General features: G+C 63.7%; 52 protein-coding genes, 1 tRNA gene and 1 pseudogene (2 of these 54 running past the window's edge). 22 read left to right on the top strand and 32 right to left on the bottom strand.

The genetic code is table 11. The features are described from left to right. The 18 genes and pseudogenes from ACYUME_RS25130 to tssA all read right to left on the bottom strand — a co-directional run. Positions 1-1,190 carry the 5' portion of an FMN-binding glutamate synthase family protein gene (locus ACYUME_RS25130; RefSeq protein WP_460417441.1) on the bottom strand. Its footprint begins 481 nt before the window's first position, so the window shows 1,190 of its 1,671 coding nt (coding positions 1-1,190); it begins with the start codon at positions 1,188-1,190; its stop codon lies beyond the left edge, outside the window. Between the two features lie 185 nt (positions 1,191-1,375). Then, entirely contained in the window at positions 1,376-1,510 is a 135-nt protein-coding gene (locus tag ACYUME_RS25125) for a hypothetical protein (RefSeq protein WP_279885175.1), read from the bottom strand. A 138-nt stretch (positions 1,511-1,648) separates the two neighbouring features. Next, positions 1,649-1,990, bottom strand: coding sequence for a hypothetical protein (locus ACYUME_RS25120; protein ID WP_460417439.1), 342 nt, complete (start codon positions 1,988-1,990; stop codon positions 1,649-1,651). Positions 1,991-2,361: 371 nt separating this feature from the next. Continuing rightward, positions 2,362-2,787 (bottom strand): annotated as a pseudogene (locus tag ACYUME_RS25115) (hypothetical protein); the annotation flags it as partial. A 56-nt stretch (positions 2,788-2,843) separates the two neighbouring features. Next, positions 2,844-3,371: a hypothetical protein gene (locus ACYUME_RS25110; protein ID WP_460417437.1), complete on the bottom strand. Its 528-nt coding sequence runs from the start codon at positions 3,369-3,371 to the stop codon at positions 2,844-2,846. Next, complete coding sequence (locus ACYUME_RS25105) at positions 3,368-7,690, bottom strand: RHS repeat-associated core domain-containing protein (protein WP_460417435.1); 4,323 nt, start codon at positions 7,688-7,690, stop codon at positions 3,368-3,370. The genes ACYUME_RS25110 and ACYUME_RS25105 overlap by 4 nt, the downstream gene beginning before the upstream one ends. A 7-nt stretch (positions 7,691-7,697) precedes the next feature. Beyond that, positions 7,698-8,132, bottom strand: coding sequence for a DcrB-related protein (locus ACYUME_RS25100; RefSeq protein WP_460417433.1), 435 nt, complete (start codon positions 8,130-8,132; stop codon positions 7,698-7,700). Positions 8,133-8,144: 12 nt separating this feature from the next. Then, positions 8,145-10,082: a type VI secretion system Vgr family protein gene (locus tag ACYUME_RS25095; RefSeq protein ID WP_279885168.1), complete on the bottom strand. Its 1,938-nt coding sequence runs from the start codon at positions 10,080-10,082 to the stop codon at positions 8,145-8,147. 11 nt (positions 10,083-10,093) lie between these two features. Next, positions 10,094-12,769, bottom strand: a complete 2,676-nt coding sequence (gene tssH, locus ACYUME_RS25090) for a type VI secretion system ATPase TssH (RefSeq protein ID WP_460417431.1) — start codon at positions 12,767-12,769, stop codon at positions 10,094-10,096. Next, positions 12,762-13,811 carry a type VI secretion system baseplate subunit TssG gene (tssG, locus tag ACYUME_RS25085; protein WP_460419450.1) on the bottom strand — a complete coding sequence of 350 codons (1,050 nt, stop codon included), beginning with the start codon at positions 13,809-13,811 and terminating at the stop codon, positions 12,762-12,764. Before tssG ends, tssH begins: the two co-directional genes overlap by 8 nt. After that, complete coding sequence (tssF, locus tag ACYUME_RS25080) at positions 13,775-15,637, bottom strand: type VI secretion system baseplate subunit TssF (protein WP_460417430.1); 1,863 nt, start codon at positions 15,635-15,637, stop codon at positions 13,775-13,777. Before tssF ends, tssG begins: the two co-directional genes overlap by 37 nt. Next, a complete protein-coding gene (gene tssE, locus ACYUME_RS25075) occupies positions 15,634-16,149 on the bottom strand; it encodes a type VI secretion system baseplate subunit TssE (RefSeq protein WP_460417428.1) in 516 nt (171 codons plus the stop codon). The genes tssF and tssE overlap by 4 nt, the downstream gene beginning before the upstream one ends. Beyond that, a complete protein-coding gene (locus tag ACYUME_RS25070) occupies positions 16,143-16,562 on the bottom strand; it encodes a hypothetical protein (RefSeq protein ID WP_460417426.1) in 420 nt (139 codons plus the stop codon). The genes tssE and ACYUME_RS25070 overlap by 7 nt, the downstream gene beginning before the upstream one ends. After that, positions 16,559-16,993, bottom strand: a complete 435-nt coding sequence (locus ACYUME_RS25065; RefSeq protein ID WP_460417424.1) for a type VI secretion system amidase effector protein Tae4 — start codon at positions 16,991-16,993, stop codon at positions 16,559-16,561. The genes ACYUME_RS25070 and ACYUME_RS25065 overlap by 4 nt, the downstream gene beginning before the upstream one ends. A gap of 73 nt (positions 16,994-17,066) precedes the next feature. Continuing rightward, entirely contained in the window at positions 17,067-17,555 is a 489-nt protein-coding gene (locus ACYUME_RS25060) for an Hcp family type VI secretion system effector (protein ID WP_196143895.1), read from the bottom strand. Positions 17,556-17,649: 94 nt separating this feature from the next. Then, positions 17,650-19,143: a type VI secretion system contractile sheath large subunit gene (gene tssC, locus ACYUME_RS25055; protein WP_279911613.1), complete on the bottom strand. Its 1,494-nt coding sequence runs from the start codon at positions 19,141-19,143 to the stop codon at positions 17,650-17,652. 11 nt (positions 19,144-19,154) lie between these two features. Then, a complete protein-coding gene (tssB, locus tag ACYUME_RS25050) occupies positions 19,155-19,670 on the bottom strand; it encodes a type VI secretion system contractile sheath small subunit (RefSeq protein WP_217851092.1) in 516 nt (171 codons plus the stop codon). A 72-nt stretch (positions 19,671-19,742) separates the two neighbouring features. Next, a complete protein-coding gene (gene tssA / locus ACYUME_RS25045) occupies positions 19,743-20,774 on the bottom strand; it encodes a type VI secretion system protein TssA (protein WP_460417422.1) in 1,032 nt (343 codons plus the stop codon). 396 nt (positions 20,775-21,170) lie between these two features. Between tssA and tagH the strand changes: the two genes are divergently transcribed. From tagH to ACYUME_RS24960, 17 genes are all read left to right on the top strand, one after another. Beyond that, positions 21,171-22,499: a type VI secretion system-associated FHA domain protein TagH gene (gene tagH / locus ACYUME_RS25040; protein WP_460417421.1), complete on the top strand. Its 1,329-nt coding sequence runs from the start codon at positions 21,171-21,173 to the stop codon at positions 22,497-22,499. 49 nt (positions 22,500-22,548) lie between these two features. Continuing rightward, a complete protein-coding gene (tssJ, locus tag ACYUME_RS25035; protein ID WP_279883557.1) occupies positions 22,549-23,040 on the top strand; it encodes a type VI secretion system lipoprotein TssJ in 492 nt (163 codons plus the stop codon). A 15-nt stretch (positions 23,041-23,055) separates the two neighbouring features. After that, a complete protein-coding gene (gene tssK / locus ACYUME_RS25030) occupies positions 23,056-24,390 on the top strand; it encodes a type VI secretion system baseplate subunit TssK (protein WP_279883554.1) in 1,335 nt (444 codons plus the stop codon). A 157-nt stretch (positions 24,391-24,547) separates the two neighbouring features. Next, the gene (locus ACYUME_RS25025) at positions 24,548-25,855 is read left to right on the top strand and encodes a DotU family type VI secretion system protein (RefSeq protein WP_460417420.1); all 1,308 of its coding nucleotides are present in this window, start codon (positions 24,548-24,550) and stop codon (positions 25,853-25,855) included. Beyond that, positions 25,852-29,358, top strand: coding sequence for a type VI secretion system membrane subunit TssM (tssM, locus tag ACYUME_RS25020; protein WP_460417418.1), 3,507 nt, complete (start codon positions 25,852-25,854; stop codon positions 29,356-29,358). Before ACYUME_RS25025 ends, tssM begins: the two co-directional genes overlap by 4 nt. After that, a complete protein-coding gene (gene tagF, locus ACYUME_RS25015; protein WP_460417416.1) occupies positions 29,355-30,011 on the top strand; it encodes a type VI secretion system-associated protein TagF in 657 nt (218 codons plus the stop codon). The genes tssM and tagF overlap by 4 nt, the downstream gene beginning before the upstream one ends. Further along, positions 30,008-30,727, top strand: a complete 720-nt coding sequence (locus ACYUME_RS25010) for a PP2C family protein-serine/threonine phosphatase (RefSeq protein ID WP_460417414.1) — start codon at positions 30,008-30,010, stop codon at positions 30,725-30,727. Before tagF ends, ACYUME_RS25010 begins: the two co-directional genes overlap by 4 nt. Positions 30,728-30,734: 7 nt before the next feature. Beyond that, the gene (locus tag ACYUME_RS25005; protein WP_460417413.1) at positions 30,735-33,710 is read left to right on the top strand and encodes a protein kinase domain-containing protein; all 2,976 of its coding nucleotides are present in this window, start codon (positions 30,735-30,737) and stop codon (positions 33,708-33,710) included. Then, positions 33,710-34,414, top strand: a complete 705-nt coding sequence (locus ACYUME_RS25000) for an ABC transporter ATP-binding protein (RefSeq protein WP_460419448.1) — start codon at positions 33,710-33,712, stop codon at positions 34,412-34,414. The genes ACYUME_RS25005 and ACYUME_RS25000 overlap by 1 nt, the downstream gene beginning before the upstream one ends. Next, on the top strand, positions 34,414-35,616 hold the full coding sequence (locus ACYUME_RS24995) for an ABC transporter permease (RefSeq protein WP_460417411.1): 1,203 nt from the start codon (positions 34,414-34,416) through the stop codon (positions 35,614-35,616). Before ACYUME_RS25000 ends, ACYUME_RS24995 begins: the two co-directional genes overlap by 1 nt. Next, complete coding sequence (locus ACYUME_RS24990) at positions 35,609-37,378, top strand: formylglycine-generating enzyme family protein (RefSeq protein WP_460417410.1); 1,770 nt, start codon at positions 35,609-35,611, stop codon at positions 37,376-37,378. Before ACYUME_RS24995 ends, ACYUME_RS24990 begins: the two co-directional genes overlap by 8 nt. A gap of 77 nt (positions 37,379-37,455) precedes the next feature. Further along, entirely contained in the window at positions 37,456-38,382 is a 927-nt protein-coding gene (gene tagQ, locus ACYUME_RS24985; RefSeq protein WP_279883540.1) for a type VI secretion system-associated lipoprotein TagQ, read from the top strand. Between the two features lie 229 nt (positions 38,383-38,611). Continuing rightward, a complete protein-coding gene (locus ACYUME_RS24980) occupies positions 38,612-39,469 on the top strand; it encodes an NAD synthetase (RefSeq protein ID WP_279883571.1) in 858 nt (285 codons plus the stop codon). After that, entirely contained in the window at positions 39,469-39,885 is a 417-nt protein-coding gene (locus ACYUME_RS24975; protein ID WP_460417408.1) for a hypothetical protein, read from the top strand. Before ACYUME_RS24980 ends, ACYUME_RS24975 begins: the two co-directional genes overlap by 1 nt. A 3-nt stretch (positions 39,886-39,888) precedes the next feature. Continuing rightward, on the top strand, positions 39,889-40,281 hold the full coding sequence (locus ACYUME_RS24970) for a hypothetical protein (protein WP_460417406.1): 393 nt from the start codon (positions 39,889-39,891) through the stop codon (positions 40,279-40,281). Positions 40,282-40,460: 179 nt separating this feature from the next. Then, on the top strand, positions 40,461-40,652 hold the full coding sequence (locus ACYUME_RS24965) for a type II toxin-antitoxin system HicA family toxin (RefSeq protein ID WP_460417405.1): 192 nt from the start codon (positions 40,461-40,463) through the stop codon (positions 40,650-40,652). 17 nt (positions 40,653-40,669) lie between these two features. Further along, positions 40,670-41,077, top strand: a complete 408-nt coding sequence (locus ACYUME_RS24960) for a type II toxin-antitoxin system HicB family antitoxin (protein WP_279883532.1) — start codon at positions 40,670-40,672, stop codon at positions 41,075-41,077. A 6-nt stretch (positions 41,078-41,083) separates the two neighbouring features. Here the strand turns inward: ACYUME_RS24960 and ACYUME_RS24955 are convergent, their stop codons facing one another. Next, a complete protein-coding gene (locus tag ACYUME_RS24955; protein WP_460417403.1) occupies positions 41,084-41,764 on the bottom strand; it encodes an outer membrane protein in 681 nt (226 codons plus the stop codon). Between the two features lie 179 nt (positions 41,765-41,943). Then, entirely contained in the window at positions 41,944-43,089 is a 1,146-nt protein-coding gene (gene nirK / locus ACYUME_RS24950) for a copper-containing nitrite reductase (protein WP_460417401.1), read from the bottom strand. Between the two features lie 675 nt (positions 43,090-43,764). Here nirK and ACYUME_RS24945 point away from each other — a divergent pair. Continuing rightward, positions 43,765-45,450 (top strand): serine/threonine protein kinase, encoded by a 1,686-nt coding sequence (locus tag ACYUME_RS24945; protein WP_460417399.1) that lies wholly within the window; start codon positions 43,765-43,767, stop codon positions 45,448-45,450. A 251-nt stretch (positions 45,451-45,701) separates the two neighbouring features. Further along, entirely contained in the window at positions 45,702-45,920 is a 219-nt protein-coding gene (locus ACYUME_RS24940; RefSeq protein WP_460417397.1) for a transposase, read from the top strand. Between the two features lie 50 nt (positions 45,921-45,970). On the opposite strand, the gene ACYUME_RS24935 is transcribed toward ACYUME_RS24940, so the two are convergent. The 7 genes from ACYUME_RS24935 to ACYUME_RS24905 all read right to left on the bottom strand — a co-directional run bounded on the left by ACYUME_RS24935 (position 45,971) and on the right by ACYUME_RS24905 (position 50,083). Continuing rightward, positions 45,971-47,032: a hypothetical protein gene (locus tag ACYUME_RS24935; protein ID WP_460417395.1), complete on the bottom strand. Its 1,062-nt coding sequence runs from the start codon at positions 47,030-47,032 to the stop codon at positions 45,971-45,973. A 464-nt stretch (positions 47,033-47,496) separates the two neighbouring features. Beyond that, positions 47,497-48,342, bottom strand: coding sequence for a hypothetical protein (locus ACYUME_RS24930; RefSeq protein WP_460417393.1), 846 nt, complete (start codon positions 48,340-48,342; stop codon positions 47,497-47,499). A 99-nt stretch (positions 48,343-48,441) separates the two neighbouring features. After that, positions 48,442-48,517: transfer RNA gene (locus tag ACYUME_RS24925), tRNA-Thr, on the bottom strand. Between the two features lie 98 nt (positions 48,518-48,615). Continuing rightward, on the bottom strand, positions 48,616-48,867 hold the full coding sequence (locus tag ACYUME_RS24920; RefSeq protein ID WP_460417391.1) for a hypothetical protein: 252 nt from the start codon (positions 48,865-48,867) through the stop codon (positions 48,616-48,618). Positions 48,868-48,889: 22 nt separating this feature from the next. Continuing rightward, on the bottom strand, positions 48,890-49,270 hold the full coding sequence (locus tag ACYUME_RS24915) for a hypothetical protein (RefSeq protein WP_460417389.1): 381 nt from the start codon (positions 49,268-49,270) through the stop codon (positions 48,890-48,892). An 18-nt stretch (positions 49,271-49,288) separates the two neighbouring features. Further along, entirely contained in the window at positions 49,289-49,495 is a 207-nt protein-coding gene (locus tag ACYUME_RS24910; RefSeq protein ID WP_023629980.1) for a helix-turn-helix domain-containing protein, read from the bottom strand. A gap of 9 nt (positions 49,496-49,504) precedes the next feature. After that, positions 49,505-50,083: a hypothetical protein gene (locus tag ACYUME_RS24905; RefSeq protein ID WP_279883491.1), complete on the bottom strand. Its 579-nt coding sequence runs from the start codon at positions 50,081-50,083 to the stop codon at positions 49,505-49,507. Between the two features lie 503 nt (positions 50,084-50,586). Here ACYUME_RS24905 and ACYUME_RS24900 point away from each other — a divergent pair. Further along, positions 50,587-50,946, top strand: coding sequence for an SMR family transporter (locus tag ACYUME_RS24900; protein ID WP_460417386.1), 360 nt, complete (start codon positions 50,587-50,589; stop codon positions 50,944-50,946). Further along, a complete protein-coding gene (gene mdtI / locus ACYUME_RS24895) occupies positions 50,940-51,257 on the top strand; it encodes a multidrug/spermidine efflux SMR transporter subunit MdtI (RefSeq protein WP_279805541.1) in 318 nt (105 codons plus the stop codon). The genes ACYUME_RS24900 and mdtI overlap by 7 nt, the downstream gene beginning before the upstream one ends. 212 nt (positions 51,258-51,469) lie before the next feature. Here the strand turns inward: mdtI and ACYUME_RS24890 are convergent, their stop codons facing one another. The 5 genes from ACYUME_RS24890 to ACYUME_RS24870 all read right to left on the bottom strand — a co-directional run bounded on the left by ACYUME_RS24890 (position 51,470) and on the right by ACYUME_RS24870 (position 55,794). Next, positions 51,470-52,705 (bottom strand): methyltransferase, encoded by a 1,236-nt coding sequence (locus tag ACYUME_RS24890; RefSeq protein ID WP_460417384.1) that lies wholly within the window; start codon positions 52,703-52,705, stop codon positions 51,470-51,472. 102 nt (positions 52,706-52,807) lie between these two features. Then, the gene (locus ACYUME_RS24885) at positions 52,808-53,497 is read right to left on the bottom strand and encodes an ABC transporter permease (RefSeq protein ID WP_279883485.1); all 690 of its coding nucleotides are present in this window, start codon (positions 53,495-53,497) and stop codon (positions 52,808-52,810) included. Beyond that, positions 53,498-54,190 carry an ABC transporter permease gene (locus tag ACYUME_RS24880; RefSeq protein WP_279883483.1) on the bottom strand — a complete coding sequence of 231 codons (693 nt, stop codon included), beginning with the start codon at positions 54,188-54,190 and terminating at the stop codon, positions 53,498-53,500. 57 nt (positions 54,191-54,247) lie between these two features. After that, a complete protein-coding gene (locus ACYUME_RS24875; RefSeq protein WP_279883481.1) occupies positions 54,248-55,009 on the bottom strand; it encodes an ABC transporter substrate-binding protein in 762 nt (253 codons plus the stop codon). An 11-nt stretch (positions 55,010-55,020) separates the two neighbouring features. Then, the gene (locus ACYUME_RS24870; RefSeq protein WP_046853793.1) at positions 55,021-55,794 is read right to left on the bottom strand and encodes an ABC transporter ATP-binding protein; all 774 of its coding nucleotides are present in this window, start codon (positions 55,792-55,794) and stop codon (positions 55,021-55,023) included. A 605-nt stretch (positions 55,795-56,399) separates the two neighbouring features. On the opposite strand from ACYUME_RS24870, the gene gabP reads away from it, so the two are divergent. After that, on the top strand, positions 56,400-57,671 hold the 5' portion of the coding sequence (gabP, locus tag ACYUME_RS24865; protein WP_279883479.1) for a GABA permease. 114 nt of this gene lie beyond the right edge of the window; the window shows 1,272 of its 1,386 coding nt (coding positions 1-1,272); the start codon lies at positions 56,400-56,402; the stop codon falls past the right edge of the window.

The raw sequence follows: 57,671 nt of genomic DNA, 5'->3' as shown, positions 1-57,671 counted from the left end.
ATATCGAAGGCACTGACCAGCTTGCCTGCCGCGCCGATGCGGATGCGTTCGCGCAGGTTCAGGCCCACCAGGGTGTTGTGCACGAACATCAGCCCCTCGCGCAGCGGCACGCCCATGTTGTCGGAGAACTCCCGGGGCGCCGCGCCAGTGCCACCTTCCTTGCCATCGACGACGATGAAGTCCGGCGTGATGCCGGTGGCCAGCATGGCCTTGGCGATGCCCATGAACTCCCACGGGTGGCCCAGGCAGAACTTGAAGCCCACCGGCTTGCCGCCGGACAGTTCGCGCAGCCGGGCGACGAATTGCAGCAGCTCTCGTGGCGTGCGGAAGGCGCTGTGGGCGGCCGGCGAGATGCAATCCTCGCCTTCGCGCACGCCACGGGTGGCGGCGATCTCGGCGCTGACCTTGTGGCCGGGCAGGATGCCGCCATGCCCGGGCTTGGCGCCCTGGCTGAGCTTGATCTCGATCATCTTCACCTGGGCATCGGCGGCCTGCTCGGCGAAGCGTTCGGGGTCGAAGTGGCCGTCCTCGGTACGGCAGCCGAAGTAGCCACTGCCGATCTCCCAGATCAGATCGCCGCCGTGCTCGCGGTGGTACGGGCTGATGCTGCCCTCGCCGGTGTCATGGGCGAAGCGGCCCAGCCGCGCGCCCTTGTTCAGCGCGGCGATGGCATTGGCGCTGAGGGCACCGAAGCTCATGGCCGAGATGTTGAAGATCGACGCCGAGTACGGCTGGCGACACTGCGGGCCGCCGATGCGGATGCGGAACGAGGCCGGGTCGGGCGTCGCTACCGGCAGCATCGAATGGCTGATGAACTCGAAGCCCGGCTTGTAGGCGTCGTTGAGGGTGCCGAAGGCTTTCTCGGCGCTTTCGTTCTTGGCCCGGGCGTAGACCAGCGAACGCTGGGCGCGGGAGAACGGCAGCTTGTCGTCGTCGCCCTCGATCAGGTACTGGCGGATCTCCGGGCGGATGGTCTCGATCAGGTAGCGGATGTTGCCCAGGATCGGGTAGTTGCGGCGCACGGCGTGGTGGCGTTGGCGCAGGTCGTTGAGGCCGACCAGGCTGAGCAGGGCGCTGATGACGGTGAAGGGCCAGAGCCAGCTGTGCGCAAGCAGGAACGGGACGCTGGCGAGGGTGGAGACCAGGCACAGGAACAGGCAGGCATAGCGGCTGGGGAGCGAGTCTTTCATGGGTCCATCGCAGGCGGGATGACCCGGCCTAGGATAGGCAAAGGCTGCGGAGGGAAAACCTGGGGTTTCGGTAAAAGACTGTTACTCGACGCGGAATTGCCTTGGAGGAGTACGCACGGTCAGGTTTGACCGGAGCCAAGGCGCCGCTCTCCAATCAGGTGAACTGGATGAAGAAGAAGCCGGCTTCATCGCCTTGCTTGCCGCGCCGTGCCTGCCTGTCGACATACAGGTAGCCGCTCCAGCTTGCCTTCTTCTACATCGTCATAGAGGCGGTCGAGCTTGGTCTCATGCTTTTCGTAGAGTTGTTGCCAGTCGGTCATCAGATAGCGGTTCCCCGTCCGAGGGCCTGGTTCAGGTTCCCAAGTGGAGACCTGAAGCAGATATCCAGTTCTTTGCGCTGACCTCAAGTCGATCATGTCAGGATCACGCAGGAGAGGTTTGGTGTCCCTTCGACGGTATCAGCTAGCGCTCAGGCCGATCCTGCCACATAGATAGATGAACAGTTGCTCGGCGAGGGTGTCGGCATGCTCTGCCTTGAGCAGCAACGTGAAGAAATAGTACTCGTCGAACAGTCTTTCAACGTCGCCAGGCGGGATCAGGTAGAAGTCCACATAGGCTCGGTAGAGTCGTTTGACGTCTTCGGAGATTTGCTCAAGGTCAGCGGGAAGGTTCGTGACATCATAGAAGATCCTCTTGTAGTGCTCCTGGTCGTCACTGATCTCAATGTAGGGAACACGGCGTTTTTCGCATTGCTCCCAATGAGCCCTCTGCAGTTTGCTGATGTGGTAAGTGAAGTTCATCATTGAGAATTCTGGGCTTCCAACCAGGCAACAGGACGTCGTCCTTCAAAGACCTCGAGTCTTTGCCCAGGGCGAAGTAAATCTTTGGGCGCGTTCTGTACTAGGAATCGGGCAGTTCCAGCACCTACCCGATGGCCATTTTCAATCCGATTGTCAGTGACTTGAAGCACTACACTCCAGGTAACTGATGTCCCGTCTGATCCTTCCTGTGGTGCGGTAATGACGTAATAGGTCTGGCCGAAAGGAAGTTGCGCCTTCCCCCCCTCATTCTCGTCTCGCCAGTGGATGTTGACGTTGACACTGTCGTTTTCCATTGAGTCACTTCCCACATGAAATGCTGCGTGCCCAACGAGGTTTCACGCGAGCACGGTTTCTTCCTGTTCTTCGGCCTGCGCGTCACCGCCCCCGCCACTGGCCGGGGCCGAGGGGGCGGTGACCACGCCGGCCGCGCGCGCGGCGCGCTTGCCGTTGGTCTTGGTGTTGGGCGAGCCACTGACGATGGTGGCCTGCACGGTCGGCGGGAACAGGGCGTTGCCGATGCCCTCGCATAATCGACTGAGCCCGGTGTCCGCGCCGGTCTTGGCCATGACCACGCCGACCACCAGGCCCACGACCGCGCCGAGCACGAAGCAGCCCAGGCCGCCGGTGACCACGGTAATGCCCAGTGCCGCAGCCACCGCGGCGGTGGCCAGGGCGCCGATGGCGACGACTTCCAGCACCCCGCCGACGATGTCGGCCATCAGCGAGGTATGCATCAGCGCGTCGCCTTCGCGGGCGGCCCAGAGTGCGTCAGGCATGGTGATGGCAGTTGCTTGCGATTATCGAGTTCAGTTCGGTGGTGTCCAAAAAGTCGTCACCTGCTGCTCGCCTGGCTCAACCCTGTCCGGAATTCGCTGATCAGGGTAAGTAACTGGGCATATTCGAACGTGGCGAACTGATCGGCGCGAGAGGCCTGCTTGAGGTCATTGAATGGCAGGTCGTCGATGTCCCCCTCAAGACGCCACATGATGCTTCCACGCATGTCGTCCAGGCGGTAGGAGAACACCAGGTAACAATCGAACAGCGTACCGCACGTAACGAAATAAGGACGGGCTTGCTCGCTGAAGTCCTTGCTGTCCTCTTCATCGTAGGAACTGAGGTCACCGTCCAGTTGCATGAACAGTCCTCGCTCGTCCAAGTGCTGGTAGCGCTGCGTCAGTAGAGGCTTCTTTACCAGATCCTCCAGGCACCCCAAAAGGTAGCCATCGAGGTAGATCAAGTCCTCCAGGCTGCCAAGGGGCTGCCCTTCGAACCAGAGCCTGCCATGCCCCATCAGAGGGGCCTGGGATGTCACCTCGTACTCGATGGCAATTGTGAGTTTGTTTCCGATCACTTGGGTCACAGTCCACACCCTTTCATTTTCTGTGCATACCTTGGAACGTTCTTTTTATCGATCGCACGCGGACGACCATTGATATCCTTGCCATCCGTCGAGCCATTCCAGTGGAAAGGCTTGGAGCCATCGCCCGCACTGCTCTGGAACCTGTGCCACACCGCTTTTTTGCCATCTCCCACTTTAGTCCAGCGAGTTTTTGGATCATCTGGGTCGGCAACGCTGTGCTTGAACAATTCTTCATGCTCCGCCGGCAGCACGCTTTTGGACGAGTTGAACGGTACTTGGCGATTGGGCAGATAACCAGGCTCATGGTGTCCGGGGTTCTCATAGACGGCCTCCAGCCCCCAGGGATCAATCCAGGTCAGAGGGCTTGGGCTGTATTGATAGAGATTGATACCACCTGCCAGCCCAATGGGATCTGGCTGGGTGAAGCGGCCTACCTCCGGATCATAGAAGCGGAAGGTGTTGTAATGAAGACCTGTTTCCCGGTCGAGATATTGGCCTTGGAAGCGCAGGTTCTGTTCGTAAGGTGAGCTTCGTTCTTCCTGCCAGAGTTGCCCCCAGGCACTATGTCGGCCTTGCCAGGCAATCGCTCCTTGAGCATCGGAGAGTTTCTCGGGGAGCCCGTTCAGGTGATTGTGGTAGTAGTTGACCTGATGGTGCGCACCGTTGTCGTCGACGCGGGCTAGCGGCTCATGTCCATCGCCCACGTAGAGGTAGAGGCAGCTGCGTGACTGGCTGCGCTCCATGAGAAGGCGAAGGCCATCCCAGGTGAACGTGGTTTCGCTCAGCATGAGTCCGCTGGCCTTGTCACGATTACGTTTGGCAATCCGACGCCCCAGAGGATCGTAGTGCATTGTCACCACGGTCTCTCTGCCTTGGCGTAAATTGCGGACCTCGATCAGGCGGTGCTGCGCGTCATAGCGGAAGAATTGGCGGCCCCATGTACGGCTGTGCTTTTCGACCAGGCGTCCGAAGCCGTCATAGCGATAGCGTTTATCCTTGTACGTCACTAGCTGGTTGTGGCGTACGGCCAGGGATTTCGAGGGTTGCTCGACCAGGTTGGCAGCCGGATCGTAGCTGAACGTCTCGTGCTGCGCGCTCAATGGCCCATGTGCATTCGTGAGGCGCCCGGCGGCGTCATGATTGAACCATTGTTGGTGCGTGAATGTTGGTTGCTGGCTGATCTGGGCGTGCAGATTGCCGGCGTCGTTGTACTCGAAACGTTGTTGTAGTGGTGACGGTAGCTGGGCAGGCATCTGCGCAGGTCGGCACAGCCGTGAACGTAGACGGCCACAGCGATCGTACTCGCTTCGAGTCGTCAGGCCGCCTTGGGTGCGCATTACTTCTCTGTGCAGGCGATCTCGCTCGAAGTCGCTGATGAGAAGGTCATCAAGATTCAGCTGGTGGAGATGCCCGCTACCGTAGTACAGGCGTTTGATCTGACGTCCATCGGGGAGCGTGGTTTGAATGATGTTGCCGAGTTCGTCGTGATGGTGGGCGAGGCTGCCGGTCTCATTGGTTTCACTGACGAGCTGGCCGGTGGCGTCATATCCGAACATCAGCGTCTGTGTTTCGCACTGGTCGTCAGTGGCACTGACTTGCACCAGCCGATCACCGTCGTCATAGCGGTAGTAGGTAATACCGTCTGCGGTGCGTTTGCTCACGAGGCGGCCGACCGCATCCACAGACAGGCGATGAACGATAGGATCTTCCTGATTGATGCCAGGGGCCGGGTTGAACCGGACCTCATGGATTTCGTCGAGGTGCCCATAGGCGTAGCACAGGCTGCTGCCATCGAGATTTCGTTGTGTCGTCAGGCGATCTCGAGCATCCCACTGAAAGACGTATCGCTCGCCATTTTCGTTGGCCAGCCACTGTAGCCGGCCATAGCTGTCATGGTGCAACTGCACCGAGTTGCCATTGCCGTCCGTACGGCCGGTGATACGGCCATTCTGATCGTAGGTGTAACGAGTGACATGACCTGCTGGGCTGACATGACGTATCAGCTGACCCTGATCATTTCGCTCGTAGCGCTCTGCGCGACCATCGGGGTAAGTCTTGCCCAGCAGGCGGCCATGGAGGTCATGTACGTAATGCAGGGGTTCTCCCAGTGCATTGATGATGGTCTGAACATGGCCGTGTCGGTCATAAATGAAGCGTGTGGTGTATCCCGAACAGTCGGCATGTTCGCGCAGCAGCCCGTCGTCATTCCATTTTTGATGACGGCTCTTGCCCATCGCATCGACGACCCGCAGCGTCTGGCCGTGGTCATCGTAGTGAAAGCATGTGGTGTGGCCCAGTGGGTCGACCTTGCGGATGCAGTTGCCCCGACGGTCATAGGCGAATCGCCACTGGCTGCCATCACGTTCGGTTCTGAGTTTGGGTAGCGACCAGTGCTCAAGCCACTGGGTCGATTCGCTGCGACCCAGCGGATCGATGGTCTGCGCGAGATTGCCCGATTCGTCATGGAAGAACAGCCACTTGCCGCCCTTGGGGTTGGTTGCCGACAGCAACTGACGATCGTCATTCCACTCGAAATGCCAAGTCAGTGAGAGTGCATCGGTGAACTCGACGATCTGGTACTGGCTGTTCCAGCGTCGCGTGCTGACGCGCTGCAGACCGTCTATGACCCGGGTAAGACCAGCGTCCACGTCGTATTCGAAATGATACTCGTCACCTAGGCTGGTCCAGTGATGGGCAACCCGCCAGCCATCGGGGCTCAGTATCCAGCTGTAGAAGCAATGCAGGCCGGCGATGGTCCGGTGCTCGATCATGAGGCGCTGCTGGTCATACTTGAAGTGCCGCTGCGAGTGACCTTCAGCATCCATCACTTCGGCGAGATCGCCGTATTCGTCGAAGCCATAGCGCACGAGCACTTGTGCGCTGCCATCGGCGAACAGCCGCTCGATACGGCTGACGCGCCTGCACCAGCGACTGTCGTAGTGCAATCTGACCATGGGGTTTTCGAAGGTGTCAGACAGCAGTACCAGGCGACCTAGTTCGTCATAGTCCAGGTTGACGCGGTTATCGTTGCGGTCTCCGAGCTTTGTCAGTCGCAGGTGTTGAGGAGCGCTGGGCGAGGGTTGGAACAGACGATAGAGTCCGCTCTCGATGTCTTCGATCAATAGCTCGCCGTTCCGGGCGCGGCGTACACTCAGGCCTTCAGCTGCACTGAATACCGCATCGCCGAGTGCGATCATGCCCATGTCGATCAGGCGCCCTTGCTCATCGGTGTAGACCAGCCGGTCTGCTTCTACGGCGACGAATGCTTCGTAGGGCACGCTCCAGCTGGCACCAAACATCCCTTCGCGCCGTTCGTCGCGGCTGTTGTAGATGCGTTGCCAGGTGACCGGAAAATGCGCCGCCAGGGTGAAATCCAGATCATCCTCGCCCGCCAGTATCTTGGCCCCCGTAGGAGCATGCACTGGGTTGGGGGCGCCGACGATCGCTCGGGTCAGCGCTCCCGTCACTTGACTGGTTACGAAGCTGGTGACACCGCCAATCAGCATGCACCCGAACTTGCTGTAGAACTTCCCCCCCCGCCCCCGCAACATCATCAACGCCGTGATCGCCAAGCCGATCCCCGGCGTCTTGCCACTGCGGATTTCACGCACCACGATCGGCTCGCCGCCGATGCGCACGTTGTCCGACACCAGGCCGCCATCGACGATCACCGCCTCGCAGGTGCTGCGATCACCGCTGCGACAGGCCGGGTGGCCGTTGATCAGCACCTTGCTCGAGCCCTCGGCCAAGTACTGCGGCGGCATCGGCGGGTGCTTGGTGCACAGCACCTTGTCGTCGGGGGCTTCCTGGGTGTTGGGCGCGGGGCTGGCGACGGTCGGCCGCCACATCTGCGAGAAGAAACCCTTGGCCATGTCGAGGAAGGTTTCTTCCTGTTCTTCGGCCTGCGCGTCACCGCCCCCGCCACTGGCCGGGGCCGAGGGGGCGGTGACCACGCCGGCCGCGCGCGCGGCGCGCTTGCCGTTGGTCTTGGTATTCGGCGAGCCGCTGACGATGTTGGCTTGCACCGATGGCGGGAACAGGAAGTTGCCAATGCCCTCGCATAATCGACTGAGCCCTGTGTCCGCGCCGGTCTTGGCCATGACCACGCCGACCACCAGCCCGACCACCGCGCCGAGTACGAAGCAGCCCAGGCCACCGGTAGCCACGGTGAGCCCCAGCGCCGCGGCCACCGCGGCGGTGGCCAGGGCGCCGATGGCGACGTTGGCGGCGACTTCCAGCACCCCGCCGACGATGTCGGCCATCAGCGAGGTGTGCATCAGCGCGTCGCCTTCGCGGGCGGCCCAGAGTGCGTCGGACATGGACGGGTCAGCCCAGGTTGTCGAAGTCGATGGACTGCTTGATCGCCGCCCAGTGCGTCGCCTCGGCGTCGCCCAGCGGGGTCGGCTTGACATAGCTCAGGGCGAACATCTTGCGCGTGCCCGGCAGCACCAGCGCCAGCTGGTACTGGTAGACCTTTTCCTGGCCCTTGCTGAACTGGCTGCTCAGCTCGATCGCCTCGATCGGCTGGGCCGCGCCCACCTGTGTGGCGCGGGCCGGCTGGAACTGCAGGTCCTTGACCTGCTGCTGCAGGCGCTGCAGCTGGCCGTCGAAGTTGCTCTGCAAGGTCTCGCCCTCTTCGAGCAGGCTGCGGCTGACGATCAGCGAGGTGCCCAGCGCCTCGAAGCGCAGGATGTTGATGCTGGTATCGCGCACCTGCGTGTCGGGCAGGGCGAAGCGGAATTCGTTGAGGCGGTAGCTCATGGTTCGGTCTCGTTACTTGCCGGCGCCGGGGAAGAGGGCCTTCACCGCGCCGTCGATGGTCGATTTCACACCCTGGCTCTGCGGGTCGGTCTGCGCGCCGCTGCCCACGTTCAGGTCCAGGGTGCCGCCGGTGTTGATCTCGGCGTCGGCGTTGGCGTGGAAGCTGAACTGCTCGCAACTGATGTTGATCTGCCCGCTGGCGTTGAGCTCGATCACGCTCTTGCCGCAGACCAGGCGCAGGTTCTCGCCGACTTCGATGAGGTAGCTGGTGCTGACGCTGTCGGTCTTGCTCGCGCCGACCAGCAGCATGTCGTCGCGGCGCACGGCGCGGATGCGGTCCTGGCCGATGGTGATGGTTTCGAGCATGCCGACCGTCTGGGTTCGATTCACCCCCACCGACAACGTCTCGCTCTGCTCCACCACCGTGTCCATGTTGCGTTCGGCGTGCACGTACAGCTGTTCGGCGCCCTTCTTGTCCTCCATGCGGATTTCATTGAAGTTGGCCGGGCTGCCGCCCTTGCTCGAACGGCTCTTCATGCCGCTCTGGGTGGCGCCGCCGGGCAGGTCGTAGGGCACGGTCTGTTCGGCGTTGTACACGCGTCCGGTGATGATCGGCCGGTCGGGGTCGCCTTCGAGGAAGCTGACGATGACTTCCTGGCCGATGCGCGGCACCTGGATCGAGCCCCAGTTCTTGCCCGCCGTGGCTTGCGATACGCGAATCCAGCACGAGCTGTTCTCGTTGGACTGGTCGTGACGGTCCCAATGGAAGTGCACCTTCACCCGGCCGTACTGGTCGGTCCAGATCTCCTCGCCGGACGGGCCGACCACCACGGCGGTCTGCGGGCCCTTGACGATCGGCCGCAGGGTGCTGCCGACCGGGCGGTAGCTCTGTTGGGCGTCAATGCAGCTGAGGTTGCTCTCGAACTGCGCCGCGCCGCTGCCGCCACCGCTTTCCAGGCGTTCCTGATGCACGTAGTAGCGGGCCGCGACGATCAGGTACTCGCGATTCTGGTCCTGGCGGCTGAAGTTGCTCAGGTTGAACAGGTGGCCGCTGCCCAGGCCCCGGGCATTGCCGCGCAGCTCGACTCGCTCGTGCAGGCTCTGCAAAGACTCAAGGCGGGTGCGCGCGTAGTGTTCGCCATCCTGGGTCTGCTCGTAGGCGCCGGGGTAGTCGTACAGCGGGTAGTCGCCGGCCTGGTGCGGACGCGGCATGGTCGAGCGCACGTCGATGCGTGCGCTGGGGCGCTGGAAGTCGTAGTCGTTGAGTTCCAGCGAGCCTGGCTGGACTTCCTGGGCCAGGTGCCAGTCATTGATATGGTCGCGTTCGCGGTGCTGGCCGTCCGGTGGATAGTAGGGCACGGTCTCGTAGCCGGGCGCCTTCTGGTGCGCGCCGTAGGCGTCGGCCAGCACCAGCACGTGGCGCTCCTGCTCATGGCGGAAGAAGTAGTAGATGCCTTCTTCCTCCATCAACCGGCTGACGAAGTCGAAGCTGGTCTCGCGGTACTGCACGCAGTACTCGCGCTCGCGGTAGGCGCGGCTCAGGGCGTCCTCGAAGTCCGAGAAGCCCAGGTCGCGGAACACCTGCTTGATGATCTGCGGTGCGCTCAGGTGCTGGAAGATCCGGCAGTCGCTGGTGCGCGTCAGCAGCCACAGCCACGGGCGCAGGGTGACGCGGTAGCTGGCGAACTGGCCCTGGTCCACCGACTGGCTGCAACGGGCGACGATGCCGTGGAAGTGCCGCGACGTGGCGACGCTCTGCTGCACGCTCAGGCTCATGGGCTTGCCCAGCAGCTGGTTGAGGTCGATGGCCGGGTCGTCGCTGGTCAGCTGCAGCTCGTAGTCGAACAGGCGGCCAAGCTCTTCGCTGCCGCCCATCTCGGCCAGGATCAGCTTGTCCGGCCCCAGCGGGCTGTTGATCTGCGCCAGGCGCGTGAACTGCTTGAACAGCATGGTCGGTCCTGTCAGTCGGCGGCGCCGAAGTCATAGTGCAGGTCATTGTCACGACGGCTGATGGCCACGCTGGCCAGCGGCTTGCCCTCGAGCAGGCGGGTGAGGAACTCGCGGCTCATGTCCGGCAGCAGGCCGTTGGTGAGAATGGCGTCGATCATGCGGCCACCGCTTTCGGTCTCGGTGCAGCGCGAGACGATCAGGTCCACCACGCCATCGTCGTAGGCGAAGCCGACCTTGTGCGTGCCTTCCACGCGCTTGCGGATGCGCTCCAGCTGCAGGCGGGTGATGGCCTTGAGCATGGCGTCGCTGAGCGGGTAGTAGGGGATGGTCACCAGGCGGCCAAGCAGCGCCGGCGGGAAGATCTCCAGCAGCGGCCTGCGCAGCGAGGTGGCCACGGCTTCAGGGTCGGGCAAGGCTTGCGGGTCCTTGCAGATGTCGGCGATCAGCTCGGTGCCGGCGTTGGTGGTGAGCAGGATCAGGGTGTTGCGAAAATCGATCTGGCGGCCTTCGCCGTCCTCCATCACACCCTTGTCGAACACCTGGAAGAAGATCTCGTGCACGTCCGGGTGGGCCTTTTCCACCTCGTCCAGCAGCACCACGCTGTACGGGCGCCGGCGCACCGCTTCGGTCAGCACGCCGCCCTCGCCGTAGCCGACGTAGCCGGGCGGCGCGCCCTTGAGGGTGGAGACGGTGTGGGCTTCCTGGAACTCGCTCATGTTGATGGTGATCAGGTTCTGCTCGCCGCCGTACATGGCTTCGGCCAGGGCCAGCGCGGTCTCGGTCTTGCCCACCCCGGAGGTGCCGGCGAGCATGAACACGCCGATCGGCTTGTTCGGGTTGTCCAGGCCGGCGCGGGAGGTCTGGATGCGCTTGGCGATCATCTTCAGCGCGTGGTCCTGGCCGATGATGCGCTTGGCCAGGTGGCTGTCGAGGTTGAGCACGGTCTCGATCTCGTTGCGCGCCATGCGGCCCACCGGGATGCCGGTCCAGTCGGCGACCACCGAGGCCACCGCCTGGTAGTCCACGGTCGGCAGGATCAGCGGGCTCTCGCCTTGCAGCTGGCTCAGGCGTTGTTGCAGGTCGACGAGCTTTTCTCGCAGTTCGTGGCTGCCCTGCACATCCACTTCCTGGTCGACCACGCCGACCTGTTCGCGCAGTTGCGCGCGGGTGGCCAGCAGTTCGTCGACCAGGGTCTTTTCTTCGGCCCAGCGGCTTTCGAGCGCGGCCAGGCGTTCGCGTTCCTCGGCCAGCAGGCTGTCGGCCTGGGCCTGGCGCTGCTCGGTGCTGACGCCGATGGCGGCTTCGCGGGCAATGATCTGCAGCTCCACCTCCAGCGCCTCGATGCGCCGACGGCTGTCGTCCACCTCGGCCGGCACCGCGTGCAGGCTGATGGCGACGCGGGCGCAGGCGGTGTCGAGCAGGCTCACCGACTTGTCCGGCAGCTGGCGCGCCGGGATGTAGCGGTGCGACAGCTTCACGGCGGCTTCCAGTGCTTCGTCGAGGATCTGCACCTGGTGGTGTTTCTCCATGGTCGAGGCCACGCCGCGCATCATCAGCAGCGCCTTGGCCTCGCTCGGCTCGTCCACCTGCACCACCTGGAAGCGGCGGGTCAGGGCCGGGTCTTTCTCGATGTGCTTCTTGTACTCGGCCCAAGTGGTCGCGGCCACGGTGCGCAGGCTGCCACGGGCCAGGGCCGGCTTGAGCAGGTTGGCGGCGTCACCGGTACCGGCCGCGCCGCCGGCGCCGACCAGGGTGTGGGCTTCGTCGATGAACAGGATGATTGGCTTGGGCGAGGCCTGCACGTCCTCGATCACCTGGCGCAGGCGCTGTTCGAATTCGCCTTTCATGCTGGCCCCGGCCTGCAGCAGGCCGACATCCAGGCTGCGCAGTTCGACGTCCTTCAAGGCCGGAGGCACGTCGCCGGCGACGATGCGCAGGGCGAAGCCTTCGACCACGGCGGTCTTGCCCACGCCGGCCTCGCCGGTGAGGATCGGGTTGTTCTGGCGGCGGCGCATGAGAATGTCGACCAGCTGGCGGATCTCCTCGTCACGGCCGACGATGGGGTCGAGCTTGCCGCTGCGGGCTTGTTCGGTGAGGTCGACGGTGAAGCGCTTGAGCGCCTCCTGCTTGCCCATCGCCGCTGGGGCCACGGCGCCGCTGGCCTCGCCCGGCGCGGCGGCGCTGAAGCCGTCGCTGGCGGCCAGGTTGTTTTCCGGCGAGTCGCCGACGTACTCGTCGAAGCGCTCGCTCAGGGCCTCGATTTTCAGCTTGGCGAACTCGCTGGACAGCCCCAGCAGGGCGTTGCGCAGGCTCGGGGTCTTGAGGATGCCGACCAGCAGGTAGCCGGTGCGCACCTGGCTTTCGCCAAACATCAGGCTGCCGTAGACCCAGCCGCGCTCGACGGCCTCTTCGACCTGGGAGGACAGGTCGGTGATCGAGGTCGAGCCGCGTGGCAGGCGGTCCAGGGCGTCGGTCAGGTCGCGGGCCAGGCGCGCCGGCTCGACGTTGAACTGGCGCACGATGCGATGCAGGTCGCTGTCTTGCAGTTGCAGCAACTGGTGCAGCCAGTGCGCCAGCTCGACATAGGGATTGCCCCGCAGCTTGCAGAACACCGTGGCGGCCTCGATGGCCTTGTAGGCGACGCTGTTGAGTTTGCCGAACAGCGCGGCGCGGCTGATTTCACCCATGGTCCTGACTCCTTGTGTGGGGCGCGGCGACCGGCTGCTCGGCGTAGTACCGGGCCAGCTCCAGGTCGTTGGCATCGTGCGACGGGCGGCCGAGCCAGGTGTCGAACCCCAGGCGTTGGCCGGCATTGAGTTGCAGCGCGGGCACCTGGCCCTGCGCGAGGATGAGGTTGAGGTCCCAGTCCAGCTCCTGGCCCAGGTACTCGGCGACCCAGGCCGCCAGCTCGACGAACGCCTGCCCGCCGGGGAGCAGGGCGTGGTACTGGTCGAGGGTCAGCGGGCCCAGGCACAGGCGGAACTTGTGCTGGCGGTCCCAGACGTAGCGGCCCAGGCACAGGTCGACGCCCAGGCGGTTGGCGCGCACGCCGAGCTGGCTGCGCTCGGGCAGTTCCAGCCATTGGCCGACGTATTCCTCGAGCTTCACCGGCACGCCGAAATAGCTCGACAGGATGCTGCACAGACCGTCCGGGTAGCGGGTCTGCGCCGCCAGGTGGCCGGACCAGTGCAGCTTGGCGGTATCGGCCAGCGGCCCCTGGCCTTGCAGTTCCGCTTGGCCGCGGCCACTGAGGGCGGCCAGGCGCGCGGCCCAGTAGTCGTCGCCAGGGCGGTCGTGGCTGACGGTGGGCCGGGCTTCGGCCCAGGCACGGTAGAACAGGCTCAGCAGACGGTGGTGGAAGATGTCGAGGAAGCGCTTGCTGGTCGGGTCGGCGTGGTTGCGCTGGCGCTCGCGCATGTACTCGGTCAGGTGCAGCGGCAGCGGGCCGTTGGGGCCGCCGAGGCCGAAGAAGAACTGCTCCAGGCGCGCCGGCTGATCGTCGTTGGCCGTGACCGAGGCCAGCGTCGCCGGGGCGAAGCCGCAATCCAGGCGCTGGCCCAGGCGCACCGGCTCGTCGGCCAGGCGCAGCGAATGGCCGAAGCGCGGCAGCTCGGGGTTTTCCGCCTCGAGGCGGCGCAAGGCCTGGAAGAAGTCGTACTCCCAGGGCTCGGCCTGCATGGCCTGTAGCGTGTTCACAGGGTTGGCCTGCGTCCGGGCTTGGCGTTCCAGCGCATGATCTCGCCACGTTCGCTGGTGCGCAGCACGGTTTCGGTGAAGCTGTTGATCGACACGTAGCGGGTCAGGAAGCGCTCGAACACCGCGCCCAGGAGGAACACCCCGGTGCCGCGGAAGGCGTTTTCGTCGAATTCCAGGGTGATCTCCAGGCCACGGCCAAACACGATCGGCCCGGGCATCGGCAGGCGCCGGGTGCAGGGCTTGCAGCTGACCTCGCGCAGGCCGTCGATCTGCAGTTGCAGGGCGCTGTCCTGCGGATCGCCATACAGGCGCAGCAGCTCGCGCAGGGCCGCGGCCCCCTGACCTTGCTCGGCCAGTGACAGGTAGTTCAGCGACAGCTGGCTGATCAGGCGCCAGGCCCGGTTGTCGTGGGCATGGCTGGCCTTGGGCCGGCTGGGGCCGGCCAGGCAGCGCACGGCGGACACCGGCGCGCTGTCGGCCAGGCTGAAGTCGCTGCGCCCGTCGCCGACGTTCATGAACAGCGGCAGGTCGCGATTGCTGCACAGCGCGCCGATGCCCAGCTGGCGCAGGTCGTGGCGGTACGGCGCCTGCTGGCTATCGACCAGGCTGACGAAGGTCTCGCTGCCCATGTAGCTGGAGCGGGTGCCGTTGCGCCGTTGTTCGCTGGACAGCACCCGTGGCTCGCGGCGGACGATGTAGTAGGCCTGGTCACGGCCATAGCGCGACGGGTCGCGCACGGCGTAGAACGGCAGGAACACCTGGTCCGGCCCGGTGCCGTGGCCGCTGACCTGCTGCAGCGAGTGGATCTCGAAGTCGGTGGGCCGGGTGCGATCGGCGATCACATGGTGTTCGTGAACCCGGTCGGTCAGGTGGATGCGGTCGACACGGCGCGGGAACAGGTTGATCGCCGGGGTACAGAAGGGGACGAACTGTGCGCTGCCCACGCTGCTTTCCAGCGCGGAGTCGAAACGCTCGAACAGCACCAGCAGCTCCAGCTCCTGGCCGTCGCAACGTTTGACCGCACGCTGCAATCCGGTGAAATCGACGAACAGGAAACGCTGCGGCAGGGCGAAGTATTCCTGCAACAGGCGATAGCCCTGGAACGCCTGGGGCACCACCGGCAACGCCGCTTCGCGGTCATCGAAGCCGCACGGCAGCAAGGCTTGCTCGACCGGGATGCGCTCGACCCAGTCGGCCCCCGGCTGACGCGCGAACACCGCGCAGGCGCTGCCCAGCAGTTGCTCGTACAGGCGGAAGGGCGTTTCGTCGGCGCCGTTCAGGTACAGCGGCAAGTGCGTCAGCGGCAGGCTGGCGAAGGGGATTTCCGCGCCGCTGCGCAAGGTCAGGCGCAGCCCGGCGCGGGCCTTCGGTTCGCTGGCGGCCAGGCGTCCGAGCACGGCGGCGGGGTTGCCGAAGTATTCGGCGCTGGCCACCTGCAGTGGCCACAGGGTGACATCCTGGGTGGTGCGGAACTCGCACGGCGTCTGCGAGTTGCGCCCGAGGTTGGCGCGCAGCACGCTGTCGCGCGGTAGCTGGAAACCGGCGGCCAGCGAGCCCTCGTCGGGGTCGGTCTGCAGCTGGACCACGGTCATCGACGGGGTCGGCGCCAGGTAATGCGGGTAGGCGATTTCCAGCAGGTTGTGGGTGAAGGTCGGGTACTCGGCATCGAGCTTGAGCTGCACCCGCGCGGTGAGGTAGGCGAAACCTTCCAGCAGGCGTTCGACGTACGGGTCGGCGCATTCGATCCCGGACAGCGTCAGGCGCCCGGCAATCTTCGGGTATTCCTTGGCGAACTCCGCGGCACCCTCGCGGATATGCTGCAGCTCCTGGTTGTACAGCTCGAGCAGGCGCGGGTTCATGGGCGTCTCCGGCGTTCGGCGGGGGCCACGCGCACGTGTCCCGACTCCAGGTCCACGTCGGTCTGCAACAGCAGCGGCAGGGCCGCCGGCTGGGCCCACAGATCGCCCTCGATTTCGAAACTCAGCGCGTTGGCGTTCATCTCGCCGGGCGCGGCCTGGGCGCGCACCTTGAGGGTATGGGCGAGGATGCGCGGCTCGTAGGTGGCGATGGCCTGGTGGATGATGCGCTCCAGCGCCACCAGGTCGATGTTCGAGGCGCTGTTGCCGGCCAGGGCCGGCAGGCCGTAGTTGACCACCGAGACACCGGCCTGGGTGTGCAAGGTGTCATGGCTGTCCAGCAGTGACGTGGTGTTGAGCAGCCAGGCCAGGTCGCGCAGCACCGAGGCCTTGAGCTGCTGCAGGCTGAGCACGCGCTTGTCGGGGGTTTCCTGCGGGTTGCCCGGATCGTCGTCGGTCAGGCGATCCAGCAGCGACGGCTGCAGGCGGTCGCGGGTGGCGATCTCGGCTACCACTGGAACAGCCCCACGAAGTTCTTCTGGTCCTCGACGCCGGTATCGCACGACGCGCTCGGCGCCGCGACTGAAGCCTCCAAACCGGCCTGGATCAGGCGCACGGCGCGGGAGGTCTTCAGGCATTCGCCCTTGAGGGTCGGGTGCGGCTGCACATGGGTCACCAGCACGATAGGCACGCCGTTGAACTGTTCGACCCGGGCCTTGCCGGCGCGATCTGGGCTCAGGCTGCACGGCCAGCGCATGTCCAGCGGCAGGTTTTGCTCGCCCTGGCTGAGGACGCACTGGCCCGCCTGTTCGCTCAGGCTGACAGGCGTACCGCCCATGTCGGCCTGGGTCAGCAGTCGCGGGTTTTCGGCGTCGGCGCAGGCACTCAGGCCCATCAGCAGCAGGCCGGCGAGGCTCAGGCGCTTCATGTCAGCTCCCAGAACCAGACCGCCTGGGACTGGTACGCGTCATCATTGAAGCCCTTGGTCAGGCCGCGGTTCCACAGGTCGATATGATCGCCCGAGCGGTCTTCCCAGCGTTGCCCGTTACGCGCATAGCAGTTGCGGTAGAAGATGATTCCGGTCTTGGTGCTGAGCTGGGCACGAGCCTGAGCGGTGCCGGCAATCTTCAGCGGGTAGAACAGTCGCCCTTCCAGCCAGTTGGCCAGGGACTCCGCGCCACGGGCGTGGCCGTGGGCGCACTTGGGCTCGGTATAGGTCGACTTGTTGACCTTGAGGCTCATCTCGCCGTTGAGCGCGATGCTCATGCGGATGGCGCACTGGTTGTCCCACGGACCATCGCAGGGGGAGGACACTTTCGGATAGGCATTCCACAGGTTGATGAAAGAAGGCTTGGCCATGATGTCCACCGTGGGCGGGTGAGGCGTGGGGGGAGGGCGCCCGCGCGGTTTTAGGCGCAGCGGGCGCGGTCGGTCAGATCTTGACGTTGGAGCGGATGTTCCAGCCGTACTTGATCGGGCCGCCTTCCTTGGTGCCGTCGGCTTTCTGCGGTTGATAGTCGACGGTGACCTTGGCGAAGTTCAGGGTCACGTTCTCGGTCAGGCGGTCGTCGCTGCCCGAGCCGCCGGTGCTCAGCGAGCTGATGATCACCTCTTCGAGGTTGATGATCAGGTACTCGACCTGGCTTTCGCCGCCGGCCTTGCGCACCGTGAGCTTGACCTTGTCGATGTGCTTGCCGCTGGAGCAGTGGGCCATCAGGTTGGGGCTGGACTTGTCGATGTACTTGGTGATCGACAGGTCCTGGATGTTGACCTTGCCCGAGCCGCCGCCGCTGCCCATGTGCATGTTGCCGGACTGGGACATGCCCCAGCTCCAGTTGAGCACGTCGATTTCGTCCTTGTGGGCCTTGTCCTGGGACTCGCCCTTGATGTCGCCGATCTTGATGAAAATATCTACAGCCATGATGTCCTCGGGATTTCGCGTCGGTTAGCGGTAGTAGTGGCTAATCGCGGGGCAAGCCCGCTCCCACCGTGGGAGCGGGCTTGCCCCGCGATGATCAGGCCCCTTTGGCCGAAGGCAGCTTCGACACCAGGCGCAGCGACACGGTCAGCCCTTCGAGCTGGTAGTGCGGGCGCAGGTAGAAGCGCGAGTTGTAGTAACCCGGGTTGCCTTCGACTTCCTCGACCACCACTTCGGCGGCCGCCAGCGGGTGCTGGGCCTTGGTGGTCTCGGTGGAGTGCGCCGGGTCGCCGTCGACGTAGTTGAGGATCCAGTCCTGCAGCCAGCGCTGCATCTCGTCCTTTTCCTTGAACGAGCCGATCTTGTCGCGAACGATGCACTTGAGGTAATGGGCGAAGCGGCAGGTGGCGAACAGGTACGGCAGGCGCGCGGCCAGGTTGGCGTTGGCGGTGGCGTCCGGGTCGTCGTACTCGGCCGGCTTCTGCAGCGACTGGGCGCCGATGAACGCGGCGAAGTCGGTGTTCTTCTTGTGCAGCAGCGGCATGAAACCGTTCTTGGCCAGCTCCGCCTCGCGGCGGTCGGAGATGGCGATCTCGGTCGGGCACTTCATGTCCACGCCACCGTCGTCGGTGGGGAAGGTGTGCGCCGGCAGGCCCTGCACTTCGCCGCCCGACTCCACGCCACGGATGCGCGAGCACCAGCCGTAGTGCTTGAACGAGCGGTTGATGTTCACCGCCATGGCGTAGGCAGCGTTGGCCCAGGTGTACTTGCTGCTGTCGGCGCCGTCGGTGTCTTCCTCGAAGGCGAAGGCTTCCACCGGATCGGTCTTGGCGCCATAGGGCAGGCGCGCCAGGAAACGCGGCATGGTCAGGCCGATGTAACGCGCGTCTTCGGACTCGCGCAGCGAGCGCCAGCCGGCGTATTCCGGGGTGGTGAAGATCTTGGTCAGGTCGCGCGGGTTGGACAGCTCCTGCCACGAGCCCATGCCCATCACCGTCGGCGAGGCCGCCGAGATGAACGGCGCGTGCATCGAGGCGCAGACCTTCGATACCTCGCCCAGCAGCTCGACGTCCGGCGGCGACTGGTCGAAGTAGTAGTCGCCCACCAGGCAGCCGTACGGCTCGCCGCCGAACTGGCCGTATTCCTCTTCGTAGAGCTTCTTGAAGATCGGGCTCTGGTCCCAGGCGGTGCCCTTGAACTTCTTCAGGGTCTTGTGCAAGTCGTTCTTCGAGATGTTGAGCACGCGAATCTTCAGCTGCTCGTCGCTCTCGGTGTTGTTGACCAGGTAGTGCAGGCCACGCCAGGCGCTTTCCAGCTGCTGGAAGTCATCGTGGTGGATGATCTGGTTGACCTGGGCGGTGAGCTTGGCGTCGATGGCGGCGATGATCTGCTCGATCGAGCCGATGGCATCGTTGGAGACCAGGTTGGTCTGCGCCAGGGCCTGTTCGGCGAGGGTGCGCACGGCACTTTCGACGGCTTCCTTGGCACGCTCGGTCTTGGGCTTGAACTCCTGCAGCAGGAGGCTGGCGAACTCGCTCGGGTCCTGGGTGGCCGCCTGTGGGGCCTGGCTGTCGCGCAACGGATCGTTCATGGGCTGTCTCCTCAGGCCTTCGGCTCGGTGTCGGCGGGTTTCGGCGCGCTGGCCAGGGCCTGGAGCAGGGCAGGGTCCTTGATGGCCTTGAGGATGATGTCCTCGGCGCCGGTCTTGCCGTCCATGTAGGTCAGCAGGTTGGCCAGCTGGGTGCGGGCCTCGAGCAGCTGGTTCAGTGCATCGACCTTGCGTGCCACGGCGGCGGGGCTGAAGTCGTCCATGCTCTCGAAGGTGATGTCCAGGCTCAGGTTGCCTTCACCGGTCAGTTCGTTGGGCACGTTGAACGCCACACGGGGCTTCATGGCCTTCAGGCGCGAGTCGAAGTTGTCGACGTCGACCTCCAGGAACTTGCGCTCGGCTACCGCCGGCAGCGGTTCGGCGGGCTTGCCGGCGAGGTCGGAGAGCACGCCCATGACGAAGGGCAGCTGGACCTTCTTCTCGGCGCCGTACAGCTCGACGTCGTACTCGATCTGCACCCGTGGCGCACGGTTGCGCGCGATGAATTTCTGGGAGCTGTCTTTCGCCACGTTGTTCCTCCTGGTCGCCGATACGGCGGCTCTGCATGTTGCGGGCGTCGGTGGTTGAGCGGCGTCGAGGCGTCAGTCGCCTTCGGGGCCGCGCAGGTTCTCGAATTGCGACAGACCGTCGGGGATCAGGTCGCGGACGATGGTCGCGAAATCGGCGTCGACCAGGTTCTTCGCCCGGCGCAGCAGCACCGGCAGCGGGCTGGAGGGCTCGTGGCGGGCGTAGTACTGCAGCAGGCGGTCGAGGCTCTGGCGCACGTCGTCGCGGCTGTTCACCTCGCCGGGTCGCGCCGTGGGGCGTGGCTCGGCGGCGGTGGACTGTCGTTCGTCATGGGCGTCGTGCGCCACCGCTTCGTCCGTGGCGGTGCCGGCGGGCGCCGCGCCGTCCGGGCTGTAGTCGGCCAGCACTTGCTGAACCTGGCGCAGCGGCTGGCGCAAGGCGGACAAGTCGACGCCACTGGCCGAACCGACCTGGTCGTTGACCCGGCTTTCGATGCTGTCCAGAGCGTCGCGAGCCAGCTGCAGGGCCTGGTGGCACTGCGCGAGCTGCTCGGGGGCGGCGTCGCGCAGCGCGGCGGCCAGTTCCTCGGCGCTCAGCTGTTCACTGGCGAAGTGCTGCACGCCCGCGGCATGCAGGGCGGCGCGCAGGGTCACCGGGCCGAAGGCCCGCGAGCGCACCAGCACGGCGTCACGCAGCAGGGCGATGTTGGTGTCGCAGGTGAGGCCGGCCAGGGCGTTGACGCGCACGGTGGGGTCGTTGTCGTCGGCGGCGTCCAGCTGCGGGTGCAGATGCAGCCAGTATTCACTCAACAGGTCGCGGATCAGCTCGAGGCTGGCGGCCAGGCCCGGCAGGCCGTGAAGGGCGAGGTTGGCCTGGAGCAGAAAATGGGTGATGCGCAGGTCCTTGCTGCGTTGCAGCAGGCCGGTGCAGGTCTGTTCGATGTCGCGCCACTGGGGTGGTTCGGCTGCTTGCACGGCGTCGCCCATCACGCGCTCGGGACGGCCCTGGGCATCTCGTTCCAGTTGCAGGAAGTCGGGGTCGTATTCGAGGTCGTCGCCGCAGGGGAAGTCTGCGGAAACAGCGGCGAGCAGCAGCGGCGAGTTCACCAGAATTCGATCTCCATATCGGCCCTTGGCGAGGGCTTGCTATACGCAAAGTTGCAAATGTGAACTAGCGCACAAACTTGTCAAAGAATGCGAAGTTGATATCAGCGTGATATCACTGTGGCACTCTCAAGTTGCGCATTTATGGTTTATTTCCAAATTGCTGTCAAGGTAAGCTACGGGGCGCGAACAGTGACTGTGAACCAGTTGGCAAGCATTCATGGCCATTGGTCAGGTGCCATCAAAGTGCCTTGCCAATAGGGTTTAATACGACCTTCCGGATGATGATTGATGGCTTGTAAGCCTTTGAATTCAAGGCTTTCAGCGATCAGCAGGGTCGGGCTTGTCCATCCATTCATTTGAATGGATTAGCGCTTCATATATATGCAAGGAGGCATGATGGCACTTTGCCTGACTATTACCAGCTACCACAAGATCACCCCTGGGCAATGCCCGGAGAAGTTGCTGGAAACCGGTGCCATCAGTGTTGGGCGCGCGGCGGATAATGATTGGGTATTGCCTGATCCGGAGCGCCTAGTTTCCTCGAAACATTGTGTAATACAGTTCAAGGACGGACGTTACTATCTCACCGATAACAGCACCAATGGCGTGGAGTTGCTCCGCGCAGGCATTCGCCTGCGGCGTGGCAACAGCGAGCCATTGATGGATGGCGAAGTTATTCGAATCGGCGATTACGAAATCCAGGCACGGATCGATTGCGCATTATCGGTGCCGCTCGCCGGGCAGTCCGATGTTCACAGTTTCGAAGCGTTGATGGCCAATCAGCTGGCCGCTCCAAGCGCGCCCATCGCCGGTGCGCCCGCCGCTTTCCTGCAGGGCGCGTCGAGCCACGACACCTTGCCGGACCTGTTCGATTTTCTCGGCCCTTCCAGTGTGCCGCCCGTCAGCCAGCCTGACCATGTGCCGGCCCAGCAGCATGACTTTCGTCCACCCGCGCCGGTTGCGCCGCCGCAGGAGCCGGCGCCCGCAGCTGCCGCGCCCGGCGTGATCCCGGCCGACTGGGACCTGTTCGACCAAACACCGCCACCTGCCCCACCGGCCGCAGTGGTCGTTGCGCCGGCGGCGCCTGTCGCTGCGCGGCCCGAACCTGTTGCGCCGGCTGTCGCGCCTGGCGCCCACGACGCGCTGCTCCAGGCGTTCCTGCGCGGCGCGGGCATCGAGCAGTTGCGCATCGACGCGAGCGACGCCGCCGCGCAGATGGAGGCCATCGGTCGCAGCTACCGCTTGATGGTCGAGGGCCTGATCGATGTGCTGCGTGCGCGCAGCAGCCTGAAGGGCGAGTTCCGCATGCAGCAGACCACCATCGCCCCGGTGCGCAACAACCCGCTGAAGTTCGCTCCCAACGCCGACGAAGCCCTGCTGTTGCTGCTGCGCGAGGGCAACCAGGCATTCATGGCCCCGGACCAGGCGGTGCGTGACAGCTTCGACGACCTGCGAGCCCACCAGTTGGCGGTCATGGCGGGTGTGGAGGCGGCCATCAAGCACCTGCTCAAGCGTTTCGAACCGTCACGCCTGGAGGAGCGCCTGGCGCCCGCCGCCGGCCTGGCCAAGCTGTTCGGCGGTTCGCGCCAGGCCCATTGCTGGCAACAGTTCACCGAACTCTACAGCCAGATTTCCCGGGAAGCCGAAGACGATTTCCAGGACCTGTTCGGGCGTGAATTCAGCCGCGCCTACGAGGCCCACGGCAGCCGATTGCAACGCACCTGAGGCCAGTGCCCAGGGCTTAGGAAGAACACAAGACGTCATGAGGACGAGCATGAGCGCAACACGACTGATCGCAGCCCTGGCCATGGTGCTGCTCAGTGCCTGCAGCAAGGACACGCCGAACGAGGCCGCCCCTGTCGAGGCCGCCGCGGGCATCACCCTGTACTTCAGCGCCGCCGCTGGCCTCAACCCAGGCGCCAGCGGCACGCCCGCGCCGGTGCGCGTGCGCATCTACGAGCTGAAGAACAGCGCGGCCTTCGCCCGGGCTGACTACTTCGCCCTCACCGAACGCGCCCAGGCCACCCTGGCCGCCGACCTGATCGACCAGGACGAAGTGCTGCTCCAGCCCGGCCAGCAACTGCGCCTGGAGCGCCCGCTCGACCCGGCCACGCGCCAGGTCGGCCTGGTGGTCGGCTACCGCGAGGTCGACCAGGCCCAGTGGCGCAGCGTGCTGCCGGTGCCGCCCCATGACTATCAGATCAGCCTCGATGTGCGTGCCGTGCGCAGCGCCGTGGCCACCCCACAACCTGAGCCTGCCCGCTAGGCAATCGGAGAACCCATGTCCTGGAACAATCGCGTGGTCTGGTCGGAAGGGATGTTCATCACCACCCAGCACTTCCAGCAGCACGACCGCTACCTGGAGCATTTCGTCGATGCCCGCAGCCGGCCGCTGAGCGCCGCCGCCTGGGGGTTTTCCGAGCTGCTGGTCGACCAGGGCCTGCTGGCTCAGGGCAAGCTGGCGATCCTCAGCGCCCGTGGCCTGCTGCCTGACGGCACGCCGTTCGATATCCCCCGCGACGACCTGCCACCGGCGCCGCTGGAGATTCCCGACGACCTGCGCAACGGCGTGATCTACCTCGGCCTGCCGCTCAAGCGCGCCGGTGCCCGCGATACCGTCGACGATGGCGACAGGCTCGATGGCGCGCGCTATGTCAGCCGTATTAGCGAAGTGCGCGACGACAATGCCCCGTTCGAGAACCGCGCGCCCCTGGCCCTGGGCAGCCGCGCCTTGCGCCTGTTGCGTGCCGAGGATGGCCTGAGCGACTACGCCGCGCTGGGCGTCGTGCGCGTGCGCGAGAAGCGCGCCGATCGCGCCCTGGTGCTGGACGACAGCTACATTGCGCCACTGCTCGACATCAGCGCCAGCAACCTGCTGTCGGGCTTTCGCGGCGAGCTGCTCGGCCTGCTGCACCAACGCGGCGAGGCCCTGGCCGGGCGCGTGGTGGCCTCGGCCAACGGCGGCGCCTCGGAGATCGCCGACTTCATGCTGCTGCAACTGGTCAACCGTGCCCAGCCACTGGTCGAGCACCTCAACCAATTGAGCCCGCTGCACCCCGAACGCTTGTACAGCGAACTGGTGGCCCTGGCCGGTGAGTTCGCCACCTTCACCCGTGACGGGCGCCGCCCGGAAAGCTATCCGGTGTACCAGCACGACGACCTGGCGGCGACCTTCGCTCCGGTGCTGGCGGCCCTGCGCGAGGCCCTGTCGATGCTGATCGACAGCAAGGCCGTGGCCATCCCGCTGGTGGAGAAGGCCTATGGCATCCACGTCGGTATGCTCGCCGACCGCAGCCTGCTCGACAGCGCCAGCTTCATCCTCGTGGTGCGCGCCGACGTGCCCAGCGAGACCCTGCGCAGCCGCTTCGGCCAGCAGAGCAAGATCGGTTCGGTGGAGCACATCCGCGACCTGGTCAACCTGCAGCTGCCGGGCATCGGCCTGCTGCCGCTGCCGGTGGCGCCACGGCAGATTCCGTTCCACGCCGGCTCCACCTACTTCGAGCTGGACCGGGGCAGCGAGCACTGGAAGCAGTTGCAGCATTCCGGGGGCTTCGCCTTCTACGTCGCCGGCGAGTTCCCCGGCCTGAACCTGGCCTTCTGGGCGATTCGAGGATAACGCGATGGCGCTCGATCATGTCGCAATCTCGTGGGAGCGGGCTTGCCCCGCGATGCAAGCGGCGCGTTGCCTGGCACCGGCTGCGCCGGTGATCGCGAGGCAAGCTCGCTCCCACGCTGAACCTACCCGCTTTCCAAGGACCGGAGACTAAGCCGCGATGCAATCGGACGATCCGCTGGCCAACGACCGCACCCAGTTCATGCCGCGCCCCGGTGGCCGAGGCCCGCAGCCAGCCGCATCGGCCCAGGCAGCGCCGCCGCCGTTGAACGTGCCCGCCGAGCCGCTGGCAGCGGGCCAGGCCGTGGGCCTGAACCCGCTGGAACAGGCGGCCGGCCCATTGCTCGCGCTGCTGACGCGCCTGCGCAACACCATCGCCCACCCGGCCCCGGCCAGCCTGCGCGCGCAGTTGCTGGCCTACCTGCGCCAGTTCGAGGAACGCGCCGAGGCCGCCGGGGTACCGCGAAACGAGGTGCTGTTGGCGCGTTACGCGCTGTGCACGGCGCTCGATGAAGCCGTGCTCAGCACGCCATGGGGCAGCGCCAGCGACTGGGGCAAGCAGAGCCTGCTGATCACCGTGCACAACGAGGCCTGGGGCGGCGAGAAGGTGTTCCAGCTGATGGAGCACTGCCTGCAGAGCCCGCGTGAGCGCCTGCATCTGCTGGAGCTGTTGTACCTGTGCACCAGCCTTGGCTTCGAAGGCCGCTACCGGGTGATGAACGATGGTCGCGCCCAGCTCGAAGCCTTGCGCGAACGCACCGCCGCGACCATCCGCAGCACCCGTGGCGAGATCGAGCGCGAGCTGTCGCCGCACTGGCGCGGCGTCACCGTGACCCGCGATCGCCTGGCGCAGTTCGTGCCGCCCTGGGTCGGCCTGGCGGTGGCCCTGGCGCTGTTGCTGCTGGTGCTGTTCGGCCTGCGCCTGAAGCTGGCCGCCGACGCCGAGCCGGTATTCCGTGGCATCCACGCCCTGGGCGAGATCCCGGTGCAGGCCATGGATCGCCCGGTGGTGCAGCCCAAGCCGGTCGAGCGCCCGCGCCTGGCCGGCTTCCTGGCCGAGGACATCAAGGCCGGTCGGGTCGCCGTGCAAGACGCGGTGGACCGCTCGGTGGTGACCATCCGTGGCGACGAGCTGTTCGCCTCGGCCAGTGCCAGCATCAAGGGCGACTTCCAGCCGCTGATGCTGCGCATCGCCGAGGCCGTGGCGAAAGTGAAAGGCAATGTGAAAGTCACCGGCCACAGCGACAACCAGCGCATCGCCACGCTGCGCTTCCCCTCCAACTGGGCGCTGTCCCAGGCCCGCGCCGAGGAAGTGAAGGACATCCTCGCCGCCCGCACCGGGCAGCCCGAGCGCTTCACCGCGCAGGGCCTGAGCGACACCGAGCCGCTGGCGTCGAACGACAGCGCGCAGGGCCGGGCGAAGAATCGCCGGGTTGAAATCACCGTTCTGGCGGAGGGCGTCGAGTGAAGGCGTTTTTCAGTTTTGTCATTCGCTGGGTGGTCCCGGTGTTGGGTCTGCTCGCCCTCAGCCTGATCATCTGGTTCCTCGGCCCGCTGCTCGATGCGCTGGTGCCGGCCGCGCCGCGTCTGGTGCTGATCGTCCTGCTGTTCGCGGTGTGGATCGCCTACCGCGTGTGGCGCATCGTCCAGGCCCGGCGCCAGGCGGCCAAGGTGATGCAGAGCCTGGCCGCCGAGACGGCGCCGGACCCTGCCAGCGTGGCCACCGCCGAAGAGCTGGCGACCCTGCGCCAGCGCATGGACGAGGCCCTGGTGCTGCTGAAGAAGGCGCGGCTGGGCGGTGACGAACGGCGCAACCTGTACGAGCTGCCGTGGTACGTGATCATCGGCCCGCCTGGTTCGGGCAAGACCACCGCGCTGGTCAACTCCGGCCTGCACTTCCCGCTGGCGGCGCAGTTGGGCGAGGGCGCCATCCGCGGCGTCGGCGGCACGCGCAACTGCGACTGGTGGTTCACCGACCAGGCCGTGCTGCTGGACACCGCCGGTCGCTACACCACCCAGGACAGCCATGCCCAGGTGGACAAGGCGGCCTGGCTGGGCTTTCTCGACCTGCTCAAGACCCAGCGCTCGCGCCGCCCGATCGATGGCGCCTTCATCGCCATCAGCCTGTCCGACCTGCTGCTGGGCACGGACGCCGAGCGCGCCGCCCACGCGGCGGCGATCCGCACCCGTATCCAGGAGCTGTACAGCCAGCTGGGCGTGCGCTTCCCGATCTACCTGATGCTGACCAAGCTCGACCTGGTGCCGGGCTTCATGGAGTTCTTCGACAACCTGAGCAAGGACGAGCGTGCCCAGGTGTGGGGCATGACCTTCCCGCTGGACGACGGTCAGCAAGGCGATGGCCCGCTGGCCCAGTTCGGCGGTGAGTTCGCCCTGCTCGAACAGCGCCTCAACCAGCGTCTGGTCGAGCGTCTGCAGCAGGAGCGCGACCCGGCGCGGCGCGACCTGGTCTATGGCTTCGTCCAGCAGTTCGCCGCCTTGCGCGGCAACCTCAAGACCTTCCTCGACGGCATCTTCAAGCCCAACGCCTTCGAGGCGCGCGCCCTGCTGCGCGGCGTGTACTTCACCAGCGGCACCCAGGAAGGCAGCCCCATCGACCGCCTGATCGGCAGCATGGCCCAGAGCATGGGCCTGGACCGTGCTCACCTGGCGCGGCAGAACGGCACCGGGCGCAGCTATTTCATCGAGAAGCTGTTCAGCGCCGTGGCCTTCGCCGAGCGCGGCCTGGTCGGCAGCAACCCCAAGGTCGAGCAGCGACGCAAGTGGATCGCCCGTGGCGCCCTGGCCCTGAGCGTGGCCCTGGTGCTGGTGGTCGGCACCTTGTGGACCCTGAGCTACCGCGCCAACCAGCAGTACATCGCCGAAGTCGACGGCCGTCTCAAGCCACTGGGCAAGAGCGTGCAGGAGCTGAGCCCGGCCCAGCGCAACGTGGTCGACGTGCTGCCGTTGCTCAACGGCGTGCGTCGCCTGGCCGAGGATCCGCCTGGCTGGGCCGAGGGCCTGGGGCTGTACCAGGGCGACATGCTCGAAGGCGAATCAGACAGCGTCTACCGCAAGCTGCTGATTGCCATCTTCGCACCGCGCCTGGTCACCCGCATCGAGGAGCAGCTGTACGCCGGCGGCCCGTCCGACTACCTCTACGAGGGGCTCAAGGCCTACCTGATGCTGGCCGACGGCGAACACTACGACGCCGAGTTCATCAAGGCCTGGGTCACGCTCGACTGGGAGCGCAGCCTGCCCCGCGACCTGGCGCCGGACCTGCGCCAGGCCCTGGAGCAGCACCTGGCGGCGCTGTTCGACAAGCGTCCGCCCAATGCCCGCCTCGACCAGCGCCTGATCGATGACACCCGTCGCCAGTTGCAGCAGCTGCCGGTGGCCCAGCGTGTCTACGACCGGGTCAAGCGCCAGAAGCTGCCGGCCGGGGTCGGCGACTTCCGGGTCAGCGACGCCGCCGGCCGCGACGCCGCGCTGGTGTTCCGCTTCAAGAACGGCAAGCCGCTGAGCGAGCCGCTGCCGGGCATCTTCACCGCCGAGGGCTACCGCAAGGCGTTCCTCGCCGCCAGCCTGGCCCACAGCGAGACCCTGGCCGAGGAGCGCTGGGTGCTGGGGCGCGAGGCCAGCGAGTCGGGCGACGCCAAGCGCCTGGCCGACGATGTGCTGCAGCTGTACTACCAGGACTACATCCGTCACTGGGATGCGCTGCTGGCGGACCTGGACTTCGTGCCGATCACCAGCGTCGGTCAGGCCGCCGACGTGTTGCGCGTGCTGTCCGGTCCGACCTCGCCGATGAAGAAACTGCTGCAGGCAGTCGCCAAGGAAACCAACCTGGCGCAGCCGACCACCCTCGACAAGGTCCAGGCCAAGGCCGAGCAGGCTGGCGTCGATCAGCTGCGCCAGCGTCTCGGCGGCCTGCTCGGCGATACGCCGCTGCCCAGCGACAACCCGGCTGCCCGTGAAGTCGACCCGGTGACCGCGCACTTCGCCGAGCTGGCCGCGCTGGTGGAGACCGGCGAAGGGCAGCCGGCCGCCATCGACGGCCTGCTCACCGACCTCAACGCCCTTTATGTGCAGGTCAGCGCCATGGTTGGCGCCAGTGGTGATGCGCTGCTGGGCGAAGCCAAGAACCAGGCCCAGGCCGCCGCCCAGCGTGTCGCCCTGGGGGCCGCGCGCCAGCCCAAGGTGGTGCAGAACCTGGTGAGCTCGGTGCTCGGCTCGACCCACAACCTGGTCATGGGCGGCGTGCGCAACCAGCTCAACGCCGCCTGGACCAGCGAGGTGGTGAACGTCTACCGCCAGTCCCTGAGTGGGCGCTACCCGCTGGCGGCCGGCAGCTCGCGGGATGCCACCCTGGAAGACTTCGGCCAGTTCTTCGGCGTCGGCGGGGTGATGGACAACTACTTCCGCAAGTACCTGCAACCCTACGTCAACACCTCGAGCACGCCGTGGAGCTGGCAGCCGGGCGCGGCGCAGAAGCTGGGGATCAACAGCAACGTGCTGCATACCTTCCAGCGCGCGGCGAGCATCCGCGACGCGTTCTTCCGCAACAGCAACGGTGTGCAGCCGGGCGTGCGCTTCGAGCTCAAGCCGGTGGCGATGGACGCGACCATCACCCAGTTCCTGCTCGACCTCGATGGCCAGCAGGTCAGCTACGACCACGGCCCGAGCCGGCCGGTGGCGTTGCAGTGGCCGAATCCCAACAGCATCGGCGTGGTACGCCTGTCGATCTCGCCACCCTCGGCCTCCGGGCGTTCCGGGCTGACCGTGGAGGGGCCGTGGGCCTGGTTCCGTTTGCTCGACCAGTCCGACCTGGTGGCCGGCAGCTCGCCGGAGCGTTTCAACCTGCGCCTGCGCGTCGATGGCGCCAGCGTGTCCTACGAGCTGCGTGCCAGCAGCGCCTTCAACCCCTTCCGCAGCCGAGTGCTCAGCGGTTTCAGCCTGCCGGAGCATCTGTGAGCGACGTGGGTTTCTACGGAAAACTGGCCAGCCGCGGCGACTTCGTCAGCCGTGGCTTGCCGCAGACGTTCATCCAGCCTTGGGACCAGTGGCTGGCGGCGGGCATGCAGGCCAGCCAGCAGGCGCTGGGCGAGCGCTGGCTCGAGGCCTATCTGGTGAGCCCGTTGTGGCGGTTTGCCCTGGCGCCGGGTGTGTGCGGGCCGGACGCGGTGGTTGGGGTGTTGATGCCGAGCATCGACCGGGTCGGGCGGTATTTTCCGCTGACCGTGGCCCAGGTGCTGGAGCCGGGACAGCCGCTGGCGCCGGTGGTGGCTGGGGTCGAGGAGTGGTTCGAGGCGATCGAGGAGGCATTGCTGGCGACGCTTGAGCCGGGTGCTGCCTTTGAGGGCCTTGAGGCTGCTTTGCAGCCTTTTCGCGACACAAGGCCGCTCCTACAAGGGCCGCGTGTGACGGTGGGTGGGGTGCAGCGCCTGGATGCGACCACGCCGCAGGGACGGGCACTGGCCTTGGCCGAGTGCGCCTGCGAGGGCATGAGCTTGTGGTGGGGCAGAGGCTCCGAATGTATTGCCCCGGGTTTGATGCGCTGCGCGGGCCTGCCGCGCAGCGAGGATTTCGCCGGCTTTCTCCTGGGTAGCGAGGCAGCGAACGCATGACCGATCTGCAGTACAACGCGGCCAGCTACAGCCATGTCGGCATGGTGCGCAAGATCAACGAGGACGCCTGTCTGGACCTGAGCTGGGCAGGGCTGTGGGCCGTGGCCGACGGCATGGGCGGCCATGCGGCGGGCGACTATGTCAGCAGCCTGGCGGTGGACAGCCTGCGCAGCCTGCCGATGCTGGACTCGCTCGACGACTTCATCGGCGAGGTGCGCGACGGTCTGTCCTGGGTCAATGGCATCGTGCGCGAGGAAACCGTGCGTCGTGGTGTGGCGATGATGGGCAGCACCGTGGTGCTGCTGGCTGCCCGTGGCGACCAGGCCATCGGCCTGTGGGCCGGCGACAGCCGCCTGTATCGCCTGCGCGACGGGCGCATCGAGCGCCTGAGCCACGACCATAGCTACGTCCAGGAGCTGCAGGACAGCGGCCTGCTCAACGAGGCCGAGGCGCGGGTGCATCCACGCGGCAACATCGTCACCCGCGCCATCGGCGTCGAGGACGACTTGACGCTGCAGGAGGTGTCTCTGCAGGTGCGGCCCGGCGACACCTACCTGCTGTGCAGCGATGGCCTGAACAAGACCGCCGAGGACCACGAGATCGCCGAGGTGCTCGGCCACGCCGACCCCTACGAGGTGGTGCGCAGCCTGGTGCACCTGGGCCTGACCCGAGGCGCGCCGGACAACATCACCGCCGTGGTCGTGAAGGTGAGCTGAAGACATCATGGACATGCACATCCCCGGATTCGACATTGACGGCGAGCTTGGCCAGGGCGCCATGGCCAGCGTGTACCTGGCCACCCAGCGTTCCCTGGAGCGCAAGGTGGCGCTGAAGATCATGGCGGCGAGCCTGGCCGCCGATCCGACCTTCTGCGAACGCTTCCTGCGCGAGGGCCGTACCCTGGCGCGGCTGGCGCACCCGAACATCGCCACCATCCACGACATCGGCAATGTCGGCGAGCTGTACTACATGGCCATGGAATACCTGCCCAGCGGCACGCTCAAGGAGCGCATCGCCGACGGGCTGACGCCCGAGCAGGGGCTGGCCTACGTGCGCCAGATCGCCCAGGCGCTGGGTTATGCCCACGCCCAGGGCCTGGTGCACCGCGACGTCAAACCGGCCAACATCCTGTTCCGCGCCGACGGCACCGCCGTGCTGTCGGACTTTGGCATCGCCAAGTCGCTGGATGACCGCACCCAGTTCACCCAGGCCGGTTTCGCCGTCGGCACGCCGAGCTACATGAGCCCGGAGCAGGCGCGCGGCATGGAGATCGACGGCCGCGCCGACCTGTACGCGCTGGGCGTGGTGCTCTACGAGATCCTGGTCGGCAAGCTGCCGTACAACGGCACCGACGCGCTGTCCACGGCGCTGGCGCACCTGACCGAGCCGCTGCCGGAACTGCCCATCGAGCATGGCCGCTACCAGGACATCCTGCGTGGCCTGCTGGCCAAGGATCCCAACGAGCGCTTCGCCGATGCGGCGGCGTTGCTGGCCGCGCTGGACCGCCTGACGGTGCAGGCGCCGGTCGAGGACAACGACAGCACATTGGTCCGTCCGTTGCCGATCCCCGTGCCGGCCATCGCGCAACCGGTGTCCATCGATGTTCCGCAGGCCGTTGCCGAACCTGTCAGGCAGCCTGAAGCCAAGCCTGCGCCCGTGGTGAAGTCCGCCTCCAACAAGCCGGCCAAGGCCGTGCTGGCGGTGGCCATCGCGGCGGCGCTGGGGCTGGGTGGTGCATTCTTCTGGCTGCTTGGCGGCGACGACGCGCCCGCGCCTGCAGCGCCGGTGGTGCAGGAGGCGCCCGCCGAGTCCAAGGTGCCGACCGTCGCGGCCTCGGAAGAGGGTCGCCCACTGCTGATGCCCGGCAAGCAGACGCTGTTCCAGCGCGTGCTGACCAAGCCCGACGCGCAACTGATGGCCCAGCCCGGCAACGCCTCCGGCGAAAAGCTGCCGGCCTTCTCCGTGCTCTACGTCTACCAGCGCCAGGATGTCGGCGGCCAGCCCTGGCTGCAGGTCGGCGCCGCCAGCGATGGGCAGCGCGACGGCTGGCTGCCGGTCGATCAGACCAGCGACTGGAAGCAGAGCCTGGTGCTCAAGTTCACCGAGCGCTCCGGGCGTTCGCCGGTGATGTTCATGCGCCAGGCCAACGATGTGCAGCAGCTGCTCGACGACACCGGCAAGGCCCGCGACAGCCTGCTCCAGGCGCAGAACCACCCCGACCAGGTGCCCCAGGTAATGGCCCTGGAGCCGGCGGCCAGCGCCGTGCCGCAGAACCAGTTCTACCTGATGCCGATCTTCGACTACCGCGAAAGCTTCGACGCGGATGGCCAGCCGGTGCAGTTGCTCAACATCGCCTCCATCGACCCCGGTGCCAGCGCCCGCGACAGCGCGCCCAAGGCGGCTGGCGTGGCGGCGGTCGGCGACAACAGCTTCCGCACCGGCATCGTCCTGGTGGTGGACACCTCGGTGTCCATGCAGCCATACATCGACCGGGTGCGCCAGGTGGTCAGCGAACTGCAGCAGCAACTGGCGGCCCGGGGCGAGCTGGACAGCGTCAGTTTCGGCCTGGTGGGCTTTCGCAACAGCGTCAAGCGCACCCCCGGGCTCGATTACCTGAGCAAGACCCTGGTCAGCCTGGAGGAGGGCCGCGATCCAGCGCGCTTCCTCAAGGCCGCCGCGCAGGTCAAGGCCACCAGCGTGTCCAGCCACTCGTTCAACGAGGACGCCTTCGCCGGGGTGATGCAGGCCGTCGAGGGCATGGACTGGGCCGGCTACGGCGGGCGCCTCATCCTGCTGGTCAGCGACGCCGGCGCCCTGCGCAAGAACGACCCGTTCAGCAGCACCCAGATGAACGAGGCCGAAGTGCGCCAGGCCGCGCTGAGCAAGCAGATCAAGATCTACGCCCTGCACCTGCGCACCCCGGCCGGGGTGAAGAACCACGGTTCGGCCGAGAGTCAGTACCGCGTGCTCACCGCCGACAGCAACCCGCAGATCGGCGACCTCTACGTCGGCGTGCCGGGGGGCGAGGTCGGTGTGTTCGGCGAGCGCGTGCGCGAGATCGGCTCGACCTTCGCCGAGCTGGTGCACCAAGTGCGCAACCAGCAGCCGCAACCGGTGCCGCTGCTGACCTCGGCCTCGAGCCTGGCGGCCAAGTCCCAGGCCATTGGCTACGCCATGCACATGGACTTCCTCGGCCGCCACGGCGCCAGCCAGGCACCGCGGTTGGTCAGCGCCTGGACCGCCGACCGCGACCTGACCAACCCGGCGCTGCCGACCCTGCAGGTGTGCGTGATGCTCACCAAGCTGCAGCTCAACGACCTGCAGCAGTCGCTCAAGCTGATCGTCGACGCCGCGCGCAAGACCCGCAGCTCGCCGGGCGATTTCTTCAACGAGATCGCCAGCGCCAGCGCCTACATGAGCCGCGATCCCGGCGCCCTGCGCAAGGGCGCCAACCTGGCCCAGGGCGGCGTGCTCGGTGAATACCTCGAGGGCCTGCCGTATCGCAGCAAGTCCCTGAGCATGACCCAGGACCTGTGGCTTTCGCTGTCGGTGGCCGAGCAAGAGGACTTCATCGACGAACTGGATTCGAAGATCCGCCTGTACGAAACCTTCCACAACGACATGGCCAACTGGGTGCGCTTCGGCAATGCCGAGCCGGGTGACGCCCTGTACCGTGTCCCGCTGGCGACGCTGCCGTGATGATCCGCCTGGACGGGGTGCGCAAGACGCGCGGGCAGGGCGCCCAGCGTTACAGCCTGCGGGTCGACCGGCTGCACCTGGCCGTGGGCGAGCGGGTGGCGCTGGTCGGCCCCAGCGGCTGCGGCAAGAGCACCTTGCTCGACCTGCTGGCGCTGGTGCTGGCGCCGGATGTGGCCGAGGGCTTCAGCCTGGGCGGCGAGGACATCGCCGGGCTGTGGCGCGCCCGACGGCTCGACCGCCTGGCGAGCTGGCGCAGCCGTCACCTCGGCTATGTGCTGCAGGCGGGCGGGCTGCTGGGCTTTCTCGATGTGCGCGGCAATATCCGCTTGCCGCGTCAGCTGCTCGGCCTTGGCGACGACGGCAGCGTCGAACGCCTGGCCACGGCGCTGGATGTACAGGATCAGTTGGGCAAGAAGCCCGCGACCCTGTCCCTGGGCCAGCGCCAGCGGGTCAGCTGTGCCCGCGCCCTGGCCCACGGGCCGGCGCTGTTGCTGGCCGACGAGCCAACGGCGGCATTGGACCCGGTGAACGCCGAACGGGTGATGGGCTTGCTGCTGCGCGAGGCGCAAGCGCGCCAGCTGACCTGCGTGGTCGCCACCCATGACGAGGCCCTGGCGCGCAATGCCGGGCTGAGCGTGCTGCGCATGGCCTGCCAGCGCGATGCCGACGGCGGCGTCACCGCGACCCTGGAGCGGGCCGCCTGATGCGCCCGTGGCTGATCGCCGGCCTGGCCTGGCAGGACTACCGCAACGACGCGCGGCTGTCGGCGTGCGCGGTGCTGGCGCTGGTGGCGGTGATCGCGCCGCTGCTGGTGCTGTTCGGGCTGAAATTCGGCTTGATCGGCAGTCTGACCGAGCGCCTGCAGCGCGACCCCGGCGTGCGCGAGATCATTCCGTTGGGCGGTGGGCGCTTTCGCGGCGAATTCATCCAGGAGCTGGCGCAGCGCCCGGGCGTGGCTTTCGCCATCCCGCGCACCCGGCAGATCGCCGCGACCGCCGAGCTGCTGCTGCCCGCCCAGGGGCGCGGCGTCACGGTCGAGATGCTGCCCACCGCCGAGGGCGACCCGCTGTTGCAGCAGGTCGCGCCACCCAGCGAGCTGCGACAGGTGGTATTGAGCTTCACCGCCGCGGAGAAGCTCGGCGCCGGGGCCGGTGACGAGCTATGGGCCAGCTTCAGTCGCCAGCAGGCCGGCCAGGTGCAGTGGCGCCAGACGCGCCTGCAGGTGGTCGCCGTGCTGCCGCTGGCCGCCTTCGAGCGCGATGGCCTGTTCGCGCCGCTGGCGCTGCTCGAAGCGGTGGAGGACTACCGTGATGGCCGAGCCGTGCCGGCGCTGGACTGGCAAGGCGAAGGGCAGGCCGGCGAAATCAAGCGGGTGTACCCGGCGTTCCGCCTGTACGCCCGCGAGCTGAGCGATGTCGAGCCGCTGCGTCGCTTCTTCGCCGAGCGCAAGCTGCTGGTCTCGACCCAGGCCGCGCAGATCGCCCAGGTGCAGTCGCTGGGCCGCAACCTCGACCTGGTGTTCTGGATCATCGCCAGCCTGGCCGTGGCCGGCGCCGTGGCGGCCATCGCCGCGGGCGCGGTGGCGGCGGTGGAGCGCAAGCAGCGCGAGCTGGCGGTGTTGCGCCTGCTCGGTTTCGGCACCGTCGCGCTGCTGCTGTTCGTGATGCTCCAGGCGCTCTACAGCGGTGTGCTCGCCGCGATCCTGGCGGGGCTTTTGTACCTGCTGGCCGAGCACGGCCTGAATCGACTTTTCATGCAGGTGCCCGGCGAGTTCGCCAGCCATCTGCTGCCCATGCATTACCTCGTTGCGCTGTGCGCCGTGCTGCTGGCCAGCACCGTCGCCGCCGCCCTTGGCGGCTGGCGAGTGGCGCGCATCGAGGCCAGCCAAGGAATCCGTGATGTCTGACTGTCGCCTCGGGGCCGTTGCCCTGATCCTCACCGCCTTGACCCTGGGCGCCTGCTCCCAGGCCGATGGCGACGACAAGGCCAAGCCGGTCGCACCGTCCCAGTCCGGGACCGACGGCAAGTTCGACAACCCCAAGCCGTTGCCGGGCGATGTCAGCCTGCCGCTGCCCTGCGGCGGCGAGCTGGTGTTTCGCAGCGTCTACGTGCTGGCCCAGGGCAGTCTCGATGATCGCGAGGTCAATCTCGGCTATCCGTTCAGCGAGGGCGAGGCCGGCTACAAGCAGTCGTTCATCTCCGGCTACCGGCGCGACTTCATCAATGGCCAGTTCAGCCTGCAGGACCTGGCGCCGCAGTGGCAGAAAGCGGTAGGCCCGAGCCTGCCGAAGGTCGAGAAAGGCAGCCCGCTGACGCCAATGATGTACTTCATCGGCAAGTACGAAGTGACGGCCCGCCAGTACGCCCAGGTGATGGCCCAGGCTCAGTCTCTGGCCAATGGCGAGGCGGCGCCGGCCTGCGAAGCGAACAACGAGATGGCGGGGCGTCTGCCCAAGGTCAAGCTGTCGCGCTTCGAGGCCGAGCGCTTTGCCGCCGTCTACAGTGCCTGGCTGATGAAGCACCACCGCGACCTGCTGCCGGTCAGTGGCCGGGGCGGCAATGCCGAGGACGGTGGTACCGGTTTCGTGCGCCTGCCCACCGAAGTGGAGTGGGAGTTCGCCGCTCGCGGCGGTTCGGCGGTCAGCCGCCAGGAGCTCGAAGGGCGGCTGTTCCCGCGCAAGGTCGAAGGCGCCGACAGCGAAGGGCCGCTGGCCGACTTCGCGGTGTTCAACCAGGTCGCTGGCGGCACCGGGCAGGCGGCGCGACTGATGCCGATCGGCAGCAGACAGCCCAACCCGCTGGGGCTGTTCGACGTGATCGGCAACGCCGCCGAGATGGTCCAGGAGTCGTTCCAGCTGGTCAATGCCGGGCGCCTGCAGGGCGCCTACGGTGGCTTCGTGGTCAAGGGTGGCAACTACCTCGAAGGCGAGGGCACCCTGTTCACCGGCATGCGCCGCGAGTACCCGTTGTTCGGCGCCGACGGCACCGAGCAGCGCAACGAGACCACTGGTTTTCGCGTGGCCATCGGCGCGCTGTCGGCGCCGCGTTCGCGTTACCAGGAGCTGTTCGAGCAGTGGCAGAAGGAGGGCCGTCTGGCCGGCCTGACCGACGATATCGATGCCGCCCAGGACCCGACCAAGCGTCTGGACAGCATCATCGCCGCCGCCACCGACCCGCGCCAGCAGGCCGAGCTCGGCCTGGTCAACGAAGAGCTCAAGCGCAACGTCTCGCTGATCGCCCGCCAGCGGGAAGAGGCCGCCGGCAACCTGATCCAGTCCGCCGCGTTGGTCGCCGAGACCATCAACAACTACAACATTCGCCTGACCAATCTGCAGAACACCCAGGCCAAGGCCGAGGCCGCGGGCGACCAGACCAGCGCGCGCATGTACGGCGCCGCCATCGCCAATGGCCGCGCCGCCCTCGACGGCGCCGTGGCGATCTACGTCGACAACCTGTCCAGCGGCACGCGCTACACCGATGCGGTGATCCAGGCGCAGTTCCAGCGGGTCAAGGAGGAACTCAATCGCAAGCCGGTCCTGGGCAACAGCCTGGTGACCCGCGCCACCCTGTTCGTCCGCCACGTCGGGGAGTACCGCCAGAACCGGCGGGCCGATCCGGCGACGATCCTCAAGGAGCTGCTGGCATCGGCCGCCGCCCCGCGACCCTAAGGACAGCTTCCGTAGCAAGGACTCCCGGGGGCACGAGGCCCCCGGACACCGAGAAACCCAAGAAGAGAAACCAGACCATGTTCACCCGCAAACCCCTGATCACCGCATCCCAGGCCCGTACCGCGCTGCTGCTGGCCGCAGGTTTCAGCACCGTGCTGCTGAGCGGTTGCGCCAGCTCGCCGGCGTCCAAGGTCGGCGCCACGACCAAGGTCGAGTACTACCCCAACTGCTACGAGCCGGTGCAGCACCTGCGTTCCACCGACGGTGACATGACCCGCTCGGTCGCCACCGGCGCGCTGCTCGGCGCGGTCGGCGGTGCCCTGACCGGTGCCCTGGTCGACAAGGAAAACCGTGGCCGCAACGCCGCCATCGGCGCCGCTGGCGGTGCCCTGGTCGGCGGCGCGGCGGGCTACTACACCGAGCGCCAGAAGCAGATCAGCGACGACAAGCAGCGCATCGCCTCGTACGCCACCGACATCGACAAGAGCGCCGCCGACATGGACCGCACCACGGCCTACGCCAAGTCGTCCCAGGCCTGCTACCAGCGCGAGTTCGCCAGCCTGATCCAGAACCGCAAGTCGGGCCGCATCAACGACGCCGAAGGCCGCAAGCGCCTGGCCGAGATCGTCGCCGGCCTGCAGGAGTCGAACAACCTGCTGAGCACTGTCAACGGTCGTCTGGGTGAGAACCTGAACAACTACACCCAGGCCTACGAGCAGGACCTCAAGCAGGTCGGCGTGGCGCGTACCGACGTGGTCGCCGTGGCCGAGCCGCCGAAAGTGGCGAGCACCGGCAAGAAGAAGGACGTGAAGAAGGTCCAGCCGGCCAAGGCCAACAGCAAGGTGCCGCAAGAGGCCGTGGCCACCGAGAAGACCCTGCAGAACGCCAATGGCAAGAAGGTCGAGGCCCAGCAGGTGGCCAAGGCGGGCGTGGACCAGGTCAACGCCATGTGCCGCAACCCGGACATGGGCGACTGGGCACCGGTGCCTTGCCCGAACGTTTGATACCGCGCCAGGGGCGCTTTGCGCCCCTTTCGCGACGCCGTCCTGTAGGAGCGGCCTTGTGTCGCGAAAGGGCTGCAAAGCAGCCCCGACAATCTTGAATTGAAGCGGCCATGTCGCAAGAAATCGCCAAGACCTTCCAAGGTCTGCCCCCAAGGCTCTGATTCCTGTGCAAGGAAACCGATTCGTGACAGACCTGCTTTCCACCCGCCTGGGCAACACCTCGCAGTTCATGGCGCGCCAGCGCATCCAGGGGCGGATCAACCTGCCGCAGATGTTCGCCGCCATCGATGCCGATCCACGGATCGTCGGGGCGGGCGTGGTGTACATCGACGCCGACTACAACGTCATCACCTTGCGTGAGTTCCAGCCGATCTGCAGCATCCGCCCCAAGCGCGTGATCCTGCGCGAGATCAAGAAGTACCAGACACCCGACCAGTACACCCAGCAGTTGCAGCACAACCCGCGCGAGTCGCGGGTGGTCAAGGAGGCGGTCAACACCACGCTCTCCTGTGCCGGTGCCGTGATCGGCTGGTTCGTGGTGTTCAGTGGCACCATTGCCGCGCCATTTTCCGGTGGCACCAGCCTGGTGCTGACCTACGTCGGTGGCGCTGCCGCCACCGCCAGTAGCGTCCAGTGCAGTATCGGTGTCATGCGCACGGTGCGTGAAGTGACCAACCCGGCGGCCAACGATGCCCTGGATGAAAGCCAGTGGTATCAAGCCGCCTCGAAAGTACTTGATGGTGTTTCCCTGCTGGGTGTCGGCGCGTCGGGGCTTAGCACGTTGAAGTACCTCCAGGTGCACAGGGCCGCGACCGGGCGTAGCTGGCTGGAACTGTCCAAGAGCCTCAGTCGCCAGCAGCGCAAGGCGCTGACCGATGAACTGCTGTCGATCAAGCATCCGAGCCTGACGGCCAAGCAGATCAAGTTGCAGCAGGCGGCCGGGACCATGACCAAGCGCTATACGCCGACCGAGATCAGCCATGCCACGCAGACCCTGATGCGCGACTCGCTAGGCGCCACCTTGGGACTGGCTGGCAGTGCAACGGTACAGAGCATCGCCGTGGGGCTCTACGAGGAAATCGAATGATGATGACGCCGGCAGACTTCCAGGCCTTCATGCGTCGTTACTTCGCGACGTTCTTGCTGGGTTTTTTCATGTGCGTGATGTCGGCGGCGTTGTCATCGGCCCAATGGGTAGACGACCATTGGCGTCATCACCCGGACAACCCCTCGTACACCCTGCTGGCCAGTGGTTTATCCACCTTGTTGCTGTGTGCCGGGCACTTGGCGATGGTCCGTGGCCGTATCTGGGCCATGTGGTTGGTCCTGCCCGTGCCGGTAGTGGCCTTGTTGATGACGCTGAGCCTGGTCGGCAGCGGTTTGAATGCCGTGATGCTGGCGATCATGCTGGTGTTTCCTCTGCTCGCGCTGCTGGTCTTCAACAGTGGTCGCCATCGGGAAATGCGTCAGCGCCTGATCGAGCTGCGTCAGCTGAGGCGCTGACGCATGACGCGTCAGATGCAACTCAAGGATTTTCTCCAACGCTACTTCGGCGTTTTCATCGGTGCGTTCTTCGCCTCGATCATCGCCGTCGCCTGGACCTTTGCCCTGGCCTGGAGCACCTATTGCCGAAGTTGCTCCCAGGATGGCCTGTTCCCCCTGGGCCATGGTGCCGTGGTACGTGGGCGAGCCTGGGGGATGTGGCTGGTGGCCGGGATGTGCGTCGCCTGCATGCTGATCACCTTGCCTATCTACGGGCACAGACCGAACCTGTTCATCTACACCGGCAGCCTGCTGGCGGCGTTGGTGGCCCTGCTGCTGCTGAACAGCCGGCGTTATCGGGAAATGCGCACGCGACTGGCGGAGTATCGGCAGCAGCGGCGCCAGGCGCGTCGCTAGGGGCGTTGGCGGGCTTTGCCGCCGGCAAGATCCCGCATCACTTCTCTGGTCCTGTCTCCGATTCCCCTCACCATACTTGCCCTCGGATCGCCCGCTCGTCGCCGCAGTGGGTATGGTGTTGATAATGCTGATTTGGTGGTTATACTAACCACCACTCGGCTAGCCCAAGGAATGGGTTCATGAACAGCCGTGAAATGATTTCGGTGATCGAGGCGGATGGTTGGTACCTGGTGCGTTCGAAAGGCAGCCACCACCACTTCAAGCACCCCGACAAACCCGGGCTGGTGACCATCCCGCACCCGAAGAAGGACCTGCTGCCGGCCACCGCCGCCAGCATCCTGCGCCAGGCGCGGATCGGTTATGCCAGCTGACGAGGAGACCCACTGCCATGTTGTTCCCCATCGCGATCCTCCCCGGTGACGACCAGCACGCCTGGGGCGTGGAAGTCCCGGACATTCCCGGCTGCTTCTCGGCCGGCGACGACCTCGACAACGCCATCGCCATGGCGCGCGAGGCGATCGAAGGCCACCTCGAACTGCTGGCGCAGGACGAGCAGGAAATCCCCAAGGCCAGCACGGTCACCGTGCATGCGGCCAACCCGGCCTACGCCGGCTGCACCTGGGCGCTGATCGATATCGACATCACCCGTTACCTGGGCAAGGCCGAAAAGCTCAACATCACCCTGCCGGCCTACCTGCTCACCCGTATCGACAGCTACGTGCAGAACCATCCGGAGCACAAGAGCCGCTCGGGCTTCCTGGCCGAAGCGGCGCTCAAGGTATTGCAGGGCCGGTAGGTCCCGTCAGAGGCCAATGCGCATTTCGACGAACAGGCTCTGTTCGCTGAGCTTGCCCTTGAGCTGTTCGTCACGGGCATTGATGCGGTTGGCGAAGGTATTGCGGCCGGTCTCGATCCTGCCCATGTCCACATAGCGATAGCCACCACCCAGGGTGATCCTGTCGCTGAGGGCGTAGTCCAGGCCCAGGCCCAGGCTCCAGGCCAGGTTGTTCTGGCCGTTGCGGGCGAACTGCCGCGATGGGTTGCCTTGATAGCCCTCGGACTGCACATGGGCCAGGCCCGCGCCTGCGCTCAGGTACCACGAGAGCGCGTCGGTCAGGGCGAAGTCCTTGTAACCGTTGAGCATCAGCCGCTGGCTGTCGACTTTCATGCGGTTGACGTTGGCATCGAAGGGCGACCAGTAGGAGTCGAACAGGCTGTGCTTGCGCATGGTGTATTCGACTTCCACGCGCCATCCCCCGTCGAAATGCTGCCCCAGGGCGATGGCACCATTGAGGTCGCGGTCGCTGTCTGGGCTCTTGATTCGCTGATCGACACGAGGGCTGGTGAGCTTGGCATCGGCGAGCTTGTGCTCGGCACCCTGCAGGCGCAGCGCCAGGTAGGTGGTGTCATCGGCCAGCGCCGGGACGGCACTGGCCAGCAGCGCCAGGGCCAGGCCGTGGAGGGCGAAAGTCTTCTTGTTCATGAATCGGTTCTCGCAGGTAGCCGTTGGACGGGCAACGGTAAGGCGCTGGTACCAGCGAGAGCTGTAGGGGTATTCGCCGATGGTCAGTGAATGTTCCGGCGAATGGGTGCGATTCGGTGACGCGGTTACCCGTCACGCACCGCCGAGGTCGCCAGCGGTGCGCAGCCTATCGTCGATCGCTAGCGGATCGGCCCAGGCGCCTCTAGCTGCTTCATCAAGTCGTCGTTCCACTGCCCCTCGACCTGCACATGGGCGGCGGCACCGAGCATCACCGCCTCGATCAGGTTGTGATTGAGGTAGGTGTACAGGCCGGGCTGGCGGAAGATGTACAGCGCCGCCCCCGCCGCGCCACCGGGGATGAACCAGGTTTCCAGGTTGCGCTGCGGCGGGTTGGCGAACTTGCCCGAGGCCCAGACGTAGTCGCCGTGGCCACCGATCAGGTGCGGGCGGGTGTCACGGTTGGCCTGGGAGTGGACGATCAGCACGCTCTCGCCGACCTTGGCAGTCAGCGCCTGCTTGCCGGTCAGGGCACCGACGCTGCCGTTGAACACCACATGGCTCGGCACCAGCCCTTTCATCAGCTGGCTCATGTCGCCGAAGCTGGCCATGGGATTGGCGTAGCGCTTGTACTTGCCGTCCTTGTCGCGGGGGATGTAGTAGTCCTGCTCGCCGATGTACCAGACCTTGTCGTATTGCAGCGGCCGGCCCTCGGCGTCCTTGAGACCGTCACGCGGCAAGACCATGATCGCCCCGTTCATGCCGCACACCACATGCCAGGGAATCATCGCCCCACCAGGCGCGCAGTGATACACGAACACCCCGGCGCGGTCGGCCTTGAAGCGCAGCTTCACCTGCTCGCCAGGCTTCACATGGGTCAGCTCGCCACCGCCGAGGGCGCCGGTGGAGGCGTGGAAGTCGATGTTGTGCATCATGCTGTTGCTGGCCGGATTGACCAGGGTGAGTTCCACGTAGTCGCCCTCGTGGACCACCATCAGCGGGCCGGGCACCGAGCCGTTGAAGGTCATGGCGTGGATGTAGGCACCGGCGCTGTCGACGGCCAGTTCCTTCTCTTCGATGACCATGCGGAACTCGACGATCCGCGGCTCGCCCGGCGCACGCTGCGTGTGCGGATGGACATGTGGCGGCGCCACCAGCTCGACGCTCACCCGTTCCAGCTTCGCCAGGTCGACGGCCGGGGCGGCGGCGGGCGTGGGGGCGCCTGCATGGGCCAGGCCCACGCCAAGCACCGAGGTACCGACGCCGAGCAGCACGCTGCCGGCGAGCATGCCACGGCGGGTCAGGGTTACACCTTCTTGCTCACTCATGGGACTTCTCCTTAAGTCGACGAAAGCCGTCGGGTGCAGGAATAGCCGCTTTGAATGTAGGGTTTATTGAGCGAGAACAAGTGTTGGAAGGTGCGGACAATCTGTCGCAGCGGGGGAGGGGGACTGAAACGAAAAAGCCCCGACGGATGTCGAGGCTTTTGGATATGGTGGCACCAGACGAACGGTTGTTGGCTGTGAGGCCCCAATTTTGGCGGGACTGGAATTTCGTGGATTTTTCGACGTACCTCAAAGGGTGTCTACAAAAAAATCAGCTAGTTATGGCTTTCTGTGGAATCGAATCGGGAATTTTGGGGCTCTATCGATTGCTGCTATGCAATAGGACCTCTGCTGCTGAAGACATCTTGAATGCTTCAGTGAGATCTGAGATCTCCGGTTTCGAATACTAGCCAGGGAGAGGCACAAATTGTCTTGAAGCAACCTCTTACAGACGACCGCTATCGACCCAAAGCAGCCTGTTATGGAATGTTAAGGTCGGCTAAGCACGGACCGCCAGTTTCGTTAGATAAAGAAGCGATAGCATAAGAAAAACAGACCGTCGAATGCACACCTGGTGAACATCCCATGGCGATCTGAGGATTGATATTTTATTTCTCAGTGCGTACGCTGGATTCGCGCGTGCTGGCGTAAGCATGGAAGTCAAACTAAGGACCTAAAGTGATATCAGATTCTGCGAATCAGCCAAATTCTTTCTCAGGGGACGTTGTGTGGTCTAACACTTCGTATGATAGCCGCTGGATAGTTAAAATTAGTAATGTCGGCAAAGGTGGTCAGGGCGTAGGGCATAAGGTTATTAGTAAAGATGGTACGTGTACCGCGTTTCTTAAAGTTATGCAGGAAGCTGGATCTACGGAGCGACGGCTTAGGTTCCATGATGAAGCGCGAGCTTATTCTGCGCTGAAGTGCTTGCAAGTTCCTCGACTAATAGAATCAAATGCTCATCTTTACGAAGATAAAAATATAAGCCTTTATATTGTTACCGACTTCATTGAGGGTGACACTCTTGATACCTGGCGCTCTAGAATTAAAAATTTAAGCCTAGATCGAGCCATTACAATTGTCCTTCAGCTGCTTGATACTATTGGCCAGGTTCACTCTACTGGGCTAGTGCATCGTGATATCAAGCCCCAAAATATCATAATTAACTCTGATATTGATGCCGTTCCAGTCTTGGTTGATTTTGGTATTGCGTTCAATTTTAATATTGAACGCGACAAAGCGATTACCAGAGTCAATGATGGGCTTGGCAATAAATTTCTGCAACTTCCCGAGCTTCTCAGTGGAGTTGCGGGCAAAAGAGATAAAGTTTCTGATCTCACATTTATAGCAGGAATTCTATTTTATCTCATTACTAAAAGAAAACCCGCAACCCTTCGTGATGGGAATGGAAAGCTTCCCCACCAACGTTCAGAGTCTCTTCCTCACTTGAGCGGCCTTGAGCGAAGCGGAATACTAAATTTCTTTGACCGGGCGTTCAGTCATGATATCGACGATAGATACCAGACCAGTACAGAGATGATAGTAGACCTTCACAGAGTCTTAGCGCGACAATTGAGCCAAGAGCCGATTGATAAAAAGGAACGTCTAAAACGACTATTGGAAGACGTTCAGTTTAGAACCAATGGCGAGCAGTCTCTTAAAATCAACGAAGCACTGTCTTGGGCGGTCAGGGCATATAGTACAGTCGCGAAGCGTAGCAGTGGAAATCTTACTGCGCAACAAACATTCATAAATGATGCCATGATTCCAGGCTACGTGCGCTTGACTTGGCACCTCGCGGGAAAATACCGAATAAGTACGTTTTTATGGGTGGCGATTATTGGGAGTGAATATATTTGGTATACTATTAAGGGTGAAGTCTATAGGGCAAGTGTGACCGAGCCTTTAAGCAGTGACTTTCCAGCAGCATTTATCGAAAATGCCATCGATGAGGACATGCTTAGAATCTTGTCGGAAGACCCAATTGATAATCCACCAGAATTTTCTGGTATGCAGGCGATTATAGATCGCATTACATATTCATGGGTAGGAGCGCTAGAGCTTTCTGAAACTCTAGGCCTGCCAGTTGCATCAATTATATATGACGACAGTCGGCCGGTGACGCACAGGGAGCACCTGCTAGATTGCGTGCTGAATGACGAGATAGTTCAACAGACTATTCGCAAGTGTTTTGTACTACTTATCATAAAGCGTTCAGATGTTCCTGAGGGAATAAGCATTCCGACTGAAAGCGATTCCTTCGGGCTGATAGTACATGGGCAATTGACTGGATATGAGCATATTGCGGCAAACACAGAAGCCGCCCGGATGCGATTTTTTACTCTAGGAAAAAAATATAATTAGCATTCCATCCTGCGGTCATTGGCAGTAAGGCTTGATAGGCTGCTTTCGATCCAAAGCAGCCACACGCGCCCCATCAGTCCATGATACGCCGTGTATATCAGGTCTGGGAAAAGGGAAAAGGGAAAAGGGGAAAAGGGGACAGATTTATTTGTTTTGACGGAAAAGAACCTGACGGAAAAGGGGATAGTGGGCCTGTCCCGTGACAACGGACGCCAAGAAGCGATACTTACATCGCTATCTTGGAGGTTGCCATGTACCCAACCACTCGCCGCAATTACACCGATGAGTTCAAGATTCAGGCCGTTGCGCTGGCCGAAACGCTTGGCAGGACGGAAGCTGCTCGCCAGTTGTGGAAAAAGGGGACAGATTTATTTAATTGGAAAAAGGGGACTGGAAAAAGGGGACAGATTTATTTAATGGCACATCAACCAGCGCCGAAAAATAAATCTGTCCCCTTTTCTCAAAAATAAATCTGTCCCCTTTTCTCTCTTTTCTCTCTATGGGGTCGAGGCGTAATACCTCAATTATCCGCTGCGTTAACGGTTGATTGGATTAATTTGTTATACGTCTTCAGCTCGTCGTATTTATGCTTAACCGAGCTATCCATACCCTTAAATATTTTTACATATAAATACTGTCGCTCCGATCTAGGATCAAAGTCTTTGATTTCAACAATTTCAGCCTGAACAGGATGCCCTCCAAAAAATTTTGGCCTCAATGTTCTTCCAAAAATCTCGTCAATTGCATCGGCAAAGACATCATATGGTATTTTTAATTTAATACAGCGGTTGGTAACTACTGCTAAACTTTCTCCTTCTTCGTTGTAAATCAATATGGCTCCGGTTCTGTCGCCAGCAATTCCTCTGGCAATATAAACATTACTCCCGACTTTTATGCCTGAAAGATCGCTCATAAAACCCTTGCGGGGCTCCCAAAAGCCGCGTAACTGTATAAAGCCGTCGTTAAGAATTCTCTTCCCTAAGTAAATGACAGATTCTTTAACTTGCTGTTTTCTATCCTGCTCTATCGATACATTATGGCGAAGTTCTGGCGGAAGCTTTTTAGTAAGTGTTGCAATTTCATTTCTTACTGTGTCACCAGCGACTTTGTCTTTTGTGTTGCTTGCTGGGGACGACTCTAACTTTTCAATCTGTGCGGATATTTCCAGCTCATCCTCAATAATATCCGCCCAGTCAGCAATAGATGAATTAATAGTGTCTTGAGCATTAACAAGGCTAAATTTTGCTACAGACAAGCAGCTTTTTAGGTCCTCATCATCATTTAGAGACTGCTCAATATGCTCCTGAGTTCTTTTGATGTTTCTTTCAATCTCTTTGACTCGACGAAAAGCGCCAATAGCAAATTTCTTTTGTTTATCTTTGTAGGTGCTATTAAATACAATTATAGATAAAAGCCAAGTGAACCCTATTGAACATATGTATTGAAGAGCACTAATCAGAGAGACTTCAAGTTTCGTAGGGTTTGAGGAATTAAAAACTTGCACGACCACAAGCCCAATGGAAGCTAATAGCAGGATCACGAATGCAAGTAACTTCCCCCAATCCTTTTTAAAATCTATCATCAATTATTCCTTGGGATTTATATCGGTATAACGATTAATTTGAGGGGTGGCTTCGCCGATTTAAGCGAGCTAAGTGAGTACTCTGGACGCATTGTTAGTGGCCGTTAAGACGAACTATGTACTTTGAGTTTTCGTAAAACTCCATAAATACAATTGCTGATTTTCCATGTGCAAAAAATTTATGGGAAAAGGGGACTATGGGAAAAGGGGACAGATTTATTTGTTTTCGATTAGCACATGCCGAGAAAATAGATCTGTCCCCTTTTGGGTCGTCCCCTTTTGGGTCAGTCCCCTTTTTGGTCCGGATTTGAGCTGAGGCCGCGGAAATCAAGGGTTGCGAGAGAGAAAACGGTCAGGATTACTGATGTTATTCTTTATTCGCTACCCCCTATACCTTAAAAGTTGGGGCCTAAACGCGGGTGCAGGCGCATGCGATGCGTCTTGTCTGCTTACCCAATCTGCATTTAGTCCAAAGCATCAATGTGCAGGCATTTGGGATGCCGACGTCTCTCGGAGTAGAGCATCACGACTCCCATGCACGCATATGCGACGCCAGCCAGAATCATCGGTGTGCTTGGGAACTCCTGCGCTTTTTCAACCGGGAAGCTGACCTTCACCAGGTCGGTGGACATTAAAAAGCCGGACAAGGCCATAAACGCTCCCAGAGCGATCGGTACCCAGGTGGCAATGCCCGAGAGCATGAGCTGGAGCGCTCGAGCGGGCTTGCCTTCCATATCGATCTTCAGACCACTCGACCTAGCGATGCGCCCAATGGACTTAAGGCCTTTAGGAATCCCTCGGACGGTGCCATTGATGGAAGGACGCCTTTCCTCACTGGTGTGAAGAATCTCGACAACGGCGCCGTCGTTAGAGTCAAGGAAATTGAAATGAAGTACGGCTTCGTTTGGAGCCTCAGGAGAAGCCTTCTGAACCGTGAAGTCATTGACCGTACGGCTTGCTTTCAAGACGGCTACGGAAAGCACCTTTCCGTCCGTGCCTACGTGAAAGCGAAGGGGATCCCTCTCCACGATATCGCTCCCCATAACGGTATTTTCGCCACTGTTCCACAACACGATGACTGATCTAGTCAAGCGCGGAATGGGATTCCCGTTGAACTGCACAGTGATCTGCGGCGGAAGGGAATCAGACGAGCTTCCCAGAAGATGCTCGGCAACGAAGCCGTAACTCAGACTGGTCCTTTTCCTCGTCAGGAAGTAGACGACAAGGGCGCCTATCAGGCCAGCGAGGCCAATGAGGGAGCCTACCCATCCTGGGGACAGAAGCTTCAAGGTGTCATCAAACCATGACATAGGAGAATTCCTGAGGCTGGAAACCAGTCCTTGGTACGTGCGTTGGTACGTGGAGGTCCAAAAAAAAAGGCCTGCATCGCTGCAAGCCTTTGATTTTATTGGTGCCGGCACCAGGAATCGAACCCGGGACCTACTGATTACAAGTCAGTTGCTCTACCATCTGAGCTATACCGGCACAGGGGCGTCATTATAGCGATGGATTCGCGGCTGTAAACCACTTCGTTGCATCCATCGCACATTCCCCTAAGTCACCGAGCACAAAGGAGAATTTTCTTACCAGCCACGGTGCATGGTGTTGACGCTCGGCTCGGGCTGGCCGGGGTTGAAGAACAGCTTGCCATTGTCGCAGCCGCGCTTGCGGCAGCTGCCGTCGGCGTTGTGCAGCGGCAGGCCGCGGTCGCCGCCCAGCTGCATGCCGGGCATGTTCCAGTCCAGTGGGGCGGGCTTGCTGGTCGGCAGATCGTTGGCGCAGCCGGTCATGGCCAGGGCGACGGTCAGCAGGGCGAAGGATTTCAGGTGTTTCACGATGTTCGAGTCCGTTCCGGGATCAGTCTTTGTTCAGGATGCGCTGGATGGTGCCGCCGCAGGCCATGTAGCAGGAATCGTAATCAGCGCCGCAACTGTAGCTGCTCCCCGTGTAGAACGGGTAGCTCGGGTAGTGGCAACTGTGACGTGCTTCCTTCTTGCTCTTGCCTTTCTGGCAGTACTCGTAGGTCCGCATCTCGGCCTGGTACAACGCGCGTTCGCTGTTTTCCTGCAATCGCGCCATCTGTTTGCAGTGGTTGCGCTCCATCGAGCAGCTGTTGATGCAATTGATGCCATGCGCGCTGGGCGGTGGCGAGTATCTATAGGTATAACTCGGGCCGCAGCCGGCCAGTGGCAGGCAGGCCAGTACGAGGGCCGCCAGGCCCTTGTGGGAAAATGCCATGGGTGTTGCAGTCCTTGATCATTCGTCGCTGAACTCCAGCAAATCGCCGGGCTGGCAGTTCAGGGCGCGACACAGCTTCTCCAGGGTCTCGATCTTGAAACCCTTGATCTTGCCGTTCTTCAGCAGCGACAGGTTCGCTTCCGTGATACCGATGATTTCCGCCAGGTCCTTGGAACGCATTTTGTTCCGGGCCATGACGACGTCGAGGCGGATGATTATCGGCATAGGAGGCGGCTAGACATAACAGTTGTGTTCATCGCTGATGGTCTTGGCGTCACGCATGAGCAGCGAGAAGGCACACAGCAGGATGCCTTTCATGATCTCGTAGACAGCCTGCGATGATACACCGATCGAGAAGCTGAAGCTCCTTTCACCGGCCGGCAGGTCGATGGCCAGGGCCAGGCCCTGCAGGGTGTAGGTAATCGGCCACAGCAAGGGCGTGCCGATACACAGAAGACCGACCCACCACAGCAGCTTGATATTGTCCGAGGTCCAGGTCTGGCCGCGGGACAGTCGGTGGAAGAACAGGCCGGTCAGGCCCAGGGCAAGGACGGAAACCAGTGTCGGGATCATGTCGATAGCCAGCACCAGGCCGATGGCCAGGGGTGACGCCAGGTAGCCCGGTTCGAGCAGCAGGGGCATCTGGTCGCCGTAGGCCTGCAGGTAGCCGTTGTGCATCTCGGGGAAATCGAAGATGAAGAGCAAGGGTGTGATGACCAGCTCCACCGCCGCGGTGGTCCAGGCCAGCCAGGCGGCGAAAATACCGATGGTGCGCAGGCGCGAACGCGCATAGGCCACGGATCTACTGTTCATGGGGTGCCTCCGTACAGTGATGAACGGGGCGGATTATTCTTGATAAATTATCGTAAAACAATAATTAATTTTATATTTAGTGAGTCTGCGACGGTTTGCCGCAGACGCTCTCATCATGCATCGCGGGGCAAGCCCGCTCCCACGTTGGGGCTCGCGACGTTGTTTCCTGTGCGATGGCGAAGCGCGAAGGGCTTGGAAGATGGGGAATATAATTTACGAAGCTTTCAGCAGGCTTTAAGGGACTTTTTCTGAAATACGCGATTCAAGCGCGACAAATTATTAGTCTCTGTCTATCGTTTTGACTTAATTGATCGCCTGAGCTAATCTTCTGTTCATTATGTTGAACAGTAAAGCTTTCAAGCTCCTCTCTTCCTCTCGCCTGGTTTCCCGTGAACGTCACTGGACCGGCGATCTCTAGCGCCACCCTCCCTTCGCAGTCGTAATCGTCTTTTTCCGGCGCCGATGCCTGTGCGCTCGGCTGCTGTCGCCCATGGGAGGGCACCATGCGTTCCTGGATCTATCTGATCGTCGCCATCACCTTCGAGGTGATCGGCACGGCGTCGATGAAACTCGCCGCCACTCATTTCCCCGTGATGGGGCATGCCGTCATGTACGTCATGATCTGCCTGTCGTATTTCTTTCTGGCCCTGGCGGTCAAGCGGGTGCCGGTGGGGGTGGCCTACGCCCTGTGGGAAGGTTTCGGCATCGTGCTGATCACCTTGATCAGCGTGCTCTGGCTCGGCGAGAGCCTGGGCTGGACCAAGGCTTTGGGCCTGGCGGTGATGATCGCCGGCATCTTGCTGGTCAAGGCCGGCACCCGTGGCAAGGCCGTCGAACGTGAAGGGGAGGCGCTGCCATGCTGATTCCATTCGCCTGGTTGGGCCTGGCCATCGTGCTGGAGGTGCTGGCCAACCTGTTGCTCAAGTATTCCGACGGTTTCCGCCGCAAGGGCCTGGGCGTGGCCTCGATCCTCTGCGTGCTGGCGGCGTTCACCGCGCTGGCGCAGGCGGTGAAGGACATCGATCTGTCGCTGGCCTATGCCATCTGGGGTGGCTTCGGCATCCTGGCCACCGTGGCCATGGGCTGGGCGCTGTTCGGCCAGCGTCTGGCCGGGCGTGGTTGGCTCGGACTGGCGCTGCTGCTGGTGGGCATGGGCCTGCTGAAACTGGCCTGAGCCAGGCCTGGTCGAAATGTTTATGCACAATGGGCATGTGCCGCTTGCGCGAAAGGCATGCCGACCGACATGACCATCGGTCTTTGCGCAAAGGCCTGTTTTTGCTGGTTTTCGCGCAACGGACGGAATAAGCAAAGCGCCGCAAATAGCAGTCGGTCGCAAGATTTCGTGATTTTCATCACAAGCTTGTTCACAGACTTATCCACAGGCTGTCAACCGTGCGGCGGTGCTTCGTCACGCTCGCCCAGCACCAGTAGGTTGCGGGGTGTCAGGGGGTAGTCGCAGAACGTTCCGACACTGACTACGTACCCCTGTTCCTGGAGGAACAGGGCGCGGTCGAGCACCAGCCATATTTCCAGCGGGCGGCGGAACAGGTTGCGCACCAATTCCAGGTTGCGCACCTGGGCCAGGCGTTGCCAGCCCGCCGCCTCCAGCGCGTCCCAGTCGGGTTCGCCATGCAGTTCGACCTGCCGTAGTCCGGCGAGGTCGCGGCAGTACTGCGGGTAGGGTTTCTCCAGCCAGTCGACTGCCAGCGAGGGGGTCGGCAGGTACTCGTCCACGCCCCGTTGCTGGCGTTGCAGCAGGTCGAAGCCCAGGCGCCGGGCCATGGAGGCGTCGCGCTGGCGGCGCACGCGGGCGCTGGAGGTGACCGCTTCGTTCAGCGGCAGGCCGAGGTCCGCCTGCGACAACTGCAAGGACGATTGCCGGGCGGCTGTGGATAACGGCTGGTACGTCTCGCCCTGGATGCGGTTGTAGCAGCACGGCGCGACCGCGATCTGCCGGCAGCCTCGCGCGCTGGCCGCTTGCAGCAGGCGCACGTGCAAGTCGCCGCAGGCGTGCAGGGCGACGGCGCTCTTGTCGCTGCCCAGGTGCGTGGCGCTGTCCTGGGCCATGACATCCTGGCGCAGGTGGCTGGCAGGCAGGTGATGGTGGTCGCTCAGGGCCTGGCCGGCGACGACCAGTTCGGCGTCGTATTCGAGGCAGGTCAGCTGTTGGCCAGGTTGCAGCAAGCGGCGGCCCAGATGGCCTTTGCCGGAGCACCAGTCCAGCCAGTGTCGGGTCGGTTGGCGGAAGGCCAGGCGGCGGGTGAAGGCTTCGATCTGCTGCCACTTGCGGCCAGGCACGTTGACGTCCAGGCGATGGCCGGCCGGGTGCAGGCCGGCGTCGGGCAGTTCGCCGATGGCGGACAGTTGCCGGGACTCGGCGGCCAGTTGCGCGAAGGGTGCCGGGGCGGGGAGGTGTTCGGGGTGTTGCTGGGCCGCTTCGGCTTGCTCCAGGGTGCGTTGGCGTAGCCAGGCGGCGAGCTCGGGGTGCTGGGCTTCCCAATCCAGCCGCAGCTGGGTGAAGGGGCGTGGGCGCCACAGGTGCTGGTGCTGGAGCAGGAAGTGGTCGAGGGCCTGGAAGCGCTCGAGCAAGTCTTGGGCATGAAGCTGGGTGGGCGTTGGCATTCGAGCACCGTGGCGCTATCGAGGGGGCCGCCTTGCGGCCCTTCGCGGGCAAGCCCGCTCCCACAGGTCGAGTGGGGCGGGCTGGTCCTGGTTGTTACGGTCTTATCGCCCCTGGCAGGCGTCCACGCGCAGCCAGCGCTCCAGCAGCTTGAAGCCCTGCACCAGGACGAACGAGATCAGCAGGTAGAACACCCCGGCGGCGAAGAAGATCTCCACCGGCAGGTAGGTCCGCGCGATGATGGTCCGTGCCATGCCGGTCAGCTCCAGCAGCGTCACGGTACTGGCCAGGGCGCTGGCCTTGAGCATCAGGATCACTTCGTTGCTGTAGGCCGGCAGGCCGATACGCGCGGCGCGCGGCAGCATGATGTAGAACAGCGTCTTGCCGCGCGACATGCCCAGCGCCCGAGCCGCCTCGATCTCGCCCTTGGGGATCGCCTGCAGCGCGCCGCGCAGGATCTCGGCGATGTAGGCGGCGGTGTGCAGGGTCATGGTCAGCACGGTGCACCAGAACGGATCGCGCAGGTACGGCCACAGCGAGCTGCTGCGTACCAGGTCGAACTGGGCCAGCCCGTAGTAGACCAGGAACAGTTGCACCAGCAGCGGCGTGCCACGGAAGAAGAAGATGTAGCCGTAGGGCAGAGCGCGCACGTACCAGCGGCGCGAGGAGCGGGCGATGCCCAGCGGGATGGCCAGGATCAGCCCGGCGATCACGGCGATGGCCACCAGCTCCAGGGTCAGGGTGGCACCCTGGGCCAGGCGTGGCAGCCACTTGATGATGACTTCCCAGTTCATTTATTCGGCCCTCATGAAGCCGCGAGCGGCGCGCTTTTCCAGGAAGTGCATGCCGATCATCGCGATGATGGTCAGGCCCAGGTAGATGCAGGCGGCGACCGCGTAGAAGGTGAACGGCTCCTTGGTCACGGTCACGCCGATCTGCGCATGGCGCATGATCTCTTCCAGGCCGATCACCGACACCAGCGCGGTGTCCTTCATCAGGATCATGAACAGGTTGCCCAGGCCCGGCAGGGCTATGCGCCACATCTGCGGCAGGATGATCCGCGACAGGATGCGGCCCTTGGACAGGCCCAGGGCCAGGCCCGCCTCACGGTGGCCCTTGGGGATGGCCAGGATCGCGCCGCGGAACACTTCCGTGGCGTAGGCGCCGAAGCACAGGCCCAGGGCGATCACCCCGGCGGTGAAGGCGCTGAGTTCCAGGCCCGGCATGTTCAGCAGCTCGCCCAGGCTGTTCATCAGCCCGACGGTGCCGAAGTAGATGAGCAGCACCCAGAGCAGTTCGGGTACGCCGCGCACCAATGTCGAATAGGTGCCGCCAAGCCATTGCAATGGCTTGATCGAGGATGTCTTGGCCAGGGCGCCGAGCAGGCCCAGGACCAGCCCCAGCAGCAGGGCGCAGAGCGCCAGTTTTACGGTCATCAGGGTGCCGGCCATCATGGCCGGACCGAATCCGTGCAGGTCGATTATCATGGGCAGGTTTGGTCAAGGGACAGGCACCGCCTTGGCGGCGATGCCCGTCGGGGCGAATCAATAGATGCTGAACGGGAAGTACTTGTCGTTGATCTTCTTGTAGGTGCCGTCGGCGATGATTTCCTTCAGCGCGGCATTGAGCTTGTTGCGCAGCTCGTTGTCGCCCTTGCGCACGGCGATGCCGACCTTGTCGTCCTCGTTGACCGGGTCGCCTTTGAACTCGTAGTTCTTGCCGGCTTCGGACTTCAGCCAGTCGTAGTTGGCGTACTTGTCGGCGAGGATCGCGTCGAGGCGGCCGGAGGTCAGGTCCAGGTAGGCGTTTTCCTGGCCATCGTAGAGGTTGACCTTGAACTCACCGTCCATGCCGCCGTTGTCGTCCAGCCAGGTCGCGGCCTGGGTGGCGCGCTGGGTGCCGATGGTCTTGCCCTTGAGCGAGGCGCGGTCGGTCTTGAAGTCGACGTTCTTCGGCGCGATGAACTGCTGCTTGTTCGAGTAGTACGGGTCGGTGAAGTCGACGGCCTGCTTGCGCTCGTCGGTGATCGACAGCGAGGAGATCAGGAAGTCGAACTTCTTGGCGTTCAGCGCCGGGATGATGCCGTCCCAGTCGGAGGTGACCACCGAGCACTCGACCTTCATCTTGGCGCACAGGGCGTCGCCGATGTCCTTGTCGAAGCCGACGACCTGGCCGCTGGCATCCTTGTTGTTGAACGGTGGGTAGGCGGCTTCGATACCCATGCGCAGTTTTTCCGCGGCCATGGCGTTGGCCGACATCACCAGCGTGGCAGCAGCTGCCAGGAGGAACTTCTTGTAGGTCTGCATGTAGTGCTCCGTTAGCGGTGGCTGGACATGAATTGCTTGCAACGCGCCGAGGTCGGGTTCTCGAAGACCTGCTGCGGCGATCCCTGCTCTTCGACCAGGCCCTGGTGCAGGAAGACCACTTCACTGGACACCTGGCGGGCAAAGTTCATCTCGTGCGTCACCAGCAGCATGGTACGGCCTTCTTCGGCCAATGCGCGGATGACGTTAAGCACTTCCTGGACCATTTCCGGATCGAGCGCCGAGGTCGGCTCGTCGAACAGGATGACCTTGGGCTTCATGGCCAGGGTACGGGCGATGGCGGCGCGCTGTTGCTGGCCACCGGAAAGCTGGGCGGGATAGCTGTGGCGCTTGTCGAAGATGCCGACCTTGTTCAGCAGCGCCTCGGCATGCTCGATGGCCTCGGCCTTGCTCTGGCCGAGCACGCGGCGCGGCGCCTCGATGATGTTGTCGAGGATCGACATGTGCGGCCACAGGTTGAAATTCTGGAAGACGAAGCCGATTTCGCTGCGCAGGCGATTGATCTGGCGGTTGTCGGCGGCGATCAGGTCGCCGTTTTTCTGCGCCTTGAGCTTGAGCGCTTCGCCGGCGACGAGGATTTCGCCCTGGTGCGGGTTTTCCAGCAGGTTGATGCAGCGCAGCAGGGTGGACTTGCCGGAGCCGGATGAGCCGAGGATGGAGATCACGTCACCGTCGCGCGCGGTCAGCGAAATGCCCTTGAGAATTTCCTGCTCGCCATAGCGTTTGTGCAGGTTGCGGATTTCCAGCGCGGGCGTGGCCTGGGCCATGTGCGGTCCTCATGTATTCGGGTGCGTTCCCAGCTGTTGGCGGCCTTCCTGGCGAGCGCCACGCTAGCATAGCGGCGCAACGCCGGCCAACCGGGTCGCGGGGGGCTCAGGTCGCTGGTGGGACAGTTTGTCGCATCGCTGCAGTGGACTGTCGCCAGGATGTCCGCAATGGCGTTTTGCCCAGCGGCGGAGCCTTGATGAAAAAAGGCGCGATGGTGCCAGCTTTGGCCCGGTCTGGGAAGCCGTTTTTGGCCGGGTGGCACTTGATCGGTAGTTGTGTCGTGGCCGGGTTGCGCCTTTGGGTTGCTCTTTTGTTCGCACAAAAATCGTGCGCAGGTGTTACCGAGAAGCACCTTTGGTGCGTTTGTAAGTGAGTATTTCAGTAATCCCGACTTGGCATGGGGTTTTGATGGCCTTTCGGTCAAAGCTTGGCAGAATGCCCTGCAGACCGCGTCATCATTGGCGGGTGAAACATTTCAGACGAAAGCCATTCTCACCTGGCCCGCTTATTGCCATTTCGAAACCACTGAATGCGGCAGCGCCTACCTAACCCTGGCCTGCTGGCCAGTCATTCGTGTAGTCCACCTCCTTACAAAGGTAGTTTTATGAGCGGTAACAATTCCAATGACCTCGCTCAGGGGCTCAAGCAACGGCATGTGACCATGCTGTCCATCGCCGGCGTGATCGGCGCCGGCCTGTTCGTCGGCTCGGGCCACGCCATCGCGGCGGCCGGCCCGGCCGTGCTGCTGGCCTACGCCGCCGCCGGTACCCTGGTGGTGCTGGTCATGCGCATGCTCGGCGAAATGGCGGTGGCATCGCCGGACACGGGGTCGTTCTCTACCTATGCCGACCGCGCCATCGGGCGCTGGGCCGGTTTCACCATCGGCTGGCTGTACTGGTGGTTCTGGGTCCTGGTGATCCCGCTGGAGGCCAACGCCGCCGCTGCAATCCTGCATGCCTGGTTCCCGTCGGTGGACCTGTGGGCGTTCTCCCTGATCATCACCCTGGCGCTGACCATCACCAACCTGTTCAGCGTGAAGAACTACGGTGAGTTCGAGTTCTGGTTCGCCCTGCTCAAGGTGCTGGCGATCATCGGCTTCATCGTCGTCGGTTGCGCGGCCATGTTCGGCATGGTGCCGAACAGCCAGGTCAGTGGTGTCAGCCACCTGTTCGATACCCAGGGCTTCATGCCCAATGGTCTGGGCGCCGTGCTGGCGGCCATGCTGACCACCATGTTCTCGTTCATGGGCACCGAAATCGTCACCATCGCCGCCGCCGAATCGAAGGACCCGGGCAAGCAGATCAGCCGCGCCACCAACTCGGTGATCTGGCGTATCTGCCTGTTCTACCTGGTGTCGATCTTCCTGGTCGTGGCCATGGTGCCGTGGAACGACCCGGCCCTGGCCGAGAAAGGCTCGTACCAGACCGTGCTCAGCCTGATCGGCGTGCCGAACGCCAAGCTGATCGTCGACATCGTCGTGCTGATCGCCGTGACCAGCTGCCTGAACTCGGCGCTGTACACCTCCTCGCGCATGCTGTTCTCCCTGAGCAAGCGTGGCGACGCCCCGGCTGTCGCCCAGCGCACCACCAAGGCCGGCACCCCGCACTGGGCGGTTCTGCTGTCCACTGCCGCGGCCTTCCTGTGCGTGTTCGCCAACTTCCTGGCTCCGGCCGCGGTGTTCGAGTTCCTGCTGGCAAGCTCCGGCGCCATCGCCCTGCTGGTGTACCTGGTGATCGCCGTGTCGCAGCTGCGCATGCGCGCCCAGCGTGAAGCCAAGGGCGAGAAAATCTCGTTCAAGATGTGGATGTTCCCGGGCCTGACCTGGGCGACCATCGCCTTCATCATCGCCATCCTGGTGGTGATGGCGCTGCGTGAA

The organism is Pseudomonas sp. microsymbiont 2 (assembly GCF_054788395.1).
This window is presented reverse-complemented; position numbering and strand designations above follow the sequence as displayed.

Coding starts and splice junctions, on each gene's coding strand:
- ACYUME_RS24905 (WP_279883491.1), bottom strand. CDS start 50,083: ATGAACAGTAGATCCGTGGCCTATGCGCGTTCGCGCCTGCGCACCATC.
- tssK (WP_279883554.1), top strand. CDS start 23,056: ATGTCCTGGAACAATCGCGTGGTCTGGTCGGAAGGGATGTTCATCACC.
- nirK (WP_460417401.1), bottom strand. CDS start 43,089: ATGAGTGAGCAAGAAGGTGTAACCCTGACCCGCCGTGGCATGCTCGCC.
- ACYUME_RS24890 (WP_460417384.1), bottom strand. CDS start 52,705: ATGCCAACGCCCACCCAGCTTCATGCCCAAGACTTGCTCGAGCGCTTC.
- ACYUME_RS24915 (WP_460417389.1), bottom strand. CDS start 49,270: ATGGCATTTTCCCACAAGGGCCTGGCGGCCCTCGTACTGGCCTGCCTG.
- tssH (WP_460417431.1), bottom strand. CDS start 12,769: ATGGGTGAAATCAGCCGCGCCGCGCTGTTCGGCAAACTCAACAGCGTC.
- mdtI (WP_279805541.1), top strand. CDS start 50,940: ATGCTGATTCCATTCGCCTGGTTGGGCCTGGCCATCGTGCTGGAGGTG.
- ACYUME_RS25000 (WP_460419448.1), top strand. CDS start 33,710: ATGATCCGCCTGGACGGGGTGCGCAAGACGCGCGGGCAGGGCGCCCAG.
- ACYUME_RS24935 (WP_460417395.1), bottom strand. CDS start 47,032: ATGATAGATTTTAAAAAGGATTGGGGGAAGTTACTTGCATTCGTGATC.
- tssJ (WP_279883557.1), top strand. CDS start 22,549: ATGAGCGCAACACGACTGATCGCAGCCCTGGCCATGGTGCTGCTCAGT.
- ACYUME_RS24875 (WP_279883481.1), bottom strand. CDS start 55,009: ATGCAGACCTACAAGAAGTTCCTCCTGGCAGCTGCTGCCACGCTGGTG.
- ACYUME_RS25125 (WP_279885175.1), bottom strand. CDS start 1,510: ATGACCGACTGGCAACAACTCTACGAAAAGCATGAGACCAAGCTCGAC.
- ACYUME_RS25105 (WP_460417435.1), bottom strand. CDS start 7,690: ATGTCCGACGCACTCTGGGCCGCCCGCGAAGGCGACGCGCTGATGCAC.
- ACYUME_RS25065 (WP_460417424.1), bottom strand. CDS start 16,993: ATGGCCAAGCCTTCTTTCATCAACCTGTGGAATGCCTATCCGAAAGTG.
- ACYUME_RS24910 (WP_023629980.1), bottom strand. CDS start 49,495: ATGCCGATAATCATCCGCCTCGACGTCGTCATGGCCCGGAACAAAATG.
- ACYUME_RS25100 (WP_460417433.1), bottom strand. CDS start 8,132: ATGAGCTACCGCCTCAACGAATTCCGCTTCGCCCTGCCCGACACGCAG.
- ACYUME_RS24995 (WP_460417411.1), top strand. CDS start 34,414: ATGCGCCCGTGGCTGATCGCCGGCCTGGCCTGGCAGGACTACCGCAAC.
- ACYUME_RS24980 (WP_279883571.1), top strand. CDS start 38,612: ATGGCGCGCCAGCGCATCCAGGGGCGGATCAACCTGCCGCAGATGTTC.
- ACYUME_RS24965 (WP_460417405.1), top strand. CDS start 40,461: ATGAACAGCCGTGAAATGATTTCGGTGATCGAGGCGGATGGTTGGTAC.
- ACYUME_RS24990 (WP_460417410.1), top strand. CDS start 35,609: ATGTCTGACTGTCGCCTCGGGGCCGTTGCCCTGATCCTCACCGCCTTG.
- ACYUME_RS25095 (WP_279885168.1), bottom strand. CDS start 10,082: ATGCTGTTCAAGCAGTTCACGCGCCTGGCGCAGATCAACAGCCCGCTG.
- tagH (WP_460417421.1), top strand. CDS start 21,171: ATGGCACTTTGCCTGACTATTACCAGCTACCACAAGATCACCCCTGGG.
- ACYUME_RS24885 (WP_279883485.1), bottom strand. CDS start 53,497: ATGAACTGGGAAGTCATCATCAAGTGGCTGCCACGCCTGGCCCAGGGT.
- ACYUME_RS25120 (WP_460417439.1), bottom strand. CDS start 1,990: ATGAACTTCACTTACCACATCAGCAAACTGCAGAGGGCTCATTGGGAG.
- ACYUME_RS24955 (WP_460417403.1), bottom strand. CDS start 41,764: ATGAACAAGAAGACTTTCGCCCTCCACGGCCTGGCCCTGGCGCTGCTG.
- tssF (WP_460417430.1), bottom strand. CDS start 15,637: ATGAACCCGCGCCTGCTCGAGCTGTACAACCAGGAGCTGCAGCATATC.
- ACYUME_RS24940 (WP_460417397.1), top strand. CDS start 45,702: ATGTACCCAACCACTCGCCGCAATTACACCGATGAGTTCAAGATTCAG.
- ACYUME_RS25025 (WP_460417420.1), top strand. CDS start 24,548: ATGCAATCGGACGATCCGCTGGCCAACGACCGCACCCAGTTCATGCCG.
- ACYUME_RS25010 (WP_460417414.1), top strand. CDS start 30,008: ATGACCGATCTGCAGTACAACGCGGCCAGCTACAGCCATGTCGGCATG.
- ACYUME_RS24975 (WP_460417408.1), top strand. CDS start 39,469: ATGATGACGCCGGCAGACTTCCAGGCCTTCATGCGTCGTTACTTCGCG.
- tagQ (WP_279883540.1), top strand. CDS start 37,456: ATGTTCACCCGCAAACCCCTGATCACCGCATCCCAGGCCCGTACCGCG.
- ACYUME_RS24930 (WP_460417393.1), bottom strand. CDS start 48,342: ATGTCATGGTTTGATGACACCTTGAAGCTTCTGTCCCCAGGATGGGTA.
- ACYUME_RS24900 (WP_460417386.1), top strand. CDS start 50,587: ATGCGTTCCTGGATCTATCTGATCGTCGCCATCACCTTCGAGGTGATC.
- ACYUME_RS24960 (WP_279883532.1), top strand. CDS start 40,670: ATGTTGTTCCCCATCGCGATCCTCCCCGGTGACGACCAGCACGCCTGG.
- ACYUME_RS24870 (WP_046853793.1), bottom strand. CDS start 55,794: ATGGCCCAGGCCACGCCCGCGCTGGAAATCCGCAACCTGCACAAACGC.
- ACYUME_RS24880 (WP_279883483.1), bottom strand. CDS start 54,190: ATGATAATCGACCTGCACGGATTCGGTCCGGCCATGATGGCCGGCACC.
- ACYUME_RS24970 (WP_460417406.1), top strand. CDS start 39,889: ATGACGCGTCAGATGCAACTCAAGGATTTTCTCCAACGCTACTTCGGC.
- tssC (WP_279911613.1), bottom strand. CDS start 19,143: ATGAACGATCCGTTGCGCGACAGCCAGGCCCCACAGGCGGCCACCCAG.
- ACYUME_RS25060 (WP_196143895.1), bottom strand. CDS start 17,555: ATGGCTGTAGATATTTTCATCAAGATCGGCGACATCAAGGGCGAGTCC.
- ACYUME_RS25070 (WP_460417426.1), bottom strand. CDS start 16,562: ATGAAGCGCCTGAGCCTCGCCGGCCTGCTGCTGATGGGCCTGAGTGCC.
- ACYUME_RS25005 (WP_460417413.1), top strand. CDS start 30,735: ATGGACATGCACATCCCCGGATTCGACATTGACGGCGAGCTTGGCCAG.